Source organism: Kineococcus gypseus, from assembly GCF_050871305.1.
In the GTDB taxonomy this organism is placed as follows: domain Bacteria; phylum Actinomycetota; class Actinomycetes; order Actinomycetales; family Kineococcaceae; genus Kineococcus; species Kineococcus gypseus.
Map to the genome: position 1 here is coordinate 1 of NZ_JBJLRD010000026.1, position 56,979 is coordinate 56,979.

Below are 56,979 nucleotides of genomic sequence, written 5' to 3' on the forward strand. Positions count from 1 at the left end.
GGGGGGGGGGGGGGGGGGGGGGGGGGGGGGGGGGGGGGGGGGGGGGGGGGGGGGGGGGGGGGGGGGGGGGGGGGGGGGGGGGGGGGGGGGGGGGGGGGGGGGGGGGGGGGGGGGGGGGGGGGGGGGGGTGTGGGGGGGGGGGGGGGGGGGGGGGGGGGGGGCGCGGGCGGGGCCCGCCGCCCCCCCCCCCCCCCCCCCCCCCCCCCCGACACCGGTGGCGCGGGTCGGGCGGGCCGCCCGCGTCAGCCGCGCGGCTGCGCCGGGTTCGTCGGGTCCCCGTGCGACGGCGGGTTGACCGGCGGGGCGTTCGTGGTGGCCGGGCTCAGCGCCGGCCCGCCCGCGGCGGGGGCGTGCTCCGGCTGCGCGCCGGCGGGGTTCCCGCCGGAGGGCTCGGCCCCCGCGGCGAGCTGGTCGGCGCGCGCCCGCAGCACCGTCAGCACGGGCTCGCGCGCGCCGTGGGCCTCCTCGTAGACGATGAGGTCGCCCAGCCCGGCGGCGTCCAGGGAGCGGATGCGGTCGGTCAGGGTGGCCACCGGCAGGTGGTCGTAGTCCGGGATGGCCAGGGTCGAGCGCTCGTCGCTGCTCACGGTTCTCCGTCCGTCGGGTCCCCGGGGCGGTCCCCCGGGGACGGTGGTCGTGGTCCTCGGGCGCGTCAGGCGTGCTCGGCGGTGGGCATCTCCACGCGGCGCGGCAGGACCAGGCCGAGCAGCACCATGCCGATCGCGAGGACCAGGTGCAGCCAGTCGTCGGCGGTGTTCAGCGGCACGAAGTTCGCCCGGCTGTCCTCGGCGACGACCAGGCCGTAGATCCACAGCGCGGCGTAGGCGACGCCGCCGACGATCAGGAAGCTGCGCGCCGCCGAGGCCGCCCTGGCGGCGGCGATGCCCACCACGCCCAGGGCCAGGTGCAGCAGGTTGTGCAGGATCGAGACCATGAAGATCCCGAGCAGCATGGCGTGCGAGTCGGGGCCGGCGAAGCCGAGCGCGTCGTAGTCGGTGGTGATCCCGGGGACGAACCCGGCGACGCCGACGACGACGAACACCGCGCCGACGATCAGCGAGGCGGCCTGCACGGGCGAGCGGCGGGTGGTGGCGGTGCGGCCGGTGGTCCTGGTGGCCATGACGAGCTCCTCGAGGTGGTGCCGCCCGGGTGGGCGCACGGGGTTCGTGTGACGCGGCCGGGTGCCGCGGCGGGAGGCACGCGCTGCTGGACCTCTCCCCCCACGGTAGGCAGCGGCGGTGCGCGGGCAACTCGGGGCGCACCGGGGCGGTGCCCGCGGGCGCTGTCGGGGGCCGCTGCGAGGATCGCCGCGTGAGCACCCCGCCGCGCACCACCGACCCCGTCGCGCTGACGCGCGCGCTGACCCGCGCCGTGGCGGCGCTGGGCGCCGACGACCCGGAGGGCTTCGAGGCGGCGTCGGTCGCCCTGGCGGCGATGGACGCCGGTCAGGTGCGCACCGTGCTGGGCCGGGTGCTGCGCGGGGCGCTGGAGGAGCTACACCCCGACGGCCTGGACGCCGACGACCTGCGCGCGGTGGTGCAGCGCTGCACCCGCTCGGCGCCGGCGTGGTTCCCGGCGCTGGACCCGCAGCTGCTCGTCGTGGCGCTGGTCGGTGCGCTGGGCGAGCACCCCGAGGAGGGCGAGGCGCCGCGCGCGCCGCACGAGGCGGTGCTGCGCCACGGCCTGCTGCTGGCGGCGGACGTGGTGCCGCGCACGGGCCGGCCGCTGCGCGCCCACCTCGACGCCGCCCTGGCGGAGGTGCGGCGCGCGGAGACGGTGGAGATGCCCTGACGGGTGCCCTGACGGGCGCCGACGGGCGCCGGCGGGCGCCACCCCGCCGGGCGGTCAGCTCGCCGGTACCCCCGCGACCAGGTCCACCTCGACGAGGGCGCCCACGGCCAGGCCGGTGACGCCCACGGTGGTGCGCGCCGGCAGCGGGCCCGTGAACCAGCGCTCGTAGGCGGCGTTGAACCCCTCGAACCCGTCGAAGTCCGTCAGGTACACGCGCACGTGCAGGGCGTCGTCCCAGGTGAGGCCGAAGCGGTCCAGCACCGCGGCGAGGTTGCGGCGCACCTGCTCCGCCTGCTCCAGCAGACCCCCCGGCACGAGCTCACCGGTGGCCGGGTCGGTGGGCATCTGGCCGGTGACGAAGACCAGGTCGCCGAAGCGGGTGGCGTGCGCGAAGGGACCCACCCGCGGCGGCACCCCGTCCTGCGGGCCGAACACGAACGTCTCCTTGCGGCTCACGGCAGCGATCCTGCCCCACCGGGCGGCGCCGCGTCCCGCCGCTCGACGAGCAGGCGCAGCCCGCCGCGCGGGCGCAGCGAGACCAGCGCCTCCACCCGCGGGCGCGGGCCGGGCACGGGCCGCACCGACCGGTCGCGCAGCAGCGCCGCGAGCACGAGCACCTCCTCCACCAGCGCCAGGTCGCGCCCGATGCACTGGCGCGGGCCGGCGCCGAAGGGCACGTAGGCGTCGCGGCGCCCGGCGTCCAGGAAGCGCTCGGGGCGGAACTGCTCGGGGCTGGGCCACACCGCGGGGTGGCGGTGCAGCGCCCAGGTGCTGACGATGACGAGCGTGCCGGCGGGCACGGGCACGCCGGCCAGCACGTCGTCCTCCAGCGCCCGGCGGGTGACCACCCACGCCGGCGGGTACAGCCGCAGCGACTCGTCGACCACGGCGCGCGCGTAGCGCAGCCGCGGCACGTCCTCCCAGCGCGGCTCGCGCGCGCCGCCCGGCGGGCCGAGGACGTCGGCGAGCTCCGCCTGCAGGCGCCGCTGCGCCGACGGCTCGCGCGCCAGCAGGTCCAGCGTCCACGTCAACGAGGAGGCGACGGTCTCGTGGCCGGCGACGACGAAGGTGACGAGCTCGTCGCGCACCTCCTGCGCGCCCATGCCGGCGTTGAGCATCAGCCCGACGACGTCGCTCGCCCCGGCCTCCACGCCGCGCGCGCGGCGCTCGGCGAGGACCTGGGCGCACACCGCGTCGATCTCGGCGACGCGCGCGGCCAGCGCGCGCCGCGAGCGGGTGGGCCACGAGGCGGGCACCGGCGAGGAGGCCCGGCCCACGACCAGCTCCAGCGCCTCGCCCACCGCGTCGACGAGGCGCTGGGCCACCCCGGACAGGTCCGCGGCGGCCAGGGTGCGCCCGACGACCTCCAGGGAGGCGCGCGAGACGGCGTCCACGACGTCCAGGGGCCGCCCGGGCGCCAGGGCGTCGACCTCCGCGCGCAGCGCGCGGGCCGCGGCCGCGGCGTGCGCGGCGACGGCGTCCAGGGAGCCGTGGTGGAACGCCGGCTGCACCACGCGCCGGTGCGCGCGCCAGGTCGCGCCGTCGCCGGCCAGCAGGCCGGGGCCGGTGACGGAGGCCAGCGCCGCGTACTGCACGGTCGCCTTGCCGTAGCCGCGGGCGTTGTCCACCAGGACGCGGCGCACGCCGGCGGGGTCGTTGAGCACCAGCACGGGCGTGCGCGGCAGGGGCACGGCGGCCACGTCGCCGTGGCGGCGCGCCAGGCCGGCGAGGAACTCGTGCGGGGCGCGGCGGATGGCCGGCACCGAGCGCACCATCTCCCACGGCAGCGGGCCGTCGGCGGCCAGCGGGGTGTAGCGGGCGTTGCGGCGCACCGGCCCGGTGGACCCCGTGGACCCGTGGGACCCGGTGCGCGCGGTGGGCCCGGTGGCGCTCAGAGGTACAGCCCGGTGCGGCCGTCCTCCACGCGCGGGGCGGCCACGGCGTGCAGGTCGCGCTCGCGCAGCAGGACGTAGCCCTTGCCGGCCAGCTCCACCTCGGCCTTGTCCTCGGGGTCGAAGAGCACGCGGTCGCCGGTCTGCACCTGCCGCACGTGCGGTCCCACCGCCATCACCGACGCCCAGGAGAGCCGGCGCCCCACGGCCGCGGTGGCCGGGATGACGATGCCCGCGGAGGACTTGCGCTCGCCGGCGTCGTCGGCCGACACGAGCACCCGGTCGTGCAGCATCCGGACGGGCAGGCGGGAGGCGTCGGCGGGCGTGCTCACCCGCGGAACGGTAGCGCCCCCGCAGCCGGGTCGGCTCGGGGGCGCTGCGCGGGGTGCTCGGGGTGCTCGGGGCGTCAGCGGCGCCGGCTGCGCACCGCCCGCACGACCAGCAGCGTCGCGACGCCGAGCACGACGACGCCCACGGCGGCCAGCCGGCCGGTGCGCGGCGAGCCGTCGGGGGCGGTGGCGAAGGCGGTGGCCCGCTGCTGCGCCGAGGCCAGGGCCCGCTTGCGGATCTCCGCGGGCTTGAGCCGGTCGGTCAGCTCGTCGATCGTCCCCGCGAGCTGCGCGCGCCGCAGCTCCACCTCGCGCTCGAGGGCGCGCGGGTCGTTCGTGGTGATCTCGGCCTTGCCGTCGCTGGCCGTCACGGCCACCTCCTGCCCGTCGCACGGGTCGTCTCAGCCGGGGGCGTGCCGCCCGGCGCCGGTCCTGCGCCGGACCCCGCGGGGCCCGGCCGTCCGCCGAACCGTACCGGAGCACCCGCACCGCGGCCCCGGCGGCGCGCACGGCCGTTACGGTGCACCCGTGAGCGCCCGACCCGCCCCCGGTGACCCCGCCCCCGACTTCACGCTGCCCGCCCACGACGGCGGCACCGTCACGCTCTCGCAGCTGCGCGGGCAGAGCGTCGTCGTGTACTTCTACCCGGCCGCGATGACGCCCGGCTGCACCACGCAGGCGTGCGACTTCCGCGACTCGCTCGCCTCGCTGACCGCGGCCGGCTACCGCGTGCTGGGCGTCTCGCCCGACCCGGTGGACAAGCTCGCGGCCTTCGCCGAGCGCGACGCGCTGACCTTCCCGCTGCTGTCCGACCCCGAGCACCGGGTGCTGGAGGCGTACGGCGCGTGGGGCGAGAAGACCAGCTACGGGCGCACGTCGGTGGGCGTGATCCGCTCCACCGTCGTCGTCGGTCCCGACGGGACGGTGGTCCTGGCCCAGCACGGCGTGCGCGCCGCCGGCCACGTCGCCCGCCTGCGCCGCGACCTCGGCCTCGACGCCGCCTGACCCGCTCGCGCCCGCTCGCGCCCGCACAAGACCCGCGTCCCCGCCGCGCACCCCCGCGCCGCCCGGGGCTGGGTTACCCTCGGTCGTCGCGAGCGGGAGTGGTGTAACTGGCAGCCACGCAGGATTTAGGTTCCTGTGCCTCCGGGCGTGCGGGTTCGAGTCCCGTCTCCCGCACGGCGCCCCGGCGCGTCCCCGCGCGCCCGCAGGGGGCGCGCTCAGGCCGCCCCGCGCCGCTGCCCGCGCAGCAGCCGGCCGGTGTACCGGGCGATCTCGCGCGGTCCCGAGCGCGGGGCGGCGGCGTCCACGGCGGCGTTGTAGTTCGTGTTCGTGTTGACGTCGTAGGTCACGACGCGCCCCTCGGCGGTGGTGATGAACTCCACCCCGGCGACCTCGATCCCGTTGCGGCGCAGGAACTGCGCGTACCTCTCCAGGACCGGGTGGTCGAAGCCCTCGCGCAGCGAGAAGATCGTCTCCCCCGGCTCCTGCGCCACGGTGGCGCCCGGCGGCAGCACCGGGCGGCCGGTGACCGGGTCGATCGCGCACGCGTCGGCCGGGCACAGCTGGAAGCCGCCGCGGGCGGTGTCGGCGCGCAGCGCGTAGAGGAACTCCCCGCCGACGAACTCGGCGCGCGTGACGCTGTCGTCGGCGGAGGCGACGAACTCCTGCAGCAGCCACACGCCGTCGAACGGCTCCTCCAGCTCCCCGGAGGAGCGCGCGTCGGCGAACTCCTCGTAGCCGGAGAACCTCGCCACCCCCAGGCCCTTGCCGCCCTGGGAGTGCTTGGTGACGAACGGCCCGCCGACCCGCTCGGCGAAGCGGCGCGCCGCCGCGTCCAGGCCGGGGCCGACGACGGCGACGGTGCGCGGCACGTCCACGCCGGCCGCGGCCAGGGCCGTCAGCTGCGCCACCTTGCTCAGCTCCAGCTCCAGCACCGGGCGGCCGTTGACGGTGCGCGCACCGGCCGCCTCCAGCCAGGACAGCACCGCGCGCGCGTGCGCCGGGGAGGCGTCGTGGCCGCGGGTGTGCGCGGAGGCGGACATCCGCGACCACCACACGCCCGGCGCGGGCTCGGCGGCGAGGTCCAGCTCACCGCCGGTCAGCACGTGCTCGACCATCGGCACGCCCTCGGCGGCGAACGCCTCGACGAACGGGGGCATCCACTCGGGGTTCTCGTGCAGGACGTGGACGGCGGGGACGGCGGGGACGGCGCTCTCGCTCACGGGAGCGATCCTCCCCCCGCCCCCGGGCACCGGCGAACCCGCCCCGCGCCCGGGGGGCCACCTGGTGCACTGGTCCCGTGCACCCCCACCCGCACGGCGGCCGCGACGCGCCGCCCGCCGTCGTGGCGCCGCGCGCGCGCCGCGCCCTGACCGCGCTCGTCCTGGCCGTCCTGCTCGCCGCCGGCGCGGGCGTGGCCGCCACCTGGCCGCAGCGGGTGCCCTCGGCGGACACCGCGTACACCGGCGCCGAGACCGTGCGCGGGCGGGTGAGCGCCACCACCGCCCGCACCTGCGCGGGCGGGCTGGCCGAGGACCGGCTGCCCGACGGCACCGTGCCGCAGGAGGTGGAGTGCCCCGAGGCCGCCGTCGCGCTCGACGGCGGCGGCACGGCCGTGGTCACCGTGCCGCCGGCCGTCTTCCACGGCGGCCTGGGCGCCGGGGACCGCGTCGTGCTCAGCCGCTACCCCGGCGAGGCGGGTGCGGCGCCGACGTACGTGTGGGAGGACGTGGACCGGCGCGCCGCCCTGGCCGTGGCGGTGGCGGTGTTCGTGCTGCTGACCGTCGCGGTGGGCGGGCGGCGCGGCCTGGCCGCGCTGGCCGGCCTGGCGCTGGGCGGGGCGGCGATCGCGTTCCACGTGCTGCCGGCGCTGCTGGCCCAGGAGGACCCCGTCGCCGTGGGGCTCAGCTCCGCCACGGTCGTGATGGGCGTCGTCCTCTACCTGACCCACGGGGTCTCGGTGCGCACCACGGTGGCGTTCCTGGGCACCGTGGCGGGGCTGGTGCTCACGGCCGGGGCCGCGGTGCTGGCCGTGGACGCCGCGGGCCTGCAGGGCCTGGGCGACGAGGAGTCGTACACGGTCACGCTCCTGACCGGCGCGCTGGACCTGCGCGGGGTGGTCCTCGCCGGCACCCTCGTGGCGGCGCTGGGCCTGCTCAACGACGTGACCATCACCCAGGCCGCGGCCGTGTGGGAGCTGCGCGGCGCCGACCCGGCGGCGGGCTCGCGCGCGCTGTTCGCGGCGGGCATGCGCGTCGGGCGCGACCACCTGGCCTCGACGGTCTACACGGTCGCGTTCGCCTACGCCGGGGCGGCGCTGCCCGCGCTGCTGCTGGTGCGCCTGTACTCCCAGCCCCTGGGGCAGTGGGTGACCTCCTCGGCGATCGCGGAGGAGGTCGTGCGGACCGCGGTGGGCGGGGCCGCGCTGGCGGTGACCGTGCCGGTGACGACGGCGCTGGCCGCCGCGCTCGTCAGCCGCGCGGTGCCCGCGGGCGCAGCGCCCGGGCCGCCCGGCCCGACCCGGTGGGCGGGCCGGGCCGGGTGAACCGGCCCAGCACCGCGCACACCGCGAGCGCGAGGAGCACCAGCAGCACGATGGTGGCGCCCGGCGGCGTGCCCACGGCCGCCGAGCCCAGGACGCCGCTGACGCTGGCGACGGCACCCAGGGCGCCGGCGATCCGGCACAGGGCCGCGAAGCTGCGGCTGACGTGCTGGGCGGCGACCACGGGCAGCACCATGAGGGCGCTGAAGAGCAGCAGGCCGACCGTGCGCATCGAGAGCACGACGGTCACCGCGGTCAGCACCGCCAGCGCGGTGCTCAGGGTCCGGGTCGGCAGGCCCGAGGCGCGCGAGTGCTCCTCGTCGAGGGAGAAGGCGAAGAACCACGGCCGCCACAGGGCCATCGCCACCAGCAGGACCACGGCCAGCACCGCGAACACCCGCACGTCGGTGGGGCTGGTGGTGGTGAGGGCGCCGAACAGGTAGCCCTCGAGGTCGGTGGTGCTCCCCGCCGGCGCCAGCGACATCAGCAGCACCCCCACGGCGATGCCGCCGTAGAAGACGACGGCCAGGGCCGCGTCGCCGCCGGTGCGCCCGCCCCGCCGCAGGAACTCGATGAGCAGCGCGGCGCCGACGGCGGTGGCCAGCGCCGTCCACACCGGCGCGGTGCCGGTGAGCACGCCGGCCGCGACCCCCGCCAGGGCCACGTGGCCCAGCCCGTCGCCGATGAGGGACAGGCCGCGCTGGACGACGAAGACGCCGACCAGCGGTGCCGCGAGACCGACGACGAGCGCGGCGAAGAGCGCGCGGCGCATGAAGTCGTACTCCAGGACGGCGAGCAGGTCGCTCACGCGGCACCCCCGGCACGAGGCGTCAGCACGGGTTCCGCACCCGGCGCCGCGGGGACGAGGACGGAGGAGCGCGCGGGCACCAGGCCGGTGCGGGTCAGGGTCACCGAGCGGGTCAGCGCCCCGGCGAGGGCGTCGAGCTCGTGGGTGACCACCAGGACACCGGCGCCGTCGCGGACCGCGCGGCGCAGGGCGTCGACCACCAGGCGCTGGCTGGTCGCGTCGACCCCGGCCGTGGGTTCGTCGAGCAGCAGCAGCCGGGCGCCCGACGCCAGGGCCCGCGCCAGCAGGGCGCGGCGCTGCTGACCCCCGGACAGCAGGCCGAAGGGCGTGCCGGCCAGCTCGGCGAGACCGGTGTCGCGCAGGGCGCCGGCGACGGCCTCGCGGTCGCGCCGGCGCTGCTCCGGGCGCCAGCGCGCCAGCGGCCCGCGCCGCACGAGCCGCCCGGTGGAGACCACCTCGCGCACGGTGGCGGGCACGCCGGCGGCGCCGGTGTGGCGCTGCGGGACGTAGCCGACGGGCCGGGCGGACACCCGCAGCTCGCCCTCGACGACGTCGGCCAGGCCCAGCGCGGCGCGCAGCAGGGTGGTCTTGCCCGTGCCGTTGACACCGAGCAGGGCCACGCACTCGCCGGCGGCGACGTCGAGGTCGACGGCCGGGGTCACCGGGGTCCCGCGGTGGCCGGCGCGGCACCGGCGCAGCCGCAACAGGTTCTGGTCCGTGGGTCGAGGCACGGCGGCAGACTAGTGGTAACGATTCTCAGTGTGTGTAAGGTGGCGAACCGTTCTCATCAAACGGGGCTGCGCCCCCCTCGACCGGGAGATCCGATGCCCCTCCTCGCCCCGCACCCGCGACGCTCGACCGCCCTGACCGCCCTGACCGCCACGCTGTCCGCCGCGTGCCTGGCCGCCGTGACCGCCTGCTCCAGCGGCGACGGGTCCGCCACCCCGGCCGCCGCGCAGAGCCCGAGCGGGTCGGTGTCGCGGACACCTGCGCCGGCCACCGAGGCCGCCGCCAGCCAGCCGCGCCTGGCCGTGACGTACGACGGCGGCGTGCAGATCCTCGACGCGAACTCCCTGGAACTCCTGGCAGACCTGCCCTTCGAGGGTTTCGCGCGCGTGAACCCCGCCGGCGACGGCCGCCGAGTGTTCGTCACGGCCACCGGCGGCTGGCACGTCGTCGACGCCGGCGCCTGGGAGGAACCCCACGGCGACCACGGGCACTACTACACGACCGAGCCCAGCGACACCGGCATCGTCTTCGAGGCCGAGGAGGCGGGTCACGTCGTCAACCACGCCGGCCGCACCGTGCTCTTCGACGACGGCACCGGGGAGATCGTCTCCTTCGACAGCGACGAGGTGGCCGACCCCGACCGCGAGGTGCGCGAGATGTCCACGCCGTCGGCGCACCACGGCGTCGCCGTGGAGCTCTCCGACGGTTCCACGATCGTCACCGAGGGCACCGAGGAGTCCCGCGACGGCATCCGCCTGCTCGACGCCTCCGGCACGGAGGTGGCCGCCTCCACCGACTGCCCGAACGTGCACGGCGAGACCGTCGCGGCCGACGAGGTCGTCGTGGTCGGCTGCACCGACGGCGTGCTCGTGGTCGAGGACGGGCGGATCACCAAGATCGACAGCCCCGACGAGTACGGCCGCATCGGCAACCAGTGGGGCCTGGACGACTCCCCGATCGTCGTCGGCGACTACCGCGCCGAGCAGGACACCCCCACCGACGCGGTGGGCAGGATCTCGCTGATCGACACCGCCACGAACCAGTTGCGCCTCGTCCAGCTGCCCGCGTCCTACTGGTACCGCTCCCTCGGGCGCGGCGAGGACGGCGAGGCCGTCGTGCTGGGCACCGACGGCGCCCTGCACGTCGTCGACACCGCCGGCGCCGCGGTGACGCGCTCGGTGCCGGTCATCGCCCCGTGGCAGGTCCAGGAGGACTGGCAGGCCCCGCAGCCGCAGGTCTTCACCACGGAGGGCACGGCGTACGTCACCGAACCGGCCACGAACTCCGTGCACGCCGTGGACATCGCCACCGGCGAGGTCTGGCGCAGCGCCGCGCTGAGCGTGACGCCCAACGAGCTCACGGGCGTCACCGGCGCGGCGGACGAGCACGGGCACGAGGGCGAGCGCGAGGGCGAGCACGAGGGCGAGCACGAGGGCAAGCACGAGGAGACGCGGAGCTGATGCGCTCCCCCTCCCGCCCGCTCGCGGCCGCCGCGGTGCTCGCGCTCGCGGCCTGCGGCAGCACCGGCACGAGCACTGGCACGTCCGGCGGTGAGGAGGGCGACGACGGGCTGCGGGTGACCGTCTCGTCGTACCCGCTGCAGTACGTCGCCGAACGGGTCACCGCCGGGCGGGCCGAGGTGGACAACCTCGTCCCGCCCGGCGGTGACAGCCACGACGTGGAGCTGACCCCGCAGCAGGTCGGCGCGCTCGGCGAGGCGGACCTGGTCGTGCACGTACCCGGGCTCCAGCCCGCGGTCGACGAGGCCCTGGGCGTCCAGCCGCCGGTTTCCCTGGTGGACGCGGCGCCCCTAGCCGACCTCGAGGGCGACCCGCACTTCTGGCTGGACCCCACGCGCATGGCCGAGCTCGCCACCCGGGTGGCCGACGCCGCCTCCGAGCTCGACCCCGACCGCGCCGGCGAGTACGCCGCCGAGGCCGAGGAGCTCGGCCGCGAACTGGCCGAGCTCGACCGCGAGTACGCCACGGCCCTGGCACCCTGCGCCGGCGCGACGCTCGTCACCGCGCACGAGGCGTTCGGGTACCTGGCCGAGCGCTACCACCTGCAGCAGCTGGGCATCAGCGGCATCGACCCGCACGTGGAACCCTCGCCCGCACGGCTGCGGCAGGTCGTGGACACCGTCCGCGGGCGCGACGTGCGCACGGTGTTCTTCGAGGCGACCACCAGCCCGGCCGTCGCCGAGACCCTCGCGCAGGACCTGGGGGTGCGCACGTCCGTGCTGCACCCCGTCGAGCGCGTCGCCGAGGACCAGGACTACCCCGGCCTCATGCGCGAGAACCTCACCGCGCTCACCGAGGGCCTGAACTGCCGCGCCTGACCCGCCGGGCCTGAACCGGCAGGCCCACGCGCCGGCTCCGGCGCGCGGGCCCGGCGACGCCGTCGCTCAGGCGGGCAGGCTCGTGAAGACGACCGGCGTGGTCGTCGGCTGCACCGAGCCGCCCGCCGGTTCCAGCGAGATGCCGAAACCGGTGGCGCCGTCCAGCGCCGGCAGCACCGCCACCGCACGCCCGTCGCCGCCGGGCGCCGGCAGCAACCCCGCGGAGCTGACCGCCTCGCCCTGCACCAGCCACAACTGCCAGGCGCTGCCCTCCCCCGGCGCGGGCAACCCGGCGGTCACCACGGCCGCGCGGTCCCCGGCGCGCACCAGCGTGGCCGTGCCGCCGGAGGACGCCTGCACCGTGGCGGTGCTCGCCGAACCCGACGCGAGCAGCCCCGCGACCTGCTGCAGGGTCCCCTCGGCCGCGCGACCGGCGGCGGCCACCTCGCGGGCGCGCTCGGCGTCGCCGCGCGCGTCCAGCGCCACCCCGGTGCCGGCGGCCGCGACGGCGATGCCGGCCGCGGCCACCAGCGCGCTCCAGCGCGAGGGCCCGCGGCGCGCGCGGCGCCGCTCGGCCAGGTCCACCACCGGCGCGGCGCCCCCGGCGACGGGCTCGCCCTCCGGCCGTCCACCCGCGGGGGGTTGCTGCCCAGGGGGTTCCTGCGCGGGAGGTTCCTGGGGCGTGGCCGCGATCGCGGCGAGGACCTGCGCGCGCAGGTGTCCCGGCGGCGGCACGGCCGAGCCGGCCCCCAGGCGCGCGGCGGTCTCGCGCAGCGCGTCGGCCTCGCGGCGCTCGCCCCGCTCGCGGCGCAGCCGCTCCTCGTAGGCGGCGCGCTCGTCGTCGTCGAGGGCGTCCAGCGCCCAGGCGCCGGACAGCTCCGTGTCGTCGCCGGCCGCGGGCCGGTGCGGCTCGCGCTCGTGCGGCTCGCGCTCGTCCCCCCCGCTCACGACCGCACCCCCATCGCGTCGCGCAGCTTCAGCAGCGCGTCGCGCAGCCGCGTCTTGACCGTCCCCAGGGGCAGGCCCAGGTCCTCGGCGATCTCGCGGTGCGTGCGCCCGCCGTAGTACGCCAGGTCGACCGCCTGCCGCTGCACCGGGCTCAGGACGTCGAGGGCGCGCTGCACCTCCTCGTGCTCGAGCAGCACCTCGACCTCCTCGCTGACGCTGTCGTAGGGGGACTCCTCGCGGACGCCGTAGCGCTCGTCGCGCTCGGAACCCGCCTGGCTGGAACGCACGCGGTCCACCGCGCGCCGGTGGGCCATCGTGACGACCCACCCCCGGGCGCTGCCGCGCTCCGGGTCGAAGCGGGCGGCGGTGCGCCACGCCTCCAGGAACACCTCCTGCACGACCTCCTCGGACTGCGCGCGGTCGCGCAGCACCCGCAGGACGGTGCCGTGCACCGCCGCGGCCGTCGCGTCGTAGAACGCGGCGAACGCGGCCTGGTCGCCGCGGGCCGCGGCGGCGAGCGCGGTGTCCGCGTCGCCCCGCTCCGCGGCGCCGGCGGCGCGGGGACGGGAGGTGGTCATCACCACCACTGTCGCACCTCCCCTCCCCGCGCACCGAACCGGTGCCTCGACCACCGCCGCTGCCGCCCGCTGCCGGGTCAGGCGGGCGGCATCAGGACGGAGTCGACCAGGTAGACCGTCGCGTTGGCGGTCTGCACGCCCCCGCACACGACACCGGTCCCGCCGTTGACGGTGAGCATCTCCGGGGTGCCCGCCACGGTGAGGTCCGCGCCCTGCAGGGTGGTGTGGGTGCCCACGACCTCCTGCGGGCTCAGCCGGCCCTGCACCACGTGGTAGGTCAGGATCGACTGCAGCGCCGCGCTGTCGGTCTTCAGCGACTCCACCGCCTCGGCCGGCACCTTCGCGAAGGCGTCGTCGACGGGCGCGAAGACGGTGTACTCGCCGCCGTTGAGGTCGTCGACGAGGTTCACGTCCGGGTTCAGGCCCCCGGAGACGGCGGCGGTCAGGGTCTTCAACAGCGGGTTGTTCGAGGCGGCGGTGGCCACCGGGTCCTGCGCCATGCCGGAGACCGACGCGGGCCCGGAGGCGTTGGCGGCGGCGTAGTCGGCGCAGCCCGGGCCGGCCGGCATGCTCATCATCGCGGCGCTGCCGGAGTTCGCGGCCTCGGGGGCGGCGGGGCTAGAGGAGGGGCTGGAGGAGGAGCTGCTCGACGGGCTCGACATCGACCCGGCGTCGGCGGTGGAGGTGGTGTCCTCCCCGCCGCAGGCGGCCAGGCCCAGGGTGGTGGTGGCGAGCAGGGCCAGCAGGGTTCCGGTGCGCTTCACGGTGCGTCCTTCCTCAGGTGTTCCGGCCGGTGTGCCCGGCCGGTCGTTCACCCGGGGTTCGGAACCCCGGGCTCCGCGGATTGGCCCGTCGCGACGTTCACCCGTCCGGCGCAAGGGGTTCTGCGGCGGGTTCTCGCCGGGCCGGGTTCGGCGTGGTCGGGAGGCCGGGGCCGGGGAGTCCTCCGCCGGGCTCTCCGCCCGCGCGTCACCCGCCGTCGAGCTCCTCGCCGGGCGTCGGCGCGGGCTCCGGACGCCCGGCTGCGGACCCCCCGTCCCCGGCCGCGCGCAGCTCACCACCCACCAGGCCGGGGAAACCGTGCGAGCGGTCGGCGGAGCGAAGTCCCGCAAGGTGGCGTCCGGTGAGGTGGGAGGCCGGCGGGGTGGTGGGGTTCCCGGGCATCCGGAGCCCGCCCCGTGCTGGGAGGCGCGGCGCGCGGTCGGCAGCGGGCGGAGCGCCCGGGAACCCCACCGCCCCGCCGGCCGGGCGAGGACCCGGCCACGCGAGGACTGGACCCACGGGCTGGAACCCCGCGGAACTACTCGACCGTGACGGTGACCGAGTGGAACCCGCTGGAACCGTTCGGGATCGGCGCCACGACGTCGCCGGTCTGCGGGGTGCCGGTGCCGTCGGTGGCGCGGACCTCCAGCACGTGCCCGCCCGGTTCGGCGTCCCAGTCGAACACCCACTGGCACCAGGTGTCCGCCGAGGCCGACGGCAGCAGGCGGGCGGGTTCCCACTCGCCGCGGTCCACGCGCACCTCGACGGTGCGCACGCCGCGGGTCTGCGCCCAGGCGACGCCGGCGACGGGCACGCGGCCGGCGCGCACGCGGCCGAAGGGCCCGGGCACGTCGATGCGCGAGGCGGTCTTGATCGGCGCCTCCTCGGCCCAGCCGCGCTGGGTCCAGTAGGCGCTGCGCTCGGCGAAGCGGGTGACCTCGATGTCGGTGACCCACTTGCAGGCGGAGACGAACCCGTACAGGCCGGGGATCACCATGCGCACGGGGAACCCGTGCTCGCGCGGCAGGGGTTCGCCGTCCATGCCGACGACGAGCATGGCGTCGCGCCCGTCGGTGGCCTCGGCCAGCGGGGCGGAGAGGGTGAACCCGTCGGTGCTGGTGGCGAAGAGCATGTCGGCGCCGGCGCGCACCCCGGCGCGCCCGAGCAGGTCGGCCAGCGGGTACCCCAGCCAGCGGGCGTTGCCGACGTAGTCGCCGCCGACCTCGTTGCTCACGCAGGTCAGGGTGATCCACCGCTCGCGCAGCGGCAGGGCGAGCAGGTCGGCGTAGGTGAGGGTGATCTCCTGCTCGACCATGCCGTGCAGCCGCAGGCTCCAGTCCTCGGCGCGCACGTCGGGCACCACCAGGGCGGTGTCGATGCGGTAGAAGTCGCGCGTGCCGGTGGCGTAGGGCGTCAGGCCCGCGCCCGCGAGGGCGGCGGGGTCGGTGCCCGCGGGCAGCGGCGGCGCCGGGTCGGCCGGTGCGGGCAGCGTGACGCGGGCGCGGGACTCCTCGGCGCTGCGGGCGCCGGTCAGCGCGCGCCCGGCGCCGCCGGTGGCCAGGCCGGCGGCGGCCACGCCGCCGAGCAGCACGGCGCGCCGGCGCGGGCCCTCGCCGCGGCTCGGGGCGCGCAGGCGGCGGGTGAGCACGGTCAGCGCGTACGCGCCGGCGGCCGCGCCCAGGGCGGAGGGCAGCGGCCACAGGGCGCTGGCGTCCGGGCGGGTGGCGGCGGCCAGCGCCCCGACGACGCCCAGGACGGCGACCAGGCCCACGCCGGCGGCCAGGCGCCGGCGGGCCAGCACGCCGGCGGCGGCGGCGAGCAGGAGGACGAGGGCGGCGATGGTGCCCAGCAGCACGGCCTTGTCGGCGGTGCCGAAGGTGCGGATCGCGAAGTCCTTCACGGGCGCGGGCACGAGGTCGACGACCGCGTCGCCCACGACGACGACCGGCGCGGCCGCGGGTGAGAGCCCGCCCACGGGCAGTCCGGCCACGAGCTGGCCGACGCCCACGGTCAGGCCGGCGGCGAGGACACCGGACAGCGCGGCGAGCGCGGCCGCGCGGGACCTGCGTCCCGCGCTCCCCTCCTGCGCCGTGACGGTCGCTGCGCTGCCCGGTGTCCTCACACGGGGTCTTCGGAGCCGTCGGCGCCGCGGATGGGTCGCCCGTCCAGGACGGCCGCCAGGAGGGGGGCGAGGGCGCCGAAGGCGCGGCCGCGGTGGCTGATCGCGTTCTTCTCCTCGGCGCCGTGCTCGGCGAGGGTGCGCGTGGAGCCCTCGGGCACGAAGACCGGGTCGTAGCCGAAGCCGCCGGCGCCGGCGGGCGCGGTGCTCAGGCGCCCGCGCAGCTCCCCGCGCACCACGTGCTCCTCGCCGCCGGGCGCGGCCAGCGCGGCCGCGCACACGAACGAGGCGCCGCGGTGCCGCTCGGGCACGTCGACGACCTGCGCCAGCAGCAGGCGCAGGTTGGCGGCGTCGTCGCCGTGCCGGCCGGCCCACAGGGCGGAGAAGACGCCCGGGGAGCCGCCCAGGACGTCCACGGCGATGCCGGAGTCGTCGGCGACGGCCACCACGCCGGTGGCGGCGGCCACGGCGCGCGCCTTGAGCAGGGCGTTCTCCTCGAACGTCACGCCGGTCTCGGCGACCTCGGGCACGTCGGCGAAGTCGCCCACGCCGAGGACCTGCACGTCCGGCAGCAGGGGCGCGAGCACCGCGCGCAGCTCGCCGACCTTGTGGGCGTTGCGGGTGGCCAGCACCACGCGGCGCGGGCCCGGGGCGGGGCCGCTCACGCGCCCGCCCCGGGCAGCGGCGCGGCCAGCGCCTCGGCCTGCAGCGCGCTCAGGCGCGCGCAGCCGCCCAGCGCCAGGTCCAGCAGCGCGTCCAGCTCGGAGCGGTCGAAGGGCACCCCCTCGGCGGTGCCCTGCACCTCCACGAAGCGCCCGTCGCCGGTGACGACGACGTTCATGTCGGTCTCGGCCTTCACGTCCTCCACGTACGGCAGGTCCAGGACGGGGCGGCCGCCGACGACGCCGACGCTGACGGCGCTGACCGAACCGGTCAGCGGCTGCTTGCTCTGGCGGACCAGCCCGTGCGCCTTGCCCCAGGAGACCGCGTCGGCCAGTGCCACGTACGCGCCGGTGATCGCGGCGGTGCGGGTGCCGCCGTCGGCCTGCAGCACGTCGCAGTCGAGGACGACAGTGTTCTCCCCCAGCGCCCTCGTGTCCACCACGGCGCGCAGGCTGCGCCCGACGAGGCGGGAGATCTCGTGGGTGCGCCCGCCGATCTTCCCCTTGACGGACTCGCGGTCGCCGCGGGTGTTCGTCGCGCGCGGCAGCATCGCGTACTCGGCGGTCACCCAGCCCTGCCCGGAGCCCTTGCGCCAGCGCGGCACGCCCTCGGTGAAGGACGCCGCGCACAGCACGCGGGTGCGGCCGAACTCCACGAGGACGCTGCCCTCGGCGTGGTCCAGCCAGCCGCGCGTGATCCGCACGTCGCGCAGCTCGTCGGGGGCGCGGCCGTCGGCGCGGGGGGCGGGGGCGGTGGGGTCGCTGCTCACCGGGCCACCTTCTCACCGGCGCCGCGCAGGGCCCCGCGCAGCGCCCCCAGGTGCAGCGGGCCGGTCTCCTCCACGGAGACCACCTGCGGGCCGAGGAAGCGCTGCGCCAGCACCCGGAACGGGGTGGGGTCGCCCGTGGCGGTGAAGCGGTGCCGGGGCGCGGGGCGGTCGTCGGGGCGCAGCAGGTCGCGCACGGACAGCTCCCGGTAGACGTCCAGGGCGGTCTCCTCGGCGCTGGAGACCAGCGTCACCCCGTCGCCGACGACGGTGCGCAGCACGCCGGCGAGCATCGGGTAGTGGGTGCAGCCGAGCACGAGGGTGTCGACGTCCGCGGCCACCACCGGCTCGAGGTACTCGCGGGCCGCGTCGAGCAGCTCCGGGCCGCTGGTGACGCCGCGCTCGACGAACTCCACGAACCGCGGGCACGCCGCGCTGGTCAGCTGCACGTCCAGGGCCGCCGCGAAGGCGTCGTCGTAGGCGCGCGAGGAGATGGTGGCGCGGGTGCCGATGACGCCGACGCGGCCATTGCGGGTGGCGCGCACCGCCCGGCGCATCGCGGGCAGGATCACCTCCACCACGGGCACGTCGTAGCGCTCGCGCGCGTCGCGCAGCATGGCCGCGGAGGCGGAGTTGCAGGCGATGACGAGCATCTTCACGCCCGAGTCGACGAGGTCGTCGAGCACGTCGAGGGCGTAGCGGCGCACCTCGGCGATGGGCTTGGGGCCGTAGGGGCTGTGGGCGGTGTCGCCGATGTAGTGGATGGCCTCGTGGGGCAGCTGGTCCAGCACGGCGCGGGCGACGGTCAGCCCGCCCACCCCCGAGTCGAAGATGCCGATGGGGTCGTCCCGGTCCAGGCTCGCGCTCACCGCAGCAGGTTACGCGGCGCCGCCCGCCGCGCCCCGGAACTAGGCCGGGCGGCTCAGCCCAGGGAGCGCACGAGCGTCTCCTGCAGGTGCGTGGTGAAGTCGTACACCGCCCACGCGTAGCGCTGCGGGTCCTCCTCCTCCAGCGGGCCGGGCTCCTCGTCATCGCGCACGCCCAGGCGGGTGCCCAGGGCCAGGCGCACGTCGTTGAGGGTGCCCAGCCAGGTGCGCGCGCCCTCGGCGTCGAGCTGCACGCGCCCGCCCTGGCCCTCCACCGGCTCCAGCGAGGCCAGCACCGCGCGCGCCGCGGCGGCCTTGCGCTCGCGCAGGCCGCGCTCGGTGAAGCGGCGGAACTCCGCCGCGGCGGCGGGGTCGTCGGGGTAGGCGTCGGGCAGCAGCCGGCGCAGCACCTCGTCCTCGGGCGGGGCGGTGGGCCCGGCCGCGCCCTCGCCCAGGGCCCCGAACCCCGGCAGGTCGCCCAGGCCCAGCTCGGCGGCCAGCGGGTCGGCCGGCTCCTCGGGCACGTCGAGCAGCTCGAGCACCTCGCGGGTCACCGAGGCGAGCACGTCGGCCTCGACCGGCTGCAGGGTCAGCGAGAACAGGCCGTGGCGGTTGCGGCGGAACGTGGCCATCGCGGGTCGTCGGATCCTCAGGGCGCTCAGTCGTCCTTCTGCAGGGTGGCCCACAGCCCGTAGCCGTGCATGGCCTCCACGTCGTGCTCCATCTGCTCGCGGCTGCCGCTGCTGACCGCGGCGCGGCCCTTGGTGTGCACGTCGAGCATGAGCGCCTGCGCCTTCTCCTCGGAGTAGCCGAAGTGGGTGCGGAAGACGTAGGAGACGTAGGACATGAGGTTGACCGGGTCGTTCCACACGAGCGTCACCCACGGGGTGTCCGGGACGGCGGCGAGGTCCGCCTCCGGGCGGTCGAGCTCCACGGGAGCGGTGAGGACGGTCGCGGGCACGGCCCCCAGTCTAGGAGCCCGTGGCGCAGCGCCCCACCCGCCGCCGCCCCACCGGGCCCGCCGCCCCACCGGGCCCGCCGCACCACCGGGCCCGGCCCGCACCGCGCGCTGCCGCGCCCGGGCGCGCGGTGCGCGCTAGGTTCGCCCGCGTGAGCGTGAGCACGGCGACCACCGGCCCGGCGACGGCGCTGCTGACCGACCACTACGAGCTGACGATGCTGCAGGCCGCGCTGGCCGACGGCACCGCCGAGCGCCGCTGCGTCTTCGAGGTCTTCGGGCGCCGGCTGCCCGAGGGTCGCCGCTACGGCGTGGTCGCCGGGGTGCCGCGCGTGCTGGACGCGGTGCGCGACTTCCGCTTCGGGCCCGCGCAGCTGCGGCGGCTGCGCGGGGTGCTGGACGAGCCGACGCTGGACTGGCTGGCCGCCTACCGCTTCGGCGGCTCGATCGAGGGCTACGCCGAGGGCGAGCTGTGGTTCCCCGGCTCGCCGATGCTCACGGTGACGGGCACCTTCGCCGAGGCCGTCGTGCTCGAGACGGTGGTGCTCTCCATCCTCAACCACGACTGCGCGGTCGCCGCGGCCGCGGCGCGCATGAGCACCGCCGCGCGCGAGCGCCCGCTCATCGAGATGGGCTCGCGGCGCACCCACGAGGAGGCGGCGGTGGCCGCCGCGCGCGCGGCGTACCTGTGCGGGTTCACCGCCACCTCCAACCTCGCCGCCGGCGAGCGGCACGGCATCCCCACCACGGGCACCAGCGCGCACGCCTTCACGCTGCTGCACGACTCCGAGGAGGAGGCGTTCCGCGCGCAGGTCGCCGCGCTGGGCAAGGGCACCACCCTGCTGGTGGACACCTACGACATCACCCGCGGCATCGAGACGGCCGTGCAGGTCGCCGGCCCGGACCTGGGCGCGGTGCGCATCGACTCCGGCGACCTGGCCGTCCTGGCGGTGCAGGCGCGCGAGCAGCTGGACTCCCTGGGCGCCACGGGCACCCGCATCGTCGTCTCCGGGGACCTCGACGAGTTCGCGCTGGCCGCGCTGGCCGCCGCGCCCGTGGACGGCTACGGCGTGGGCACCTCGCTGGTCACCGGCTCCGGCGCCCCGACCGCCGGGCTGGTCTACAAGCTCGTGGAGGTCGAGGGCCGCCCGGTCGCCAAGCGCTCCACCTCCAAGGTCACCCAGGGCGGGCGCAAGGTCGCGGTGCGCCGGCACCGGCCCACCGGCACCGCCACCGACGAGGTCCTCGGCGTCGGGCACACCCCGCCGCGCGAGCCCAACGACCGCCCGCTGCAGGTGCCGTTCGTCGTCGACGGCGAGCGCGCGGCGGACCTGCCGACGCTGGAGGAGTCGCGCGAGCACCTGCGCCGGGCGCTGGTGACCCTGCCGTGGGACGGCCTGGCGCTGTCCAAGGGCGACCCGGCGATCCCCACCACCGTGCTGCCACCACCGGCGCCGGGGACCGAGGAGGTGCGGTGACGCGCGCGCTGGTCGTCGTGGACGTGCAGAACGACTTCTGCCCCGGCGGGGCGCTAGGCGTGGCCGGCGGCGACGAGGTCGCCGCGGCCACCAGCCAGCTGCTGGCCCGCGGCGGCATCGAGTTCGACCACGTCGTGGCCACGCAGGACTTCCACGTCGACCCCGGTGCGCACTTCTCCGACACCCCGGACTTCGTGGACTCCTGGCCGCCGCACTGCCGCGCGGGCAGCTGGGGCGCGCTGCTGCACGACGCGCTGGACACCCGGCGGGTGGAGGCGGTCTTCCGCAAGGGCCAGCACTCCGCGGCCTACTCCGGCTTCGAGGGCACCACCTCGCGCGTGACGGAGGAGGGCGGCGAGCTGGTCACGGGCCTGGCCGACTGGCTGCGCGAGCGCGGCGTGGACGAGGTGCACGTGGTGGGCATCGCCACCGACCACTGCGTGCGCGCCACCGCCCTGGACGCCGCGCGCGAGGGCTTCCGCACGACCGTGCTGCTGGGCCTGACGGCGGGGATCTCCGCGGACACGGTCGGGGCGGCGCTGGAGCAGATGCGCGCGGCGGGCATCGCCCTGGTCGGCGAGCCCGTCGTCGGCGGCTGAAGCCCGCGCCCCCCACCCCCGCGCGGAACACCCCTGCCGCCTCGCGGGTTGCCGCTCCTCGGCGGCACCCACCACGACGGACGGAGCACGACGTGCTGATCGGGATCATCGGAGCGGGCAACATCGGCGGGAACCTCACCCGGGCGTTCCGCCGGCTGGGCCACGAGGTGCGGGTGGCCAACTCCCGCGGGCCCGAGACCCTCGCCGACCTCGCCGCCGAGACCGGCGCCAGCGCGGTGGTCGCGGCCGAGGCCGCCCGCGGGGCGGACCTCGTCGTGGTCACCGTGCCGCAGAAGAGCGTGCCCGGCCTGGCCGGGGCGCTGGACGCGGCCGCCGACGGCACCGTCGTGGTCGACACCGGCAACTACTACCCGCAGCTGCGCGACGGGCGCATCGAGGAGATCGAGGCCGGCACGCCCGAGACCGCGTGGGTCGCCGCCCACCTGGACCCCGCCGGCCGGCTGCGCTGGGTGAAGGCCTTCAACGGCATCGCCGCCGACCACCTGCTCACCGCCGCCCGCCCGGCCGGCGACGCGCAGCGGCGGGGCCTGCCGCTGGCCGGCGACGACGCCGGCGCCAAGGCCGTGGTGGCCGAGCTGCTCCTGGCGATGGGCTTCGACCCGGTGGACGCCGGCACGCTGGCGGAGTCGTGGCGCCAGCAGCCCGGCACCCCCGTGTACGGCCTGGAGGCCGACGCCGAGGGCGTCGCCCGCGCGCTGGGCGAGGCGACGCCGGAGCGCCCGGCGGACTTCCGCGCCTGAGGCGACCCGGCCGGCCGCCGCGACGACGAGGGCCCCGCGCCCGCTCCGTCCGGAGCGGGTGCGGGGCCCCGGCCGCGCAGCGGGCGCCTCAGCGCCGGCGCACCACCACGGTGCCGCCGAGCTTGTCGTGCAGGGCCTGCTTGCGCCGGTCCCACGTGGGCCACAGGTAGTCCAGCAGCGTGTAGAAGGGCACCAGCTGGCCGACGACGTCGCTGGTCAGCCACCGCAGCAGCGCCTGCCCCCACGTGGGGTTGCCCGGGCGCTCCCAGTGCCGCACCCGCAGCCCGCACAGCGCCTTGCCGGGGGTGGCGCCGTAGAAGCGCAGCGCCAGGACGGTGTAGGCGGCGCTGACGGCCAGCACCACGAAGGTGAAGCCGGAGGAGGCGGCGGCGAAGCCCGGGTCGTCGAGCAGGCGCAGGGAGGCCGTGGGGTCGCCGGCCGTGGCGGCGGGCAGGGAGTCCTGCACCTCGCGCAGCATGCGCTGCACCAGCGACCAGCCGGCGACGGTGGCGACCGCGGAGACCAGGAGCAGGTCCACCAGGCGGGCCAGCAGGCGCGCGCCCAGCCCGCCCAGCGGCTGCCCGTCCGGCGTGGCCAGGGCGCGCGCGGTCGGCCGGCCGTACGAGGGGTCGCCGTAGGGGCCGTACCCGCCGCCGCGCTGCGGGTCCTGCTGCCAGCCGCGCTGCGGGTCGTCCTGCCAGCCCCGCTGCGCGCCGTGCGGGTCGTGGCGGGCGGGCGCGTCCTCGCGCAGGTCCACCGCGGGCGGGGCGGCGGGGTGGGTGTGCTCGGTCCAGCGCTGCCCGTCCCACCAGCGCAGCTGCGCGCGGTGCGAGGGGTCGGGGTACCAGCCGGCGGGCGTGCTCACGCGCGACGCACCCCCGCGGCCGGGTGCACCGGCTCCCCGGCGCGTCCCGCGCCACCGACGCCGCCCACGAACGTCACGCTCGACCTCCTGCACCCGGGACGTTCCCGGCTCCCACGGGCGCAACGGGCGGCCGCCGCGGACGGTTCCACGGGGCACCGGCCCGCGACGCCGATCGGCGGCGCCGGGGCCCGGCTCAGCTGAAGCGGCGCACGATCTCGGAGTTGCGGTCGGCCAGCAGCCGGCGCAGCGTGCGCCGCACGAAGAGGGCGTCGGCCACCCGGCCCAGCGGGCCGGCCGGGCTGCGCCAGGCCATGCGGTCCGTCATGATCGTCATCTGCGGGCCCTCGGCCTCGAAGGAGTGCTCGTGCCGGAACTCGGCGAACAGGCCCTCCTCCATGCGGTCCACGAAGCGGCGCGGGCGCTCCAGCTCGACGATGCCCGAGGTGTGCGTGACCGGCACCAGCCGGAACAGGCGCACCCGCCAGCGCACCCGCTCGCCCAGCTGGATGCGGCCGCTGGTGCGCCCGGCCCCCTCGACGGCGCGCACCCGGAACCTGCGGCCCGCGACGCGCTCGACGTCGAGGTCCAGGGACACGTCGAACACCTCGTCGACGGTTCCCCGGACCATGGTCCGCTGGACGATCTCGGGCACCGTCCGAACCTACCCGAGCACCCGGCGCCCCGACGCGGGGGCGGGACCCGCCGGCCGGCGGGTCAGACCATCGCCAGCAGGTGGTCGCGCCGGCGGCGCAGCACGTCCACCCCCGCCGAGGCCGACGGCGGCCCGGGCACCGCGGCGCGGACCTTCGCGTAGACGGTGGCGTGGGGCAGCTGCCGGCCGGCGGCGACGCGGCCGACGAGCCCGTGGATCTCCTTGCGCAGCAGCGCGGCCGTGTGCCACACCGCCTCCTCGTCCTCCGGGGCGGGGGCCGGGGCCTGCTCCGCGGCGGGCTCCTCGGCGGCGCGCGGGCTGGCGGTGCGCCGGCGGATCTCCGCGTCGCGCTGGGCCAGCAGCGCGGCGGTCTGCTCCGGGGAGAGCAGCCCGGGCAAGCCGAGGAAGTCCTCGTCCTCGGCGGTGACCCCCACCGCCGCGCCCTCGGTGCCCAGCAGGGCCCGCCCGCCGTGCAGGACGTGGGCGAACTCCGCCTGCGCCTCCAGCGCCTCGTACTCCGCCGGGCCGCCGGCCTCGCGCTCGGGCACCGGCAGCAGGTCCAGCCCGCCCTCGTCGACCTGCTCGGAGGTCGCGCTCGGCGGCGGGGGGATCACGTGGTCGCGGTCGGACTCCATCTCGGCGGCCAGCGCCAGCAGCGGGCGCACCGCCGGCAGGAACACCGTGGCCGACTCCCCCCGCGCGCGGGCGCGCACCACGCGCCCGACGGCCTGCGCGAAGAACAGCGGGGTGCGGTAGGACGTCATCCACGCCAGGCACGCCGCGCGCGGGACGTCCACGCCCTCGGAGACCATCCGCACGCACACCGCGAAGCGCTGGTCGCCCGCGGCGAAGTCGGCGATCCTCTGCGACGCCTTCGGGTCGTCGGAGAGGATGAGCACCGGCTTCTCCCCGGTCACGCGCTGCACGATCCTCGCGTAGGCGCGCGCGTCGTCCTGGTCGCTGGCCAGCACCAGCCCACCGGCGTCGTGCATGCCGTGCTCGCGCAGGTGGTCCAGGCGCTCGTCCATGGCGGCGATGACGTGCGGCACCCAGTCCCCGCGCGGGTCCAGCGCGGTGCGCCAGGCCAGCGCCTCCACCGACTTCGTGGTGGGCTCGCTCAGGGAGGCCGCCACGACCTCCCCGGCGGAGTTCCGCCAGCGCGAGGTGCCGGTGTAGGCGGCGAAGACGACCGGGCGCACCACGCCGTCGGCCAGGGCCTGCCGGTAGCCGTAGGTGTAGTCCGCCACGCTGCGCAGGCCGCCCTCGGACTCGGCGGAGTCGTCCTCGACGTAGCGCACGAAGGGGATGCGCTCGTCGGCGCGGGTGCGGAAGGGCGTGCCCGTCAGCGACAGGCGCCGGCGCGCGTCGGCGAACGCCTCCTGGACCGCCTCGCCCCAGCTGAGGCCGTCGCCGGCGTGGTGGATCTCGTCGAGCACCACCAGGGAGCGCTTGGCGGTGGCGCGGGCGCGGTGCAGCATCGGGTGCCCGGCCACCTGCGCGTAGGTCGTCACGTAGCCGCGCACGTCCGGGCGCACCGGGCCGACCGCGTTGGACATCGTCGGGTCCAGCTCGATGCCGGCGCGGTGGGCGGCCTCGGCCCACTGGGTGCGCAGGTGGTCGGTGGGGGCCACCACGACCACGCGGTCGACCTTGCGGGCCTGCAGCAGCCGGCGCGCCAGCTCCAGGGCGAACGTCGTCTTGCCCGCCCCGGGGGTGGCGGTGACCAGGAAGTCCTCCGGGTCGTCGCGCTCGGGGTCGAAGTAGCGCTCGACGGCCTCGCGCTGCCACGCCCGCAGCGCCCTGCCCGGTGCGGCGGGGGTCGCGGCGGGGGTCGCGGCGGGGGTCGCGGCGGGGGTCGCGGCGGCGCCCGCCGCCGCACCGGCGGGGGCGGTGGCGAACAGGTCCGGTGCGGGGTTCTGGGCTGTCGTGCTCACGGTCCCCCCACCGTAGACGAGCCCGGCGCGGGCGCCGGGGACGCGGCCCCGGCGCGTGGCGGGCGGGTGCGCGCACCGGCCAGCGCGGCCGCCAGCGCCACCAGCGCCAGCCCGGCGTACATCCCGCCGAACAGGTCCTGGTCGCGCCCGGCGCCGGCGTGCAGGGCGGCGAAGACCCCGCCGGCCACGGCGATGCCCAGCACGCAGCCGAGGTTGTCCGACAGCTGCAGCGCCGACGAGGCGGCCCCCCGGTCGGCCGGCGCGGCCAGGCGCAGCGTCAGCACGCTGGTGGTGGCGATGCCCAGGCCCATGCCGGAGCCGGCGAGCAGCCACGCCGCCAGCACCCACCAGCCGGAGGCGCCGCCGAGCGTGAGGGCCGCCAGCACCGCGCAGGCGGCCGCCAGGGCCGCGCCGCCGCCGGTGAGCAGCAGCGCGCGCGGCAGCCGGTCCAGCGCACGCGCCTGCGAGGTGGTGCCGGTGAACCAGCCCAGGGTGCCGCCGGTGAGCACCAGCCCGGCCTGGGAGGGGCTGAAGCCGCGCTCGGAGACGAGCATGAGCGGCACGAACGTCTCGGTGCCGAAGAACGCGGCGGTGAACAGCCCGCGCACCACGACGACGCTGGGCAGCCCGCGCGCCAGGCGCAGCGCCCCGCGCGGCAGCAGCCCCGGCAGGGCCGCGGCCACGGCCACCGCGCCGCCGGCGGTCAGCAGCACCGCCGGCGCCCCGCCGCCGCCCAGGGACTCCGCGCCCACCTGCAGCGCCCCGGCACCGCCGGCGACGACGAGCCCGCGCACCGCCCGCCCGCGCGCGCCCCCGGTGGCGCCGCCACCCGCGCCACCCGCGCCACCGGCGGCGGTCGCTGCGACGCGCGGCAGGATCACCGCGGCCACGAGCACCGCCAGCGGCACCACCCCGCCGAACACCGGGCGCCAGCCGGCCTCCTGCGCCACCCACCCGGCCAGCGCCGGGCCGGCGACGCCGGGCAGCACCCAGCACGCGGACATCCACCCGAACACCCGCGGGCGCACCTCGTCGGGGTAGGCCGAGCCGACGACGACGTAGATGGAGACCACGAGCAGCCCGCCGCCCAGGCCGGCCAGGACGCGGCCGGCCAGCAGGGCGGGGAAGGTCGGGGCGGCCGCGCACACCGCCTGCCCGACGACGAACAGCGCCGCGCCGGCGGCCATCGGCGCGCGCGGGCCGCGCGCGTCGGCCCAGCCGCCGGCCAGCACGGTGCCCAGCAGGCCGGCGGTCAGGAAGGACGAGAAGGCCAGGCCGTAGGAGCGCACCGCGCCGAGGTCGGCGGCGGCCACCGGCATGGCGGTCGCCACGGCGATCGACTCGAACGCCACCAGGCAGACGAAGGCGAGGACGGGCAGGGTGGTGGCGCGGTGGGCGCGCGAGAGCGGCCCCGCCGGAGCGGTCCCCGCGCCGTGGGCGGGGCCGGGCATCAGCGGTCCGCGTCGTCCCCGCCGCCGCCGGACAGGCTCTGGTAGATCTCCTTGCAGGTCGGGCAGACCGGGAAGCGCTTCGGGTCGCGGCCGGGCACCCACACCTTGCCGCACAGCGCGATCACGGGGTCGCCCGAGAGGGCGGACTCCACGATCTTCTCCTTCTTCACGTAGTGCGCGAAGCGCTCGTGGTCACCGGGCTGGATGCGCTCCTCGGCCTGCTCCTCGCGCTCGATCACGGCCGTGCGCGAGGGCGTCGTCGACGGCGCGTCCTGGCGGGCCGGGCTGAACGGGTCGTCGGTCGGCGAGCTCATGCGGCGATGGTACGTGCCGCGCACGGGCCCCGGCTCAGTTCATCGACGCGTCGGCGGGGAAGCTGGCCACCAGCGCCAGGTCGCCGCCCTGGCGGCGCAGCACGTCCGCCCACAGCCGCTCGGGGGTGTCGCTGAAGGCGTCGCGCGCCTCGGCGGGCAGCACGAACCAGGCGTCCTCGGCGATCTCGCCCTCGAGCTGGCCGGCGCCCCAGCCGGCGTACCCGGCGAAGATGCGCAGCCCGGCCAGCTCCTCCACCACCGCCTCCGGCGGGGTGTCCAGGTCCACCAGCCCCACCGAGCCCAGCCCCACGGAGCCGAAGACGCGCCGCACCCCGGCCGGGTCGGGGCGGTCGCCGGGCACGGCCACCAGGCCCAGGGCGGAGTCCAGCGCCACCGGCCCGCCCTGGAAGAGCTTGCCGGGCGCGGTGGCGAAGGCCTGCCAGCCCGGCAGGACGGCGTCCACGTCGACCTCCATCGGCCGGTTGACCACCACCCCCAAGGCCCCGTCCTCGTCGTGGTTGAGCACCAGCACGACGGCCCGGTGGAAGTTCGGGTCGGTCAGCGAGGGCGTCGCCAGCAGCAGGCGCCCCGTCAGCGCGGCGGGCGCGGGGTCGCCGTTCACGACCGCCGACCCGTTCGGTTCCTGTGGCCCACGCCCCCATCATGGCGCCTCGCGCGCGAGGCGGCCGGGCGGGCGCCCCGACGGGTGCGCCGGGCGCTCAGTCGCGGGCGGTGCGCTTGTCGCGGTACATGCGCGCGTCCGCGCGCGCGAGCACCTCGGCGGCCGGGTCGCCCGGCTCGTCCACCACCAGGCCCAGGCTGCAGCGCACCGAGACGGCGCCCCGGCCGGGCACGTCCACGGCCACGCCGCTCACGGCGCGCCGGAAGCGCTCCTCCAGCGCGGTCGGGTCGGTCTCGGCCGGCCCCTCCAGCAGCACGACGAACTCGTCGCCGCCGTAGCGGGCCACGGTGTCCTCCTCGCGCGCCGCCGCGCTCAGCCGCTGCGCCACCGCCACGAGCACCGCGTCGCCCACGAGGTGCCCGTGCAGGTCGTTGACCGCCTTGAGGTCGTCGACGTCGCAGAAGGCCACCGCCGGCGCGACGCCGGTGCGCCGGGCGCGCGAGCGCGCCTGCGACCAGCGGTCCTCGAACAGCGAGCGGTTGGGCAGGCCCGTGAGGCGGTCGTGCGTGGCCCGGTGCGCCAGGTCGCGCAGCCGCTCCACGTGCTGGGAGACGTCCCAGCACGCCAGCGCCAGCGCCGCCTCGCCCTCCAGGAGCACCGGCGAGGCCACCACCTCCACGGTCACCGCGGTGGCCGCGGGGCGCACGAAGCGCCACTCCGCCAGCGGCACGCCCTCGCCCGGCTCGGCGCGCTGCGCCGCCGCCAGGCCCTCGCGCAGGTTGGCGCGGTCGTCGGGGTGGACGAGGTCCTCCAGCGCGCCGCCCACCGGGTCGGCCTGCGCGGAGCCGGCCGCCAGCAGCCGCCGAGCGGAGGCGTTGACCCAGCGCACCGTGCCGTCGACGACCAGGAGGATGGCGATGGGCGAGTCCTCCACCAGCCGTCGGTAGTCCTCGTGCTGCACAGCGCCCTCCCCCGATCGGCGACCGTGCGGCCGCCCGGACGCAGACCGTACGGGGCGGGCCGGACGCGCTCCCAGCCGGAACGGGTGAAGTCCCCGGCACGGCGGAACGGGGAGCACGCAGCGTGCGAGAGGGGACACGTGTTCGCCCGGACACGTGTCCGGGCGAACACGTGAGTGCGTCGGGACGGTGGGTGACGTGCGCGGGTGCGCGCCGCGGCACCGGCCGCCTCGGGGCACGCGCCGAGGCGCGCCCGGGCACGACGAAGGGCCGCTCCCCTGACGGGGAGCGGCCCTTCGCGGTGTGGAGATGGCGGGAATCGAACCCGCGTCCGCCAGCGTGGTACCAGGGCTTCTCCGGGTGCATCCTGTCCAGCGGTCTGCTCGGCCCCGATGCTCACACAGGCGTGTCACCGCCGGGCCCAGCCGCGCTGCGTGTCCCCTCCACCTACGCGACCTCGGTGGAGGGTGAGCCCCCTAGCTGATGCCAGGACCCGGGGCGGGAGCACACCCGGGCTGACAGAGTCGCACTCGCTCAGGCGGCGAGGGCGAACTCGGTGCGCTTGGAATCGGCACCTATTGGTTTGCACGGAGCGTTGACGAGATGACCGTGCATCCTCGACCCGCTTCCCCTGGCTCGACGACCGACGTCGAAACCTGTCATCCCCGTGTTCAGTTGTGGTGCTGCCGGCCCCGTCGTGGCGACCGGTGACCAGCATACGTCCCAACGCCGCCGCCGGCGCGCCCATTCCCCCGCCGGGGTGGGCGCCGCCGGGGCGGGGGGGCGCCTCACTCGCGGTTGCGCCGCAGGGACATGGCGCGCTCCGCCTCGCGGCGGTCCTGGCGCTCGCGCAGCGCGTGGCGCTTGTCGTAGTTCTTCTTGCCCCGCGCCAGGGCGATCTCGACCTTCACGCGCCCGTCGGAGAAGTACAGCGACAGCGGCACGATCGTCAGGCCGGACTCGCGCAGCTTGCCGGCCCACTTGTCGATCTCCGCGCGGTGCAGCAGCAGCTTGCGCCGGCGCCGCGGGGAGTGGTTGGTCCAGGTGCCCTGGACGTACTCGGGGATGTGGACGTGCTCGAGCCACAACTCGCCCCGGTCGATCTGGGCGAAGCCGTCCACGAGGGAGGCGCGGCCCATGCGCAGGGCCTTGACCTCGGTGCCCATCAGCGACAGGCCCGCCTCGTAGGTGTCCTCGATGTGGTAGTCGTGGCGCGCCTTGCGGTTGCTGGCGATCACCTTGCGCCCGGTCTCGCGCGGCACGTCGGCCCTCCCCCGTGTGGTCTGGACCGTCCAGTCTAGGTGCGCGCGGCGCCGGCGCGCGCGGGCGTTCTCGCACGGCGGAGCGCCGGGGCGCCGCCGCGGGGCGGGCGCGGCGCCGGTGGCCGGCTCAGACCTTCAGCCAGCGCCGCAGGCTCACCAGCGAGGCGAAGACGGCGAAGACGACGCCCACGCCCAGCATGAGCGGGGCCGTGGGCCACAGCACGTCGCCGGTCTCGACCAGGCGGGTGGTGAAGTCCGGGCGGTCGCCCAGGCGGCCCACGCCGTACTCCACCAGCGCGTAGAGCACCCCGGAGGCCAGCACCGCCCCCACCAGGCTGGCGATGACGCCCTCGAGGACGAACGGCAGCTGGATCAGGGCCCGTGAGGCGCCCACCAGGCGCATGATGCTCACCTCGCGGCGCCGGCTGAACGCCGTCAGGCGGATGGTGGTGGACACCAGCAGCACCGAGCACAGCAGCATCAGCGCCGCCAGGCCGATGGCCACGCGGGTCGCGCCGTCCATCGCCGCGAACAGCGGCCCGAGCACCGCCCGGTCGTCGGGCACCTGCTCCACGCCCGGCGCGCCGACGAACTGCTCACGGATCTCGGCGTAGCGGGAGGGGTCGACCAGCCGCACCCGGAAGGACTCCGGCAGCTGCTCGGCGGTGACGTTCTCGGTGATCGCGGGGTCGTCGTACTGCTCGAGGAAGTTCTCGTACGCGTCCTGCTGGGACTCGTAGAAGACCTCGTCCACCAGCGGGGAGGCCTCCAGCTGCGCGCGCACCGCGTCGCGCTGCTCGGTGGTGATCCCCCCCGCCGGGCACGCCTCCTGCGGGCTGTCCCGCCCGCACAGGAAGATCGACACCTGCACGCGGTCGTACCAGTCGCCCTTGAGGATGGAGACCTGCTGCTGCACGAGCAGGCCCAGGCCGAAGAAGAACAGCGAGACCATGGTGACCAGGACCACGGCGACGGTCATGGTGAGGTTGCGCCGCAGCCCGGCGCCCATCTCCCGCAGGACGAAGCCGGCGCGCATCAGCGGGCCGACCCGTACACGCCGCGGTCCTCGTCGCGCACCAGGCGCCCGTCGCGCAGCTCGACGACGCGCTTGCGCATCTGGTCGACGATGTCGTCGTCGTGCGTGGCCATGACGATGGTGGTCCCCGTGCGGTTGATGCGGTCCAGCAGCTTCATGAGGCCGACGCTGGTCTCCGGGTCGAGGTTGCCGGTGGGCTCGTCGGCCAGCAGGATCGCCGGCCGGTTGACGAAGGCGCGCGCGATCGCCACGCGCTGCTGCTCGCCGCCGGACAGCTCGTGCGGGCGGCGGCGCTCCTTGCCGGCCAGGCCCACCAGCGCCAGCGTCTCGGGCACCGCCTGGGCGATGACGTGGCGCGGCTTGCCCAGCACCTGCAGCGCGAAGGCGACGTTCTCGAAGACGCTCTTGTCGGCCAGCAGCCGGAAGTCCTGGAAGACCACGCCGATCTGGCGGCGCAGCGCCGGCACCTTCCAGCTGCGCAGCCGCCCCAGGTCGCGCCCGGCCACCTGCACGGTGCCCGAGGAGGCCCTCTCCTCCTTCAGCACCAGCCGCAGGAAGGTGGACTTGCCCGACCCGGAGGGCCCGACGAGGAAGACGAAGTCGCCCCTGTCGACCTGCAGGGTCACCTCGGCCAGCGCGGGGCGGTGCCCCTCGCCGTAGACCTTGCTGACGTGCTCGAAGGTGATCACTCGTGGGACGGCCAGTCTCGGGGACGGGGTGCGGGCGACGTGCTCTGGCCGCCGACCACTGTACGTGCGCGACCTGCGGGCGGGCGCCGCCCCCCGCCCGCGCCGGTCAGCTCGCGCCCGCGCCGGCGCGCTCGCCCTGGCGGCGCCAGCGGATGCCCGACTCCAGGAAGGCGTCGATGTCGCCGTCGAAGACGGCCTCGGCGTTGCCGACCTCGTAGTTGGTGCGCAGGTCCTTGACCATGCGGTAGGGCTGCAGCACGTACGAGCGCATCTGGTTGCCCCACGAGCCGGAGTCGTCGCCCTTGAGGGCGTCCAGCTCCGCCTGGCGGTCCTGGCGGGCCTTCTCCAGCAGCTTGGCCTGCAGCACGCGCATGGCCGCGGCCTTGTTCTGCAGCTGCGACTTCTCGTTCTGGCAGGTCACGACGATACCGGTGGGGATGTGCGTCAGGCGCACCGCGGAGTCGGTGGTGTTCACCGACTGACCGCCCGGGCCCGAGGAGCGGTAGACGTCCACGCGCACGTCGTTCTCGGGGATCTCGATGTGGTCGGTCTCGGCCACCACGGGCAGCACCTCCACGCCCGCGAAGGACGTCTGGCGCCGGCCCTGGTTGTCGAACGGGGAGATGCGCACCAGGCGGTGGGTGCCCTGCTCGACGCTGAGGGTGCCGTAGGCGTAGGGGGCGGCGACCTTGAAGGTGGCGGACTTGATGCCCGCCTCCTCCGCGTAGGAGGTGTCGTAGACCTCCGTCTTGTAGCCGCGGCGCTCGGCCCAGCGCAGGTACATGCGCATGAGCATCTCGGCGAAGTCGGCCGCGTCGACGCCGCCCGCCTCGGAGCGGATGGTCACCAGCGCCTCGCGCCCGTCGTACTCCCCGCTGAGCAGGGTGCGCACCTCGAGCTCGTCGAGCTGCTTCTTGATCGCGACCAGCTCGCGCGCGGCCTCCTCCAGGGAGTCGGCGTCGTCCTCGGACTCGGCCAGCTCCAGCAGGACCTCGAGGTCGTCGATGCGCGAGCCCATCCGCTCGACGCGGTCCAGCTCGGCCTGCAGCGCGGACAGCCGGCTGGTGACGGCCTGGGCGTTGTCCGGGTCGTCCCACAGGTCGGGGGCGGCGGCCTGCTCGTTCAGCCGCGCCAGCTCCGAGCGCAGCGCGTCGAGGTCCGACACCTCCCGGATCGAGGCGTACGTCTGGCGCAGGGCGGAGATCTCGGCGGGGAAGTCGGTGGCTGCCACGGCGCACGAGCTTACGCGCGCGGCGACCCCTCGCCGACGCGCGCGCCGCGCTCAGCCGAAGGCGGACGCCGGCAGGTCCCGCTCGTCCTCGGCGATCGCGCGCACCACGCGCTCGGCGACCACCGCGGGGTCCAGCCCCTCGGGCAGCCGCGGAGCGGTGCCGGCCACCGGGCGGGTGGCCAGGCCGGTCCCGGTGTGCGGCGGGCGCACGTCCAGCACCCGCACCCCCGAGCGGCGCAGCTCCTTGCCGGCGGCGGCCGCGAAGGCGCTCAGCGCCGCCTTGGCCGCGGAGTAGGCGGCCATCCCGGCCACCGGCTGCTCGGCGACGACGGCGCTGACCACGGCGGCGAACGCCCCCGGGCGCTGCGCGGCGGCCCCGCGCAGGTGCGGCACCGCCGCGCGCAGCAGGCGCACCGGGCCGATCGCGTCGGCCAGGAACAGCTCGTCGAGCAGGTCGTCGTCGGCCTCCTCCAGCGGGCCGAAGGCCACCACCCCGGCGGCGTGCACCAGGCCGTCGAGCCCGCCGAGGTGCTCCACCGCGCCGGCCACGAGCGCGCCCGGCGCGTCGGGCAGGCGCAGGTCGGCCGTCACCGGGTGCCCGGGCACGCCCGCCAGGTGCGCGGGGTCGCGGCCGCTGACGACGAGGCGGGCGCCGGCGGCGGCCAGCCGCTCGGCGATCGGGCGGCCCAGGCCGCCGCCGGCACCGGTGATCAGGACGCGCGCGCCGTCGAGGTCGGTCACGGCGCAGACGCTCGCACGGCGCCGCGGTCCGCGCACCCGGGACGGGCACCCGGGACGGGCACCCGGGACGGGCGGCCCGCACGAGCCGGCGGGGCGGGCCGGCTCGGGCGGCGCTTCAGCGGAAGCGGCGGCCCTGGTCGCGGCGGATCGCGCGCACCGCCAGCGCGCCCAGCAGCACCGTCCAGCCCGCCAGCACCGGCAGCGCCGTGCCGGGCACCGCGGTGCCGGTGGCCGCGCCCACCACCAGGTCGCGGCCGGCGCGCGTGGGCGTCCACGTGGAGATCGACGCCAGCCAGTCCGGCATCCCCTCCGGCGGCAGGAACAGCCCGCCGGCGAAGGCCAGCGGCAGCAGCAGCACCTGCGCCAGCGCCAGCGCCGCCTTGGCCGGCACCGAGTACCCCACCGCCAGGCCCAGCGCCAGCAGCGGCAGGCCCGCCACGAGCAGCCCGCCCAGGGCCGCGGCCGCGCGCGCCGCGGTGGTGGTGGCGTCGGTGACCAGCGCGGCCAGCACCACCAGCGGCACCAGCCCCACCACGGTGAAGAACGCGCCCACGAGCACGCGCGCGGCGAAGCGCGGCCCGGCACCGACGGGCAGGGTGCGCAGGTGCGTGTCCCACGGCAGGGCGCGGTCCTCGGCGGTGCCGGCGCCGTGCGTGAACAGCGACACGCTCATCGCGGAGAACACCGCCAGCTGCGCGACGGCCGCGGTGGCGCCGGCCGGCCCCAGCGCCCCGGCCTGCGGCACGACGAAGACGACCAGGATCAGGGCGGGGAAGACCGCGGTGCTGACGACCACCACGGGCACCCGCAGCGTCTCGGTGACCTGGTAGCGCGCGTGCAGCCACGTCAGGCGCAGCGCCCCGGCGGGGCGGCGCACCTGCCCAGGGGTGTCGGCGGAGGTGTCGGCGCGGGCGCTCACGCGGCCGCCCCCGCGCCGCGCCCGCCGGTCAGCGCCAGGAAGGCCTCCTCCAGCGAGGCGGTGGCCACCTCCAGGCCCTCGAAGGGGACGCCGGCACCGACGAGGTCGCGCACGAAGGCGTCGGCGTCGGGCACCAGCAGCTCCCAGCGCCCCTCCTCGGCCCCGCCGGCCGGCACCTGCGCGCCCGCGGTCAGCGCGGCGGGCACCGCCCCGGCCGGGGCCCTGAAGCGCACCCGGCGCAGCGCCGTGCGCCCGCGCACCTCGGCCACGGTGCCCTCGGCCAGCACCCGGCCGCGGTCGACGACGACGACCCGCTGCGCCAGCGCCTCGACCTCCTCCAGGTAGTGGCTGGTCAGCAGCAGCGTGCCGCCCTCGGCGACGAAGGCACGCACCGCCGCCCACAGCGCGTGCCGGGCCGGCACGTCCAGGCCGGTGGTCGGCTCGTCCAGCAGCACCACGTCGGGGCGGCCGACGAAGGCCAGCGCCACGGCCACGCGGCGCTGCTGCCCGCCGGACAGGCCCCCGCACTGGCGCCCGCGCAGGTCGGTGAGCTCGAAGCGCTCCAGCAGCTGCGCGCGCGGCAGCGGGTCGCGGTGGTGCCCGGCGACGAAGTCGACGACCTCCCCCACCTTCAGCGTCTGCGGCAGGCCCGTGGCCTGCGGCGTCACGCCCAGGCGGGTGCGCACGGCCGGCTCGCGCGGGTCGCCGCCGGCCAGGCGCACCGTGCCGCTGGTGGGCCGGCGCAGCCCCGCCACCAGCGAGAGCAGCGTGGACTTGCCCGCCCCGTTGGGCCCGAGCACCCCCACCGCCTCGCCGGGGCGCACGGCGAGGCTGACGTCGTCGAGGGCGAGGACGTCGCCGAAGGTGCGGCTGACGCGGTCGACGTCGACGACGGGGGGATCGGTCACGGCGGCGGCCTCCGGGGCTGGCTCGGGCGCCGGGCGGCGCGGGGACCACTGTGCCCACGCGCGAGCGCGCGGCGCGAGGCTCAGGCCGGGCCGGGCGCGCCGTCGAGGCGCGCGAGCGCCCGGCTGGTCGCCCGCAGCGCCACCCCGCGCGCGAACGGCTCGGGCACCAGCGCGGCGAACGGCGGCACCACCGTCGCCGTGAGCTCCACCACCGCCGTGCGCCCGTCCGGGCTGCCGGTGCCGGCGCCCAGCCGCACCCCCGGCAGGTCCTCCCCCGCCGCGGCGGCGACCAGGTGCGCCTGGGCGGCGGCGCGCACCGAGGCGTCCGACAGCGGCACCGCCGCGTCGCGCACCCCGCCCCCGGCGGCGTAGTAGGCGCCCTCGTCGAGGGCGTCGGCGGCGTCGGCGGCCGCGGCGTCGGCCAGCGCGTGCAGGCGCACCCGCTGCAGGTGCACCGCCGAGGCGGAGACGACCAGCAGCACCAGCACCAGGGCCACGAGCGCGAAGCCCAGCGAGAGCAGCGCGATGCGGCCCTCGTCCTCGCCCCCCAGCGCCGGTGCGCTCGACGCCCGCCCGGTGGGCGGCGCGCTCACGAGGGCGCGAACCGGTCGGCGACGGCCACCCGGCGCACCTGCACCGGCACCACCGCGGGCAGCGCGCCGCGCACGGAGCCCGGCACCAGCGGCAGCGGCACCTCCACCCGCACGGTGGCCGCCACGCGCGCCTGCGGGGTGCGGCACGGGCGCGCGGCACACTCCAGCACCAGCGAGCCCGGCACCGGCTCGAACCCCTGGTCGGCCAGCGCCAGCGCCGTCGCCGCCTCGGCGCGCGCGGCGGCCCGCGCGTCGCCGCTCGTGGTGGCCAGCACGCGCGAGGCCTCCCGGGCGCCGGCCTCGGCGGCGAAGGTGGCCGCCTGCACCCGGCCCAGCGCGAGCACCAGGTACGCCAGCGGCACGAGGAGCAGCACGCCCACGGCCAGGAACTCCACCGCGGCGCTGCCGGTGTCGCCGCCCGCGGGCCGGGCGCGGCGCCGCGCGCGGGTGCTCACGCGGCGCCCTCCACGGCGGCGTGCCCGCGCACCTCGAGCACCCGCGCCGGGCCGAGCAGGCCCAGCAGCGGCAGCGGCGCGCGCACGCGCACCTCCACCACCGGCGCGCCCGCCGCGGCGAGCACCGAGGCGCTCACGTCGGCGGCGTAGCGCGGCGAGAGCGAGTCGCTCAGCAGCTCGCGGGCGCGCTGGGCGCCCAGCTCCGGGGAGCTGCCCGCCAGCGCCCCGAGGCGGGCACCGGCACCGGCGCAGTCGACCGCGGTGGCCCGCACGTGCTGCACCACGGCCAGCTGCAGCACCGCCGCGAACAGCAGCGCCAGCACGCCGGCGGTGGCGGCGAACTCCGCGACGGCCGAGCCCTCGTCGCGCGTCCTCACCGGTTCACAGCCGCCCGACGACGGCGTCCATCGAATGCGTGAACACCTGCTGCAGGCGCGGGCCGGCCACCGCCCACAGGCCCACGACGAGACCGGCGGTCATGAGGGTGACCAGCACCCAGCCGGGCACGTCGCCGCGGTCGCCGCGGTCGCCGTGCCCGTCGCGGGCGGGCAGGGCGCGCAGGGCGCGGCGCAGCAGGCGCGAGGCCGCGGGCGCGGCGCGGCGGCGGGGGTTCTCGGACACGGTTCTCCTCGGGGTCTCAGGACAGGACGGACGGGACGAGACGGACGGGACGAGACGGACGGGGCGGACGACCGAGACGGCGGTGCCGGGTCGCAGCGGGCGCGAGGACGGGGGCGGTCACGGCCCCAGGCGCAGCTGCGCCAGGCCGGGGAAGACCGCGAAGACGACCGTCACCGGCAGCACGCCGAAGACGACGGGCACGAGCATGCGCACCTCGCGCCGCCCGCCCTCCTCCAGCAGCCGGCGCCGCTCGGCCTCGCGCGCGTCGGCGGCCTGCGCGCGCAGCACCGCCGCCAGGGGGCTGCCGGTCTCCACCGCCACGGCGAGGGCGTCGGTGGCGCGGCTGAGGGCGGGCACCCCCAGCCGGTCGGCGGTGGCCGTCAGCGCGTCGAGCAGCGGGGTGCCGGTACCGGCGTCGGCCAGGGCCCGGCGCAGCTCGCCGGCCAGCACCCCGCCGCCGGAGGCGACGCGCTGCACGGCGGCGGCCACGCCCTCGCCGGCGCCCACGGACAGCGCCAGCAGCTCCACGACGGCGGGCACCTCGGCGGCCAGCTCCTCGCGGCGCCGGCCCACCGAGCGCGCCAGCGCGGCGTCGCGCAGCAGCGCCCCGCCCAGCGCGCCGGTGAGCACGAGGGCGAACGCGCCGGGCGCGGAGGGCGAACCGCGCAGCAGCGCCGCGGTGCCCACCCCCGCCCCGGCGCCGGCGCCGGCCAGCGCCCACACCACCTGCGCGGCGCGGTGCTGGGCCACCTCGCGGGCGGGGTCGAGCACGTCCAGGCGGGCGCGCACCGCGGCGGTGGAGCCCAGCAGCGACCCGCAGGCGGACGCCGCCGCGGCCAGCGCGCGCCGGGCGGCGCCGCGCCAGCCGTGGCGCACGGGCAGCGACAGGTACGGCGCCACGCGCGACTCCAGCGAGGGGGTGCGCCGCACCGGCGCGCCCAGCAGCACCAGCACCCACCCGGCGCCGCCGAGCAGGCCCAGCAGGGCGCCGCCGGCCGCCGGGCTCACCGCGGCACCCGCCGCGCCTCGGGCAGCCGGCCCAGGCGCACCATGACCCGGTAGGACACCGCGGTGGCCACCGCTCCCCCGGCCAGCACGGCAGCACCGGTGCCGGTGTCGTAGGCGTCCAGGGCGCCGGGGCGGGTGGCCAGCAGCACCAGCACCAGCCACGGGGAGGCCGCCGCCAGCCGGGCGGCGGAGACCGTCCAGCTCTGCCGGGCCAGCAGCTCGCCGCGGGCGCGCTGGTCCTCGCGCAGGTACCCCGACAGGGTGCGCAGCGTGCCGCCCAGGTCGCTGCCGCCGACCTGGCGCGTCATGCGCAGCACGGCGGCCAGGCGGTCGAAGACCGGGTCGGCCAACTCGTCCTGCAGGTGGGCCAGCTCCACCTCGAACGCGCCGCTGGTGCGGTAGCCGGTGGCGAAGGCGGCGAACGCCGGGCGCAGGCGCGCCGGCCCGCGCACGGCCAGGGCGCACACCGCGTCCGGCAGCGCCGCCCCGGCGCGCACCGCGGAGGTCAGCGCGTCCACCGCGTCGGGCCACTCCTGCGCGCGCTCCGCGCGCCGGCGCCGGGCCCGCGAGCACACCAGCGCCGCGGGCGCCAGCGCCCCCGCGGCGGCGGCCGGCACGGCCGTGACCAGGGCCCCGGTCAGCGCGGGCGCCAGCAGCAGGCCCAGCGCCCCGGCGGCCGCGCACACCGGCACGAACACCGCCACGGGCACCGAGGACAACCCCGCCGCGTCCAGCGCGCGGCGCACCCGGCGGCGCGGCACCCGCGCCGGGCGCGGGGCGCGCTCCCAGCACGCCCACCAGGCGCAGAACAGGCCCGCCCCCAGCAGCGCACCGGCCGCGACGCCACCGGCACCACCCGCGCCGGGCACCTCAGGAACCCCCCAGCAGCGCGGCCACGTCGAAACCCGCGCGCGTGAAGCGCTCGCGGTCACCGGGCCAGCCCTGCGCGCGCAGCAGCGGCGCGTCCGCGCCGGCACCGCGCCGGAACAGCGGGGCGGTCTCCACCACGCCGCCCTCGACGCGGCCGGTCACCGCCAGCACCTCCTCCACGCGCCGGCGCCCACCGGCACCGAGGGCGGCGTGCACGACGAGGTCCACCGACGCCGCCACGGCCGGCACCACGAAGGCGCTGGTGACGTTCTGCCCGGCCAGCAGGGGCAGCGTGCACATCTTCGCCACGGCGGCGGCCGCGGAGTTCGCGTGGATCGTCGCGGCCCCGGGCAGTCCGGAGTTCAGCGCGATCAGCAGGTCCAGGCTCTCCTCCTGGCGCACCTCGCCGACGACGAGGCGGTCCGGGCGCATCCGCAGCGCCTCCTTCACCAGCCGGCGCAGCGGCACCTCCCCGCGCCCCTCGAGGTTCGGCTGGCGGCACTGCATGGCCACGACGTCGCGCGCGGCGACGTGCAGCTCGAAGACCTCCTCGCAGGTGACGACGCGCTGCTGCGGCGGCACCTCGGCCAGCAGGCAGTTCAGCAGCGTCGTCTTGCCCGCCTGCGTCGCACCGCTGACGAGCACGTTCAGGCCCGAGGCGACCGCGGCGGACAGGAACCGCGCCGCCCGCTCCGACAGCGAGCCCAGCGCCACCAGGTCCTCCAGGCGCCTGGCGCGCGCGACGAAGCGGCGCACGTTCACCGCCCAGTGCCGGCGGGTGATGTCGGGGATCACCACGTGCAGGCGCGAGCCGTCCGGCAGGGAGGCGTCCACGAACGGGCTGGACAGGTCCACCCGCCGCCCGGTGCTGGCCAGCATGCGCTCGACCAGGTCGGCGACGGCGTCCTCCTCCAGGATCGTCGTGGTCAGCTCCGCGACGCCGCCGCGGGCGACGAACACCTTGCCGGGCTCGTTGATCCAGATCTCCTCGACGTCGGGGTCGTCGAAGTAGCGCTGCAGCGGGCCGTAGCCGGAGACCGCGGCGACCACCTCGCGCGCGGCCGCCTCGCGGTCGGCCAGGAACGGCAGGGACCCGTCCAGCGAGCGCAGGTCGTACCCGGTGACGGCGTCGTCGACGAGGGCGCGCAGCTGCTCGGGGGTGGCGCGGAAACCCCCGGCCGTGATGCGCCGGCGCAGCTCGGCGCGCACCTCGTCCTCGACCAGCCGCACCGCGTCCACGCGCACCTCCCCGCCCCGCCCGGGGACCCCCGGGGAACCGCGGAACCCCTCCGCGCCGGGTCACCGTAGGGGTGCGCGCACCGCGTGCGTTCGGGTGATGTGGACAAACCCCCGGCCCCGCGGCGGGCACGCCGCGGCCCGCGGCACGGCCCGCGGGCTCACCCCTCCGGCTCGCTCGGCAGGACCAGGCGCAGGCCCAGCGGCGGGCCCCACGTGCGCACGCCCCACTCGCGCGGGTAGCCCAGGGAGACCTCGTGGTGCGGCACGCCGTCGTGCTCGGTGGTGCGCGGCACGTGCAGGTGCCCGTAGACGACGGCGGCGGCGCGGTAGCGCACCGGCCAGTCGGCGCTGCCCGTGGTGCCGCACCACAGGGCGAACTCCGGGTGGCGCAGCACCGCGGTGGGTTCGCGCACCAGCGGCCAGTGGTTGACCAGCACCGTGGGCAGCGCCGGGTCCAGCGCGTCCAGGCGCGCGCGGGTGCTCTCCAGCCGCGCCGCGCACCAGTCCTCGCGGGTGGCGTACGGGTGCGGGTGCAGCACCCCCTCGTCGGTGCACACCACCCGCGCGCGCCGGGCCACCGCCAGCGCCTCCTCCTTGGTGGCGGTGCCGGCGGGGCGGAAGGTGTAGTCGTACAGCAGGAACAGCGGCGCGACCACGACGGGGCCGTGCGGGCCCGGCCACAGCGGGTAGGGGTCCTCCGGGGTGAGGACCCCCACCGCGCGCAGCTCCTCGACGAGGTGCTCGTAGCGCTCGCGCCCGCGCAGCCGCAGCGGGTCGGCGCTGAGCGTCCACAGGTCGTGGTTGCCCGGCACCCACACCACCTGCGCGAAGCGCTCGCGCAGCAGCGCCATCGTCGCCACCACGTCCGTGCTCAGCTCGCCCACGTCGCCGGCCACGACCAGCCAGTCCTCCACGGCGCCGGGGCGCAGGCCGTCCACGACGGCGCGGTTCTCCGCGTAGCGCACGTGCAGGTCGCTGATGGCGAGCAGGCTCACGCCGCGGACTCTGCCAGGCCGCGGCGCGGGCGCGTCAGCGCGGGGGACGCTCGCCGGCGCCGCGGACCGGCCGGTCGCCGTCCCGGCCGCCGCCCCAGCCGTGCCCGTCGCCGTGCCCGCCGCCGTGGCCGCCGCCGTGGCCGTGGGCGCGCGCGCGGCGCGGCTCGTCGCTGCGCGGGCCGAGCCGGTCCACCGGCCCGTGCACGCGGCGCGAGCCGCGCTCGGAGGCGAAGGACGCCTCGTAGCCGACGGTCGCGTCCGGGTCGGTGCGCGGGTCGGTGGCCAGGCCCTTGTCGCCGCCGCTGCGGATGAACCAGTAGTCCGCCTGCACGCGCTCGGGGGTCACGTCGAGCACCACGAAGCCGTGGCCGACGCCCTCGAGGTAGCGCACCCAGGGGTTGGCGCCCTGGAAGGCGGTGGTGGCCGCCTGCGCGGCCTGCGCGGAACCCAGCACCTCCTTGAAGCCGTCGCTGGTGACGGAGGGGCAGACGAACTCCACGCCCACCGACCCCTCGCCGGCGGAGTAGGCGGCGGGGTCCGCCGGCAGGTCGTTGGCCCACGAGGAGTGGATGTCGCCGGTCAGGACCACCGGGTCGGCGACGCGCGAGCCGGCCATCGCGGCCAGCACGGCGCGCTGGTCGGCCTGGTAGCCGTCCCACTGGTCGGTGTTGAACACCTGCCCGGGCACCGTGGCCGCGCCCGGCAGCGCCAGGACGCGGGTGAAGACGGTCTGGTTGCCCACCAGGTGCCACGCGGTGCGGCCCTCGCGGATGCCGTCGGTCAGCCAGGTCAGCTGCTCGGGCTCGGGCAGGTGGCGCTCGGGGTCGCTCAGCGCCGGGTTGAGCGCGCGGGTGCCCGGCTGGGTGCCGGGGACGGTCGCGGGCACCTGCCGGCTGCGGTTCTGCCGCGTCTCGACCACCGACAGCTCGGCGAGGTCGCCGAAGGTGAAGCGGCGGAAGAACTGCCGGCCGCGGTGCGGCTGCGGCTGGTACGTGCCGGGTTCGCGGATCGGCATCCACTCCAGGTACGCCTGGAACGCGCGCTCGCGCCGGGCCAGGAAGTCGCCCTCGGCGCGGGTGCCCTCGGGCTCGCCCTCACCGGTGTACGAGGTGTTCGGGTCGTCCTGGGTCTCGTGGTTCTCCGCACCGGTGGCGTACGCGTCGTTGGTGATCTCGTGGTCGTCGAAGATGACGATCCACGGGTGGGCGCGGTGCGCGGCCTGCGTGTCGGGGTCGGCCTTGTACAGCGCGTGGCGCACGCGGTAGTCCGCCAGCGAGACGACCTCGGTGCCGGGGCGGTGGTCGCGGGTGCCGATGAGGTCCTCGGGCCCGTAGCGGTCGCCGGAACCGGCCACGCCCTCCTCGGCGGGGTCGTTGCCGTACTCGTAGATGTAGTCGCCCAGGTGCAGCACGAAGTCGAGGTCGTCGCGGGCGGCCAGGCCGCGGTAGGCGGTGAAGTAGCCGCCGGTGTAGTTGCTGCACGAGACGAACGCCAGGCGCAGCGCGTGCACCGTGCCCGGCTCGTCCGGGGCGGTGCGGGTGGCGCCCACCGGCGAGGTGGTCCCGCGGGTGCGGAAGCGATACCAGTAGCGCGTGTAGGGCTCCAGGCCGTCCACGACGACCTTGACGGTGTGGTCGCGCTCGGGACCCGTGGTGGTGGTGCCGCGGCGCAGCACCCGGGCGAACCCCTCGTCGGCGGCGACCTCCCACTGCACCGCCACGGCGGGACCGGCACCGCTGCCGGGCACCGCCTCGGGGGTGGGGGTCACGCGCGTCCACAGCAGCACCTCGGTGGCCGTCGGGTCGCCGCTGGCGACGCCGAAGGCGAACACGCCGGAGCGCGCGGTGCGCTCCACGGCCGCGCGCGCGGCCTGCGGGGTCAGGAGGGGGACGGCGAGGGCGGCGGTGGCCCCGCCGCGGACGAGCGTCCGGCGGGACAGCGGCATCGGCTCGGGCACGTGCGGACACTGCCCGGGCGGGGCGACGCGGTGGCGACCGGCGCGTGAACGCGCGGCGGCGGCGGGGAGGCGCGCTCGCCCGGCGCGCGCCGGGGCTGTGGACGACGCGCGCGCCGGCTCCGCGCCTGTGGAGGAGCGCCGGCGGCGCACCGGCGGCGGGCACCCTGCAGAGGTGCGCGTGCGCCTGACCGTCGTCGGCGCCGGCGCCCCGGCGGGCACCGACGTCCTCGTCGAGGCGCCGGCGGGCACCGCGCTGTCCGCCGTGCGCGAGCGGCTGGAGGCGCTGACCGGCCCGTGGCCGGGCCCGCCGCGCTGCGCCGGCCGGGACGTCTCCGACGTCGCGCTGGGCGCCGAGCCGCTGCTGCAGGGCGCGCTCGTCGACGTCTCGGCGCCCCCGGGCGCCGGCGCGCCCGCCGGTCCTCCCCCGCCGGCGGGCGCGCCCGTGGTCGTCGTCGCGGTGGACGCCGGCCCGGACGCCGGGCGGCGCCTCGAGCTGGCGCCGGGCCGGCACGTCGTGGGGCGCGCGGGCGGGCCGGCTGCGCCCACCGGTCCCGGCTCGCCCGGCGGGTGCGCGGTGCCCCTGGACGACCCCGGCGTCTCGCGCACCCACGCCGTGCTGGAGGTGGGCGCCGACGGCTCGGTGCGGGTGCACGACGCCGGCTCCCTCAACGGCACGGCGCTGCTGCTGCCGGGCGCGCGCCGCGACGCGGGCGGGCAGCCGCTCCCGGGGCCGGGCGGGCGGCTGCTGGTGGGCTCCAGCGTCCTGCAGGTGTCCCCGCCGGCGCCCGGCCCGGCCGACGTGCGCCCGGACGGGTGCGGGCACCTGCTGCTCAACCGCGCCCCGCGCCTGCCGCCGGAGGAGCCCGCGGCGCAGGTGCTGCGCTGGCCGGCGCCGCCGGCCGCCGCGGAGGTGCCCGGCGCGCCGTGGCTGGCCCTGCTCGTGCCGCTGGCGGTGGCCGCGGTGCTCGCGCTGGTGTGGTCGCCGCTGTCGCTGCTGCTGGGGCTGGCCTCGCCGGTGCTGGTGGGCGGGCAGTGGTGGGCGCAGCGCCGTCGCGCCCGGGAGCGGGCCGCGCAGGACGCGGCCGGGTGCGAGCGGGCCCGTGAGCGGGTGCGGGCCGCGCACGCCGCGGCCCTGGCCGCCGAGCACACCCGCCGCCACGCGGCCGCCCCCGGCCCCGCGCAGGTCCTGGCCCAGGCCACCGCGCGCGGCCAGCGCCTCTTCGAGCGCGACCGCGACGCCGCCGACGCCCTCGTGCTGCGCGCCGGGCTGGGGCGGGTGCGCGCCGGGTCCAGCGCCGTGCGCGAGGACGACCCGCACGGCACGGGCACCGCGACCGGGACCGGCACCGCGACCGGCACCGCACCGGGCGCCGCACCGGGCGCCGCGCCCGGCGCGGACCTGGAGGACGTGCCGGTGCCGGTGGACCTGCGCACCGGGCCGCTGGGCATCGCCGGCCCGCCCGAGCTGGTGCGCGGGGTGGCCCGCCAGCTGCTGGGCCAGGTGGCCGCCTGGCACGGCCCCGGGGAGGTCGGCCTGCTCGTCGCGGGCGAGCGCGGGCCGTGGCGGTGGCTGGACCTGCTGCCGCACGCCGGCGCGGGGACCGCCGCGGCCTCCGGGACCCCGCGGGCTGCCGCGCCCGGGGGTGCGCAGGCGGTGCTGCCCGCCCTGGCGGCGGAGGTCGCGCGGCGGGCGCGGGCGCGCGCGGCGGCCGGCTCGCGCGCCGGGGCTCCCCGGCGCGAGCGCGCGCTGGTGCTGCTGGTGGACGGGGCGGCGGACCTGCGCGCGGACGCCGACCTCGCGGCGGTCCTGCGCGACGGCACCGCCGAGGGGGTGCACGTGCTGTGCCTGGAGAGCGAGCGCACCCGCCTGCCCGCGGAGTGCTCGGCGGTGCTCGACCTGGCCGCCGACGCCTCCGGCGAGGCGGTGCTGCGCACGCCCGCCGGGGAGCGGCTCCTGGTCGCCGACGCCGTGGCGGCGCCGTGGGCCGCGGAGCTGGCGCGGGCGCTGGCGCCGCTGCGCGACGCGGCGCCGGGCCCGGCCGGTGCCGCGCTGCCGGAGCGGGTGCCGCTGCTGCCGCTGCTCGGGCTGGGCGCCGGCGTGCCGGAGCCGGCGCTGCTGGCGCGCCGCTGGGACGAGCGCGCGCCCGGTGCGGTGGCGGTGCTGGGGGCCGGGGCCGCCGGGCCGTGCCGGCTGGACCTGGTCGCCGACGGCCCGCACGCGCTCGTCGCCGGCACCACCGGCTCGGGCAAGTCCGTGCTGCTGCGGGCGCTGGTGGTGAGCCTGGCGCTGCAGGCGCCGCCGGACGCGCTGCGGTTCGTGCTCGTCGACTACAAGGGCGGGGCGGCCTTCGCCGGGTGCACCGGGCTGCCGCACGTGGCCGGGCTGGTCACCGACCTCGACGAGCACCTGGCCCGGCGGGTGCTGCGCAGCCTGCGCGCGGAGGTGCGCCGCCGGGAGTCGGTGCTGCGCGCGGCCGGGGCGGCGGACCTGGCCGAGCTGGACCCGTCCTCGCCGGCGGCGGCGTCGGTGCCGCGGCTGGTGGTGGTCGTCGACGAGTTCCGGGTGCTGGCGCAGGAGCTGCCGGCCTTCGTCGACGGGCTGGTGCGCCTGGCGGCGGTGGGCCGCTCCCTGGGCGTGCACCTCGTGCTCGCCACGCAGCGCCCCGCCGGGGTGGTCAGCCCGGAGATCCGGGCGAACACCAACGCACGCGTCGCGCTGCGGGTGCAGGACCGCGCCGACGCCGAGGACGTCGTCGGCGACCCCTCCCCCGCGGCGATCAGCGACACCACCCCGGGCCGGGCCGTGCTGCGGCGCGGCTCGCGCGGGCTGGAGACCTTCCAGAGCGCCGTGCTGGAGGTGCCCGCCGACGGCGACGCCGACGCGGTGCGGGTGCTGGCCCTGCACGCGGCGGGTGGCGTGCCGGACGACGCGGCGGAGGGCGCGGGCACCGGGCTCGCCGGGCGCGACGCGCTGCCCGGCGTGGTCTCGGCGGTGCGCGCGGCCGCGCGCCTGCGCGGGCGGGCGCTGCCGCCGGCGCCGTGGCTGGCTCCCCTGCCCGAGCGGGTCGCGCCGGTCGACGTGCCGCTCCCCGCGCCGGGCGGGGAGGGCGCGGGCGACGGCGCGGGCGACGGCGCAGCGGGTGGTCGCCCCGGTGGGCACGCGGGTGCTGGCGCGGCGCTGGTGTGGGGCCTGCTGGACCTGCCCGACGAGCAGCGCCGGGCGGCGGCGGTGTGGGACCTCGACGCGGGCGGGCACCTGCTCGTCGTGGGCACCGTGCGCAGCGGGCGCAGCACGCTGCTGCGCGCGCTGGCCGAGGGCGCCGGCGGGGCCGGGGCGGAGGTCAGCGTGCTCGACGGCGGTGGCGCGCTGAGCGCCCTGGCGGACCTGCCGCACGTGGGAGCGGTGGTCGGGCGCGCCGAGCCCTGGCGGGCGGGCCGGCTGCTGGAGCGGCTGGACGAGGAGGTGCAGCGGCGCCGCGAGCTGTTCGCCCGGCTGGGCGTGCCGGACCTGCGGGCGGCGCGCCGCGTCCCGGGCGCCGGGCCCCTGCCGCACCTGGTGCTGCTCGCCGACGGCTGGGACGGCTGGGCGGCGGAGCTGTCGGCCGTACACCTCGGCGCCCCGGTGGACCTCTTCCACCGGCTGCTGCGCGAGGGCAGCGCGGCCGGGGTGCGCGTGGCGCTGACCGGCGACCGCGCCCTGCTGACGTCCGGTGCCGCGGCGGCCACGGCCGAGGTGGTGCTGCTGCGCCTGGCCGACCGGGCCGACGCGGCGCTGGCGGGCGTGCCGGCCGGCGAGGTGCCGGTGCACCAGCCGCCCGGGCGCGGGCTGCTGGTGCGCGACCGCGTCGCCGCCGAGGTGCAGGTGCTCGCCCCCGTCCCGGCGGCGTCGCCGCTGGCGCCGCTGCCGCCGCCGGCGGCGGCGCAGCGGGCCGGGGTGCGGGCGCGGGTGCGCGTGGCCGCCCTGCCGGCGCGCGTGGCGGTGGCGCAGCTGCCGCCGCCGGACGGCACGCGCGTGCCCCTGGGCACCGGTGGTGACGAGGCGTCCCCCGTGGCGGTCGACCTGGCCGGCGGGGTGCTCGTGTGCGGCCCGGCGGGCAGCGGGCGCACCACGGCGCTGCGCGCCCTGGCCGCCGGCCTGGCCCGCTGCCCGCAGCCGCCGCCGGTGGTGCTCCTGCTCGCCGGCGCCGGCCCGGCCGCCGCACCGGGTGCCCCCGGTTCCCCCGGTGCACCGGGGGAACCGGGGGAACCGGGGGAACCGCTCGTGCTGGCGGCCGCCGACGCCGGCACCCCGGCCGCCCTGGAGCGCCTGCTGGCGGTGCCCGGCTCGGTGCTGCTGGTCGACGACGCCGGGCGGGCGCTGCCGGCACCGGTGGAGGACCTGCTGGTGCAGGTGCTGCGGGACGGCGCGCGCGAGCACCCCGTGGTGGCCGCCGCCGACGGGGCGGAGGTCGCCGGGGCCTTCCGGGGGCTGCCGCTGGCGCTGCGCGCGGCGCGCACCACCGTGCTGCTGGGGCGCGGGGGCCACGTGCCGGCCGACGTGCTGGGCCGGCGCGCGCTGCTGGCGCCGGGACCGGGCCCGGGGGCGGGCTTCGTCGTCAGCGGCGGCACGTGGACGGCGCTGCGGGTGGCCGAGCCGGTCGCGCCGGCGGCGACGCCTACGGTGGTGCCGTGAGCACCGCCGTGGACCCGACGCGCACCCCGCCCCCGCCCGCTGCCCGCCTGCGTGAGGCCACCGGCGCGGACGGTGAGGTCGTCGCGCAGCTGGTGCGCGAGCTGGCCGAGTACGAGCGCGAGCCGCAGGCGGCCACCGCCACGGGCGCCGACTTCGCCCGCGCGCTCGAACCGGGCAGCGGCATCGGCTGCCTGCTCGCCGAGGTCGACGGCCCCGGCGGGCCCGAGGTCGTCGGGATGGCGCTGTGGTACACGACCTTCTCCACCTGGCAGGGCCGGCGCGGCATGTGGCTGGAGGACCTCTACGTGCGCCCCGAGCACCGCCGCCGCGGCATCGCGCGCTCCTTCTTCGCCCGGCTCGGCGCGCTGTGCGCCGAGCGCGGGTACGGCAGGCTGGAGTGGTGGGTGCTGGACTGGAACACTCCCGCGCAGGGCTTCTATCGCACCCTGGGCGCACGGCCCGAGGACGAGTGGACCGTCTGGCGGCTGGACGGCGAGCGCCTGGCCCGCCTCGCCTCGCAAGGACCGGCCATCCCGTGACGCAACGTCACGGTTCGTGTGCTCCCGGTGTGGGAGGCTGCACCCCGGACCACCCCCGCCCCACGGGCACCGCACCACCCGCGCGACGCCCGCCGCACCACCCGCCACGCCGGCCCGGCCCGGCCGGCCCCTGAGAGGACGCCCACGTGTCGACCACCACGGCCAGCGAGCAGACCGGCGACCTCGTCGAGCTCCGCGTCCCCGCCGACCCCGCCTACCTGACGGTGGTGCGCACGGCGAGCGCCGGGCTGGCCGCGCGCCTGGACCTGACCCTCGACGAGATCGAGGACCTGCGCATCGCGGTGGACGAGGCGTGCACGCTGCTGCTCGACCCCGCCGCCGGTGCGCAGCAGCTGGTGGCCACCTTCCGCCTGGGCGACGGCAGCCTGGAGGTGGAGGTGCGCGGGCCGGCGCGCGAGCTGCCGGAGCGCTCCAGCTTCGCGTGGGCGGTGCTGGAGGCGCTGGTCGGCGAGGTCTTCACCGGCACCTCCTCCTCGGGGGCCTGGATCGTGCTGCGCCACAGCAAGGACGCCGGTGGTGCCGGGGTCCTGTCGGGGTCGTCGTGAGCGGCGAGCGCACCGCGGGTGCCGCCGCGGACGCGGCGGCCGTGCCCGCCGCCCGCGCGGACGCCTCGGGCGCCGACGTCCCCGCCGCGCACCCCACCGACGGTGGCGCACCCGCCGGAGAACCGCCCGACGAGGACGTCCTCGACGACGGCGACGAGGACCTGCCCGACGGGGACCTGCCCGACGAGGACCTGCCCGACGAGGAGCTGGCGGACGGGGACCTGCCGGACGCGGACCTGCCCGAGGAGCACCGGCGCGCCCCGCGCCCGGAGGAGCTCTCACTGCACGAGCTGCTCGCCCGGCTGCCGCCGGAGGACCCCGAGCGGGCCCGGGCGCGCGAGGAGCTGACGCGCCGGCACCTGCCGCTGGCCGAGCACCTGGCGGCGCGCTTCCACGGCCGCGGCGAGCCGCACGACGACCTGGTGCAGGTGGCCACGATCGGCCTGCTGAAGGCGCTGGACCGCTTCGACCCCTCCCGGGGGGTGCCCTTCGGCGCCTACGCGGTGCCCACGATGCTCGGGGAGATCAAGCGCCACTTCCGCGACCGGGGCTGGGCCATGCGCGTGCCGCGGCGGGTGCAGGAGGCCGGGCGCGCGCTGGCCGACGCCCGCGAGGCGCTGACCCACGAGCTGGGGCGCGCGCCGACGGTCGCGGAGCTGGCCGCGCGCACCGGTCACGACGCCGACGAGGTGGTGGAGGTGCTGGAGTCCGCCAACGCCTACGCCACCCTGCCGCTGGACACCGGCTCGCCCACCTCGCCGGTGGCTTCGCTGGGCAGCGTGGACGACCGGCTGGAGAACGTGGAGAACCGCGAGGCGCTGCGCCCGCTGCTGGCCGGCCTGGCACCGCGCGAGCGGCGCATCCTGGCGCTGCGCTTCGTGCGCGGGATGTCCCAGGCGCAGATCGCCGCCGAGGTGGGCATCTCGCAGATGCACGTCTCGCGCCTGCTCAGCCGGACCCTGACGCAGCTGCGCGAGGGCCTCGAGCCCGGCGGGGAGTGAGGACCGCGGGCAGCGCCCCGCCCGCCCCGCTCAGCGCGAGAGCTGCGCGGAGACCGGGGGCAGGAAGAGCCCCACGAGCACCAGCACCGCCGGCACCACCAGCAGCGCCCCCACCCACGGCTGCCCGCCGCTGAAGGCTGGCCAGCCGGCGGCCAGCTGCAGCACCTGCCACACCAGCACCGGCGAGCGCGCCCAGGCGGCCCGCCGCCACAGCCCGTGGGCGCAGAAGCCCACGCCGGCGGCGAAGGCGAGGGTGGTGACGACGAGGACCGCGGCACCGACGGTGGTGGCGGCGTCCTCGACGAGCAGACCGTGCACGAGGTAGGCGGCGCCGGCCAGCAGCAGCAGCGCCTCGAGCGCGACGACCGCGGCGACGACACCCAGCAGTGGCGAGCGGGCGGGAATGCCCCCACGCTGGGACGAGGGACGGGGCTCGGGACGGTCGGGCACGGGAGCACCGTACGGCCGCGGGCCGCGGTGGCGGGCTGGTCGACCTCCGCATCGCAGCGGCCGCGTCCCCCGGACACGGGTCCGGACGCAGGACAACGCTTTACTACGTCGCTGGGATTGCCGGGAGGGGTCACGCGTGTTAAGTGCATGTGACGAACCCGACACGGGTTCTCCGCGTCCTGTCGGTGCCCCCCTCTTGTGGGACGCGCCGCGGGGTGTGAACCTAGACGCCGACGCGATCCCCGCCGCGCGAACCCCCCTGAAGCCCCTCGGGCAGGGGTGCGCGCGTCCTGGCACCGCCGGCGCTGCCGGTGCTCAGGGATCCCGCACGACACCCGCCCGCAGCGGGCCGCCGTGCGCACTGAGACCGCAACGCGATGAAGGAGTGGACCCCCCATGGACTGGCGCCACCGTGCCGCCTGCCTCGACGAAGACCCCGAGCTGTTCTTCCCCATCGGCAACACCGGACCGGCCATCCTCCAGATCGAGGAGGCCAAGGCCGTCTGCCGCCGCTGCGAGGTCGTGGACAGCTGCCTGAAGTGGGCGCTGGAGACCGGTCAGGACTCCGGCGTCTGGGGCGGGATGAGCGAGGACGAGCGCCGCGCCCTCAAGCGCCGCGCCGCCCGCGCCCGCCGCGCCGGCTGACCGGCCGACCAGGCGCACCGGCCCGCACACCGGGCCCGGACCAGCAGGCCCCCACCGCCACGCGGTGGGGGCCTGCTCGCGTCACGGGGCCCCTGGCCGGTGGGTGCGCGGCCCGCGTCAGTGGGTGCGCACGCTGCCCAGCGGCGTGGTGCCCCGGCGCACCCGCAGGTCCAGGCGCACCTGCGTGCCGCCGGACTCGCTGGCGCCGAAGTCCATGCGCCCGCGCAGCTCCCCCGCGACCAGCGAGCGCACGATCTGGGTGCCCAGCCCCGAGCTGCCGACCTGGAAGTCGTCGGGCAGGCCCACCCCGTCGTCGCTGACGACCACCTCCAGGCGGTCCTCGCCGTGGTGCTCGACCTTGACCACGACGGTGCCGGCGCGCCCGGAGCCGAAGCCGTGCTCGACGGCGTTGGTGACCAGCTCGGTCAGCACCAGCGCCAGCGCGGTGGCGTCCTCCTGGCGCAGCTCCCCGAAGCGGCCCTCGCGCACGGTGCGCACCCGCTCGGCGTTCGACATCGCCACCTCGGCGGCCATCATCAGGCACCGGTCGAGCACCTGGTCGAAGTCGACGTTCTCGTCGATGCCCTGCGAGAGCGTCTCGTGGACGGTGGCGATGGTCTCCACGCGGCGCATCGCCTCCTGCAGCGCCGAGCGGCCCTCCTCGGAGCCGATGCGCCGCGACTGCAGCCGCAGCAGCGCCGCCACCGTCTGCAGGTTGTTCTTCACGCGGTGGTGGACCTCGCGGATCGTGGCGTCCTTGGTCATCAGCTCGCGCTCGCGCCGGCGCAGCTCGGAGACGTCGCGCACCAGCAGCAGCGCGGCCACCCGCGCCGGAGCGCCACCGCCCTCGCGGCGGGTCAGCGGGATCGCGCGCATCGCCAGCGTGGCCGCCTCGGTCTCCAGGTCGGTGCGCCACGGCGCGCGGCCGGTGACCACCAGCGGCAGCGACTCGTCCACCGGCAGGTGGCTGGCCGCCAGCCCCGAGGCCACCTCCGCCAGGTTCGCCCCCACCAGTTCCCCGATGAGCCCGGCGCGGTGGAAGGCCGACAGGGCGTTGGGGCTGGCGTAGGTGACCACGCCCTCGGCGTCCAGGCGCAGCATGCCGTCGCCCACGCGCGGGGCGCCGCGCCGCGGGCCGGTCGGCGCGGACAGCTGCGGGAAGTCCCCCACCGCGATCATGCGGGTCAGGTCGTCCGCGCAGCGCACGTAGTTCAGCTCCAGGCGGCTGGGCGTGCGGGAGGTCGCCAGGTTGGTGTGCCGGGCCAGCACGCCCAGCACGACGCCGTCGCGCACCACCGGGATCGTCTCCTCGCGCACCGGCACGTCGTCGTCCCACTCCGGGTCGCGCCCGCGCAGGCTGCGCGCCTCGTCGAAGGTGGTGTCCACCTGCGGGCGCCGGCCGCGCTCGAGCACGGCGCCGACGACGTCGTCGTAGTGCACGGTGGGCCCCGTGGTGGGCCGGCAGTGCGCCACCGCCACGAAGTGCTGCCGGTCGGCCGAGGGCACCCACAGCACCAGGTCGGCGAACGACAGGTCCGAGATCAGCTGCCAGTCGCCGACGAGCAGCCGCAGCCACTCGGCCTCGGCGGGGCCCAGGCCGGTCTCGGACTGCAGCAGGTCAGCCATGGTGGGCACCCCCGAAGCCTACGGCGCGGCGTCGCGCCCCGATCACCCCGCTCGACCACCCGCTCGGCCACCTCCTCGGCCACCTCCTCGGCCACCTCCCGGGCGGGCGCTCACCCCGGCCGCAGCACCGAGCGCATCACGCGCAGCGCCACCGACAGCGCCGCGATGTCCGCCCGGTCCGCGGCGGCGACCTCCTCCAGGGTCGCCCGCGCGCGCCGCACCGCCGGCCCGTGGGCCTCCTCCCAGGCCCGCGCGGCACCCTCGGCGCCGTCCTCGCCCAGCGCACCGCCGGCGTGCTGCAGCACCGAGGCGGTCAGGTCGCGCAGCACCCCGTACAGGTCGTCGCGCAGCGCCGCGCGCGCCAGCGCCTGCCAGCGGTCCTCGCGGCCCAGGGCCGAGATGCTGCTCAGCAGCGACTCCACCTCGTAGCGGCCGGAGAGCTCGAACCACACGTCGGCGACCTCGGCCGGCTCGCGCCCGGTGGCCGCGGAGACCTCGACGACGTCGAGCAGCGCGAACGCCGACAGCAGCGACGCCACCCGCAGGGCCTCGTCGGCGGGCACCCCGGCACCGGCCAGGGCGGCGGCCTCCTCGCGCACCACCTGCGCGTCCGGCCCGCGCAGCAGCTCGGGCACCAGCGGCACCAGCCGCGCCACGGGCGCGCTGAAGCGCTCCACCTCGGCGGCCACGTCCAGCCCCTCCGGGTGCGAGCGCAGCAGCCAGCGCACGGCGCGGTCCAGCAGCCGCTGCACCTGCTGGCGCAGCCGCGACTGCAGGGCCGCCTCCACGCGCCCGTCCAGCGCCTCCACGGCCGCGGCGCGCTCGGCCAGCCCGAACACGCGCACCGCCACGGCGTAGGCGCGCACCACCTCCGCCGGCTCGCAGCCGGTCTCCTCCGCGGCCCGGAAGGCGAACGTCAGCCCGCCGGTGGCCACCACGGAGTTCACCAGCACCGTCGTGGCGATCTCGCGGCGCAGCGGGTGCTCGGTCAGGTGCTCGCCGAAGCGCTCGACGAGCTCGGCGGGGAAGTAGCCGCGCAGCGTGCCGGCCACCCACGGCTCGTCGGGCAGCGGCGAGGCCAGCACCGAGGCCCCCAGGGAGATCTTGGCGTGGGCGATGAGCACCGACAGCTCCGGCGTCGTCAGGCCCCGGCCCTCGCGGGCGCGCCGCTCCAGCTCCGCGGTCGAGGGCAGGCCCTCCAGCCGGCGGTCCAGCGAGCCGGAGCGCTGCAGCGCCTCGAGCATGCGCCGGTGCGCCGGCAGCAGCCCGGCCGCGGCGGCGCCCTCCACGCTCAGCGCGACGTTCTGCTCGTAGTTGTCACGCAGCACCAGCCGGCCGACCTCGTCGGTCATGCGCAGCAGCGTCGCGTCGCGCTCGGCCGCGTCCAGGCTGCCGCGCGCGACGAGCTGGTCCAGCAGGATCTTGATGTTGACCTCGTGGTCGCTGCAGTCCACGCCGGCGGAGTTGTCGATGGCGTCGGTGTTCAGCTTCACGCCGGCCCCGCCGCGCCCGGCCAGGGCCGCCTCCACGCGCCCGCGCTGGGTCAGCCCGAGGTTGCCGCCCTCGCCGACCACCCGCACGCGCAGCTGGGCGCCGTCCACGCGCACCGCGTCGTTGGCCTTGTCGCCCACGTCGGCGTGCGACTCGGTGGAGGCCTTCACGTACGTGCCGATGCCGCCGTTCCAGAACAGGTCCACCGGCGCGGTCAGCACCGCGCGCACCAGCTCGATCGGCGACAGGGCGCCCACCCCCTCCGCCAGGCCCAGCGCGCGGGCGGCCTGCGCGCTGACGGGCACCGACTTCGCGCTGCGGCTGAACACCCCGCCGCCGGGGCTGATCAGCGCGGGGTCGTAGTCCGCCCACGACGAGCGCGGCAGGCGGAAGAGCCGCTCGCGCTCGGCGAAGGAGACCTCCGGGTCGGGGTCGGGGTCGAGGAAGACGTGCCGGTGGTCGAAGGCGGCCACCAGCCGCAGCTGCCGGCTCAGCAGCACCCCGTTGCCGAAGACGTCGCCGCTCATGTCGCCCACGCCCACGGCGGTGGTCGGCTCCGCCTGCACGTCGTGGCCCAGCTCGCGGAAGTGCCGGCGCACGCTCTCCCACGCCCCGCGGGCGGTGATGCCCATGGCCTTGTGGTCGTAGCCGACCGAGCCGCCCGAGGCGAAGGCGTCGCCGAGCCAGAACCCGCGCGCCAGGGCGATCTCGTTGGCGGTGTCGGAGAACGTCGCGGTGCCCTTGTCAGCGGCGACCACCAGGTACGGGTCGTCGCCGTCGTAGCGCACCACGTCCGCCGGCGGCACCACCCGGCGCACCCCGCCCTCGGTGCGCAGGTCGTCGGTGACGTCGAGCAGGCCGGAGATGAACGTGCGGTAGCACGCCACGCCCTCGGCCCACCACGCCTCGCGGTCCACCGCCGGGTCGGGCAGGCGCCGGGGCACGAAGCCGCCCTTGGCGCCGGTGGGCACGATGACCGCGTTCTTGACGACCTGCGCCTTCACCAGGCCCAGCACCTCGGTGCGGAAGTCCTCGCGCCGGTCCGACCAGCGCAGGCCCCCGCGGGCGACCTCCCCGAAGCGCAGGTGCACCCCCTCCACGCGCGGGGAGTACACCCACACCTCCCGGTGCGGCACCGGCGCCGGCACCCCGTCCACCTGGGAGGGGTCCAGCTTGAACGACAGGTGCGGGTGCGGCTCGCCGTCCGCCCCGCGCTGGTAGGCGTTGGTGCGCAGCACCGCGCGCACCACGGAGAACAGCGCGCGCAGGATGCGGTCGGCGTCCAGGCCCTCCACGGCGTCCAGCGCGGCGCGCGCCTCCTCCACCAGGGCGTCGACGACCTCCGCGCGGTGCTCCTCGCGGCCGCTGCGCACCGGCGCGAAGCGGGCCTCGAACAGGCGCACCAGCGCCCGGGTCAGCCCCGCGTCGGCCAGCAGGCAGCCGGCGACGTACTCCACCGAGTACGCCAGCCCCACCTGGCGCAGGTAGCGCGTCAGGGCCCGCACCACGGCCACCTGCCGCCACGGCAGCTGCGCGGCCAGCACCAGGCGCGCCAGCGCGTCGCTGTCGGCGCGCCCGCTCCACGCGGCCGCGAACGCCTCGCAGAAGCGCGCCCGCGCCGCGGCCGGGTCGGCGTCCAGGTGCTGCACGTCCACCGGCAGGCGCAGGCCCACGTCGTCGACCCACACCCGCTTCCCGTCCTCGCGGCGCAGCACGTGGGGGCGCTCGTCGAGGACCTCCACGCCCAGGTCCGCCAGGTACGGCAGCACGGCGCTGAGCGTGACCGGCGCCCCGCGGTAGGACGTCAGCCGCCACGTGCGCGGCTCGCCGGGGTCCTCGCGCAGGTCCAGCACCGGCTCGGGCGCGCCGTCGCGCCCCTCCGGGCGCTCCAGCAGCTCCTCGGCGCGCTGCAGGTCGCGCACCGCCCGCTCGGCGGCGACCGCCGCGCGGTAGCTGCCCGGCACCCCGGCGGCCCACCGGCGCACCAGCGCAGCGCCCTCGGCGCCCAGCTGCCCGCGCGCGGCGTCGAGCAGGTCGTCGTCCCAGCTGCGCGCCGCGCGCGCCACCCGCGCCTCCAGCGCCGCGACGTCCACGTCCGGCAGCTCCTCGCCGGGGCGCGCGCGCACCACCACGTGCAGGCGCGCCAGCACCGACTCCGAGACCTGCAGGGTGTGCTCGACGGAGCCGCCGTCGAAGGCCTCGCGCAGCAGCTCCTCCACGCGCGCGCCCACGCGCGTGGTGTAGCGGTCGCGCGGCATGAACACCAGGCACGACATGAACCGCCGGTAGGAGTCGCGGCGCACGAACAGGCGCGTGCGCCGGCGCTCCTGCAGCCGCAGCACCGCCAGGGAGGTGGCCAGCACGTGCTCGACGTCCGCCTGCAGCAGCTCGTCGCGCGGGAACGTCTCCAGGATGCTCAGCAGGTCCTTCGCGGAGTGCCCGCTGGAGCCGAAGCCCGCGCGCGCGAGCACCTCGGCGACCTTCTCCGCCACCACGGGCACCTGCCGCACCGGGTCGGTGTAGGCGCTGGAGGTGAACAGCCCCAGGAAGCGGCGCTCACCGGTGACGCGCCCGGAGGCGTCGAAGCGCTTGACGCCCACGTAGTCCAGGAACCCCGGCCGGTGCACGGTCGCGCGGGCGTTGGCCTTGGTGACCACCAGCACCTGCGGCTCGGCGGCCTTCTCGCGCACCGGCCCCGACAGCCGGCGCACCCGCCCGCCGACGCGCCCGGGCCGCTCG

General features: G+C 77.8%; 57 protein-coding genes, 1 tRNA gene and 1 other RNA gene (1 of these 59 only partly in view). 14 read left to right on the forward strand and 45 right to left on the reverse strand.

The genetic code is table 11. The features are described from left to right. Positions 1-242 precede the first annotated feature (242 nt). Together ACRYMN_RS11495 and ACRYMN_RS11500 are read right to left on the reverse strand one after the other, a co-directional pair. A complete protein-coding gene (locus ACRYMN_RS11495; RefSeq protein ID WP_432495108.1) occupies positions 243-587 on the reverse strand; it encodes a DUF8129 domain-containing protein in 345 nt (114 codons plus the stop codon). A 65-nt stretch (positions 588-652) separates the two neighbouring features. Beyond that, positions 653-1,120: a DUF4383 domain-containing protein gene (locus ACRYMN_RS11500; RefSeq protein WP_432495110.1), complete on the reverse strand. Its 468-nt coding sequence runs from the start codon at positions 1,118-1,120 to the stop codon at positions 653-655. Positions 1,121-1,311: 191 nt separating this feature from the next. Here ACRYMN_RS11500 and ACRYMN_RS11505 point away from each other — a divergent pair, with 191 nt between their 5' ends. Continuing rightward, positions 1,312-1,791, forward strand: coding sequence for a hypothetical protein (locus ACRYMN_RS11505; RefSeq protein ID WP_432495112.1), 480 nt, complete (start codon positions 1,312-1,314; stop codon positions 1,789-1,791). A gap of 54 nt (positions 1,792-1,845) precedes the next feature. Here ACRYMN_RS11505 and ACRYMN_RS11510 read toward each other — a convergent pair whose 3' ends face one another. From ACRYMN_RS11510 to ACRYMN_RS11525, 4 genes are all read right to left on the reverse strand, one after another. After that, positions 1,846-2,247 (reverse strand): RidA family protein, encoded by a 402-nt coding sequence (locus tag ACRYMN_RS11510; protein WP_432495114.1) that lies wholly within the window; start codon positions 2,245-2,247, stop codon positions 1,846-1,848. Further along, positions 2,244-3,623, reverse strand: a complete 1,380-nt coding sequence (locus tag ACRYMN_RS11515) for a cytochrome P450 (protein WP_432495116.1) — start codon at positions 3,621-3,623, stop codon at positions 2,244-2,246. The genes ACRYMN_RS11510 and ACRYMN_RS11515 overlap by 4 nt, the downstream gene beginning before the upstream one ends. A 59-nt stretch (positions 3,624-3,682) precedes the next feature. After that, positions 3,683-3,976: a GroES family chaperonin gene (locus tag ACRYMN_RS11520; RefSeq protein ID WP_432495215.1), complete on the reverse strand. Its 294-nt coding sequence runs from the start codon at positions 3,974-3,976 to the stop codon at positions 3,683-3,685. Positions 3,977-4,089: 113 nt separating this feature from the next. Then, entirely contained in the window at positions 4,090-4,383 is a 294-nt protein-coding gene (locus ACRYMN_RS11525; protein WP_432495118.1) for a DUF3618 domain-containing protein, read from the reverse strand. A gap of 157 nt (positions 4,384-4,540) precedes the next feature. On the opposite strand from ACRYMN_RS11525, the gene bcp reads away from it, so the two are divergent. Further along, positions 4,541-5,017 (forward strand): thioredoxin-dependent thiol peroxidase, encoded by a 477-nt coding sequence (gene bcp, locus ACRYMN_RS11530; RefSeq protein ID WP_432495120.1) that lies wholly within the window; start codon positions 4,541-4,543, stop codon positions 5,015-5,017. Positions 5,018-5,109: 92 nt separating this feature from the next. Further along, positions 5,110-5,191, forward strand: a tRNA-Leu gene (locus ACRYMN_RS11535). Positions 5,192-5,232: 41 nt separating this feature from the next. On the opposite strand, the gene ACRYMN_RS11540 is transcribed toward ACRYMN_RS11535, so the two are convergent. Continuing rightward, positions 5,233-6,174: an ATP-grasp domain-containing protein gene (locus ACRYMN_RS11540; RefSeq protein WP_432495217.1), complete on the reverse strand. Its 942-nt coding sequence runs from the start codon at positions 6,172-6,174 to the stop codon at positions 5,233-5,235. A 140-nt stretch (positions 6,175-6,314) separates the two neighbouring features. On the opposite strand from ACRYMN_RS11540, the gene ACRYMN_RS11545 reads away from it, so the two are divergent. After that, a complete protein-coding gene (locus ACRYMN_RS11545; protein ID WP_432495122.1) occupies positions 6,315-7,559 on the forward strand; it encodes a YibE/F family protein in 1,245 nt (414 codons plus the stop codon). Here ACRYMN_RS11545 and ACRYMN_RS11550 read toward each other — a convergent pair. Beyond that, positions 7,486-8,364, reverse strand: a complete 879-nt coding sequence (locus ACRYMN_RS11550; protein WP_432495124.1) for a metal ABC transporter permease — start codon at positions 8,362-8,364, stop codon at positions 7,486-7,488. The genes ACRYMN_RS11545 and ACRYMN_RS11550 overlap by 74 nt on opposite strands. Further along, positions 8,361-9,095, reverse strand: a complete 735-nt coding sequence (locus tag ACRYMN_RS11555) for a metal ABC transporter ATP-binding protein (RefSeq protein ID WP_432495126.1) — start codon at positions 9,093-9,095, stop codon at positions 8,361-8,363. Before ACRYMN_RS11555 ends, ACRYMN_RS11550 begins: the two co-directional genes overlap by 4 nt. Positions 9,096-9,188: 93 nt before the next feature. Between ACRYMN_RS11555 and aztD the strand changes: the two genes are divergently transcribed. Then, positions 9,189-10,553: a zinc metallochaperone AztD gene (gene aztD, locus ACRYMN_RS11560; protein ID WP_432495128.1), complete on the forward strand. Its 1,365-nt coding sequence runs from the start codon at positions 9,189-9,191 to the stop codon at positions 10,551-10,553. Beyond that, a complete protein-coding gene (locus tag ACRYMN_RS11565) occupies positions 10,553-11,431 on the forward strand; it encodes a metal ABC transporter substrate-binding protein (RefSeq protein WP_432495130.1) in 879 nt (292 codons plus the stop codon). Before aztD ends, ACRYMN_RS11565 begins: the two co-directional genes overlap by 1 nt. 66 nt (positions 11,432-11,497) lie before the next feature. On the opposite strand, the gene ACRYMN_RS11570 is transcribed toward ACRYMN_RS11565, so the two are convergent. The 9 genes from ACRYMN_RS11570 to clpS form a co-directional block, all read right to left on the reverse strand. Beyond that, positions 11,498-12,379, reverse strand: coding sequence for an anti-sigma factor (locus tag ACRYMN_RS11570; RefSeq protein WP_432495132.1), 882 nt, complete (start codon positions 12,377-12,379; stop codon positions 11,498-11,500). Beyond that, positions 12,376-12,957, reverse strand: a complete 582-nt coding sequence (gene sigK / locus ACRYMN_RS11575) for an ECF RNA polymerase sigma factor SigK (RefSeq protein ID WP_432495134.1) — start codon at positions 12,955-12,957, stop codon at positions 12,376-12,378. Before sigK ends, ACRYMN_RS11570 begins: the two co-directional genes overlap by 4 nt. A 77-nt stretch (positions 12,958-13,034) precedes the next feature. After that, a complete protein-coding gene (locus ACRYMN_RS11580; protein WP_432495136.1) occupies positions 13,035-13,721 on the reverse strand; it encodes a fasciclin domain-containing protein in 687 nt (228 codons plus the stop codon). Positions 13,722-14,257: 536 nt separating this feature from the next. Continuing rightward, positions 14,258-15,841, reverse strand: a complete 1,584-nt coding sequence (locus tag ACRYMN_RS11585) for a molybdopterin-dependent oxidoreductase (RefSeq protein ID WP_432495138.1) — start codon at positions 15,839-15,841, stop codon at positions 14,258-14,260. Then, complete coding sequence (gene rdgB, locus ACRYMN_RS11590; protein ID WP_432495140.1) at positions 15,838-16,503, reverse strand: RdgB/HAM1 family non-canonical purine NTP pyrophosphatase; 666 nt, start codon at positions 16,501-16,503, stop codon at positions 15,838-15,840. The genes ACRYMN_RS11585 and rdgB overlap by 4 nt, the downstream gene beginning before the upstream one ends. Next, the gene (rph, locus tag ACRYMN_RS11595; RefSeq protein ID WP_432495142.1) at positions 16,500-17,270 is read right to left on the reverse strand and encodes a ribonuclease PH; all 771 of its coding nucleotides are present in this window, start codon (positions 17,268-17,270) and stop codon (positions 16,500-16,502) included. The genes rdgB and rph overlap by 4 nt, the downstream gene beginning before the upstream one ends. Continuing rightward, the gene (gene murI, locus ACRYMN_RS11600) at positions 17,267-18,136 is read right to left on the reverse strand and encodes a glutamate racemase (protein WP_432495144.1); all 870 of its coding nucleotides are present in this window, start codon (positions 18,134-18,136) and stop codon (positions 17,267-17,269) included. The genes rph and murI overlap by 4 nt, the downstream gene beginning before the upstream one ends. Before the next feature lie 53 nt (positions 18,137-18,189). Continuing rightward, a complete protein-coding gene (locus ACRYMN_RS11605) occupies positions 18,190-18,765 on the reverse strand; it encodes a DUF2017 domain-containing protein (RefSeq protein WP_432495146.1) in 576 nt (191 codons plus the stop codon). 26 nt (positions 18,766-18,791) lie between these two features. After that, positions 18,792-19,094 carry an ATP-dependent Clp protease adapter ClpS gene (gene clpS, locus ACRYMN_RS11610; RefSeq protein WP_432495148.1) on the reverse strand — a complete coding sequence of 101 codons (303 nt, stop codon included), beginning with the start codon at positions 19,092-19,094 and terminating at the stop codon, positions 18,792-18,794. A gap of 215 nt (positions 19,095-19,309) precedes the next feature. On the opposite strand from clpS, the gene ACRYMN_RS11615 reads away from it, so the two are divergent. The 3 genes from ACRYMN_RS11615 (at position 19,310) to ACRYMN_RS11625 (ending at position 21,929) form a co-directional block, all read left to right on the forward strand. After that, on the forward strand, positions 19,310-20,569 hold the full coding sequence (locus ACRYMN_RS11615; RefSeq protein WP_432495219.1) for a nicotinate phosphoribosyltransferase: 1,260 nt from the start codon (positions 19,310-19,312) through the stop codon (positions 20,567-20,569). Further along, positions 20,566-21,168, forward strand: coding sequence for a nicotinamidase (locus ACRYMN_RS11620; protein ID WP_432495150.1), 603 nt, complete (start codon positions 20,566-20,568; stop codon positions 21,166-21,168). Before ACRYMN_RS11615 ends, ACRYMN_RS11620 begins: the two co-directional genes overlap by 4 nt. Positions 21,169-21,260: 92 nt before the next feature. Then, positions 21,261-21,929 (forward strand): NADPH-dependent F420 reductase, encoded by a 669-nt coding sequence (locus ACRYMN_RS11625; protein WP_432495152.1) that lies wholly within the window; start codon positions 21,261-21,263, stop codon positions 21,927-21,929. Positions 21,930-22,017: 88 nt separating this feature from the next. Here the strand turns inward: ACRYMN_RS11625 and ACRYMN_RS11630 are convergent, their stop codons facing one another. The 24 genes from ACRYMN_RS11630 to ACRYMN_RS11745 all read right to left on the reverse strand — a co-directional run bounded on the left by ACRYMN_RS11630 (position 22,018) and on the right by ACRYMN_RS11745 (position 43,250). After that, on the reverse strand, positions 22,018-22,794 hold the full coding sequence (locus tag ACRYMN_RS11630) for an RDD family protein (RefSeq protein WP_432495154.1): 777 nt from the start codon (positions 22,792-22,794) through the stop codon (positions 22,018-22,020). 193 nt (positions 22,795-22,987) lie between these two features. Then, entirely contained in the window at positions 22,988-23,446 is a 459-nt protein-coding gene (locus tag ACRYMN_RS11635) for an SRPBCC family protein (protein WP_432495156.1), read from the reverse strand. Positions 23,447-23,508: 62 nt separating this feature from the next. Further along, complete coding sequence (locus ACRYMN_RS11640) at positions 23,509-25,380, reverse strand: DEAD/DEAH box helicase (protein ID WP_432495158.1); 1,872 nt, start codon at positions 25,378-25,380, stop codon at positions 23,509-23,511. After that, positions 25,377-26,831, reverse strand: a complete 1,455-nt coding sequence (locus ACRYMN_RS11645; RefSeq protein WP_432495160.1) for an MFS transporter — start codon at positions 26,829-26,831, stop codon at positions 25,377-25,379. The genes ACRYMN_RS11640 and ACRYMN_RS11645 overlap by 4 nt, the downstream gene beginning before the upstream one ends. Beyond that, a complete protein-coding gene (locus ACRYMN_RS11650) occupies positions 26,831-27,145 on the reverse strand; it encodes a DUF3039 domain-containing protein (RefSeq protein ID WP_432495162.1) in 315 nt (104 codons plus the stop codon). Before ACRYMN_RS11650 ends, ACRYMN_RS11645 begins: the two co-directional genes overlap by 1 nt. A gap of 34 nt (positions 27,146-27,179) precedes the next feature. Further along, positions 27,180-27,767 carry a YqgE/AlgH family protein gene (locus ACRYMN_RS11655; protein WP_432495164.1) on the reverse strand — a complete coding sequence of 196 codons (588 nt, stop codon included), beginning with the start codon at positions 27,765-27,767 and terminating at the stop codon, positions 27,180-27,182. 97 nt (positions 27,768-27,864) lie between these two features. Beyond that, positions 27,865-28,728: a GGDEF domain-containing protein gene (locus tag ACRYMN_RS11660; protein ID WP_432495166.1), complete on the reverse strand. Its 864-nt coding sequence runs from the start codon at positions 28,726-28,728 to the stop codon at positions 27,865-27,867. A 299-nt stretch (positions 28,729-29,027) separates the two neighbouring features. Further along, positions 29,028-29,393: a transfer-messenger RNA gene (ssrA, locus tag ACRYMN_RS11665) on the reverse strand. A gap of 121 nt (positions 29,394-29,514) precedes the next feature. Next, the gene (gene smpB, locus ACRYMN_RS11670; RefSeq protein WP_432495167.1) at positions 29,515-29,988 is read right to left on the reverse strand and encodes an SsrA-binding protein SmpB; all 474 of its coding nucleotides are present in this window, start codon (positions 29,986-29,988) and stop codon (positions 29,515-29,517) included. A 127-nt stretch (positions 29,989-30,115) separates the two neighbouring features. Further along, entirely contained in the window at positions 30,116-31,024 is a 909-nt protein-coding gene (ftsX, locus tag ACRYMN_RS11675; protein ID WP_432495169.1) for a permease-like cell division protein FtsX, read from the reverse strand. Continuing rightward, complete coding sequence (ftsE, locus tag ACRYMN_RS11680; RefSeq protein WP_432495171.1) at positions 31,024-31,713, reverse strand: cell division ATP-binding protein FtsE; 690 nt, start codon at positions 31,711-31,713, stop codon at positions 31,024-31,026. The genes ftsX and ftsE overlap by 1 nt, the downstream gene beginning before the upstream one ends. A 106-nt stretch (positions 31,714-31,819) precedes the next feature. After that, a complete protein-coding gene (gene prfB / locus ACRYMN_RS11685) occupies positions 31,820-32,944 on the reverse strand; it encodes a peptide chain release factor 2 (RefSeq protein WP_432495173.1) in 1,125 nt (374 codons plus the stop codon). Between the two features lie 51 nt (positions 32,945-32,995). Beyond that, positions 32,996-33,685, reverse strand: coding sequence for an SDR family NAD(P)-dependent oxidoreductase (locus tag ACRYMN_RS11690; RefSeq protein ID WP_432495175.1), 690 nt, complete (start codon positions 33,683-33,685; stop codon positions 32,996-32,998). 115 nt (positions 33,686-33,800) lie between these two features. After that, on the reverse strand, positions 33,801-34,604 hold the full coding sequence (locus tag ACRYMN_RS11695) for an ABC transporter permease (protein ID WP_432495177.1): 804 nt from the start codon (positions 34,602-34,604) through the stop codon (positions 33,801-33,803). Continuing rightward, positions 34,601-35,512 carry an ABC transporter ATP-binding protein gene (locus tag ACRYMN_RS11700; RefSeq protein WP_432495179.1) on the reverse strand — a complete coding sequence of 304 codons (912 nt, stop codon included), beginning with the start codon at positions 35,510-35,512 and terminating at the stop codon, positions 34,601-34,603. Before ACRYMN_RS11700 ends, ACRYMN_RS11695 begins: the two co-directional genes overlap by 4 nt. Positions 35,513-35,592: 80 nt before the next feature. Next, a complete protein-coding gene (locus tag ACRYMN_RS11705; RefSeq protein ID WP_432495181.1) occupies positions 35,593-36,105 on the reverse strand; it encodes a pilus assembly protein TadG-related protein in 513 nt (170 codons plus the stop codon). Further along, positions 36,102-36,560, reverse strand: a complete 459-nt coding sequence (locus tag ACRYMN_RS11710) for a pilus assembly protein (RefSeq protein ID WP_432495183.1) — start codon at positions 36,558-36,560, stop codon at positions 36,102-36,104. Before ACRYMN_RS11710 ends, ACRYMN_RS11705 begins: the two co-directional genes overlap by 4 nt. Then, entirely contained in the window at positions 36,557-36,937 is a 381-nt protein-coding gene (locus tag ACRYMN_RS11715) for a pilus assembly protein (RefSeq protein WP_432495185.1), read from the reverse strand. Before ACRYMN_RS11715 ends, ACRYMN_RS11710 begins: the two co-directional genes overlap by 4 nt. Positions 36,938-36,941: 4 nt before the next feature. Continuing rightward, positions 36,942-37,136, reverse strand: a complete 195-nt coding sequence (locus ACRYMN_RS11720) for a hypothetical protein (RefSeq protein WP_432495221.1) — start codon at positions 37,134-37,136, stop codon at positions 36,942-36,944. Between the two features lie 162 nt (positions 37,137-37,298). After that, entirely contained in the window at positions 37,299-38,189 is an 891-nt protein-coding gene (locus ACRYMN_RS11725; protein WP_432495187.1) for a type II secretion system F family protein, read from the reverse strand. Further along, a complete protein-coding gene (locus ACRYMN_RS11730; protein WP_432495189.1) occupies positions 38,186-39,058 on the reverse strand; it encodes a type II secretion system F family protein in 873 nt (290 codons plus the stop codon). Before ACRYMN_RS11730 ends, ACRYMN_RS11725 begins: the two co-directional genes overlap by 4 nt. A gap of 1 nt (position 39,059) precedes the next feature. Further along, positions 39,060-40,304: a TadA family conjugal transfer-associated ATPase gene (locus tag ACRYMN_RS11735; protein WP_432495191.1), complete on the reverse strand. Its 1,245-nt coding sequence runs from the start codon at positions 40,302-40,304 to the stop codon at positions 39,060-39,062. A gap of 152 nt (positions 40,305-40,456) precedes the next feature. Then, the gene (locus ACRYMN_RS11740) at positions 40,457-41,293 is read right to left on the reverse strand and encodes a metallophosphoesterase family protein (RefSeq protein WP_432495193.1); all 837 of its coding nucleotides are present in this window, start codon (positions 41,291-41,293) and stop codon (positions 40,457-40,459) included. A 34-nt stretch (positions 41,294-41,327) separates the two neighbouring features. Next, entirely contained in the window at positions 41,328-43,250 is a 1,923-nt protein-coding gene (locus tag ACRYMN_RS11745) for an alkaline phosphatase D family protein (protein WP_432495195.1), read from the reverse strand. 172 nt (positions 43,251-43,422) lie between these two features. On the opposite strand from ACRYMN_RS11745, the gene ACRYMN_RS11750 reads away from it, so the two are divergent. The 4 genes from ACRYMN_RS11750 (at position 43,423) to ACRYMN_RS11765 (ending at position 50,028) form a co-directional block, all read left to right on the forward strand. Further along, entirely contained in the window at positions 43,423-47,922 is a 4,500-nt protein-coding gene (locus tag ACRYMN_RS11750; RefSeq protein ID WP_432495197.1) for an FtsK/SpoIIIE domain-containing protein, read from the forward strand. Then, positions 47,919-48,461, forward strand: coding sequence for a GNAT family N-acetyltransferase (locus tag ACRYMN_RS11755; protein ID WP_432495199.1), 543 nt, complete (start codon positions 47,919-47,921; stop codon positions 48,459-48,461). Before ACRYMN_RS11750 ends, ACRYMN_RS11755 begins: the two co-directional genes overlap by 4 nt. Positions 48,462-48,607: 146 nt before the next feature. Next, a complete protein-coding gene (locus ACRYMN_RS11760; protein WP_432495201.1) occupies positions 48,608-49,027 on the forward strand; it encodes an ATP-binding protein in 420 nt (139 codons plus the stop codon). Then, the gene (locus ACRYMN_RS11765; RefSeq protein ID WP_432495203.1) at positions 49,024-50,028 is read left to right on the forward strand and encodes a SigB/SigF/SigG family RNA polymerase sigma factor; all 1,005 of its coding nucleotides are present in this window, start codon (positions 49,024-49,026) and stop codon (positions 50,026-50,028) included. The genes ACRYMN_RS11760 and ACRYMN_RS11765 overlap by 4 nt, the downstream gene beginning before the upstream one ends. Positions 50,029-50,058: 30 nt before the next feature. Here the strand turns inward: ACRYMN_RS11765 and ACRYMN_RS11770 are convergent, their stop codons facing one another. Beyond that, positions 50,059-50,478, reverse strand: a complete 420-nt coding sequence (locus tag ACRYMN_RS11770) for a hypothetical protein (RefSeq protein ID WP_432495205.1) — start codon at positions 50,476-50,478, stop codon at positions 50,059-50,061. A 396-nt stretch (positions 50,479-50,874) separates the two neighbouring features. Between ACRYMN_RS11770 and ACRYMN_RS11775 the strand changes: the two genes are divergently transcribed. Further along, on the forward strand, positions 50,875-51,123 hold the full coding sequence (locus ACRYMN_RS11775; RefSeq protein ID WP_166610479.1) for a WhiB family transcriptional regulator: 249 nt from the start codon (positions 50,875-50,877) through the stop codon (positions 51,121-51,123). A 117-nt stretch (positions 51,124-51,240) separates the two neighbouring features. On the opposite strand, the gene ACRYMN_RS11780 is transcribed toward ACRYMN_RS11775, so the two are convergent. Both ACRYMN_RS11780 and ACRYMN_RS11785 read right to left on the reverse strand, forming a co-directional pair. Further along, positions 51,241-52,749 carry a sensor histidine kinase gene (locus ACRYMN_RS11780; protein WP_432495223.1) on the reverse strand — a complete coding sequence of 503 codons (1,509 nt, stop codon included), beginning with the start codon at positions 52,747-52,749 and terminating at the stop codon, positions 51,241-51,243. Between the two features lie 110 nt (positions 52,750-52,859). Beyond that, positions 52,860-56,979: the 3' portion of an NAD-glutamate dehydrogenase gene (locus tag ACRYMN_RS11785; RefSeq protein WP_432495207.1), read on the reverse strand. 812 nt of this gene lie beyond the right edge of the window; the window shows 4,120 of its 4,932 coding nt (coding positions 813-4,932); its start codon lies off the right edge, out of view; it ends in the stop codon at positions 52,860-52,862.

Coding starts and splice junctions, on each gene's coding strand:
- ACRYMN_RS11650 (WP_432495162.1), bottom strand. CDS start 27,145: ATGAGCTCGCCGACCGACGACCCGTTCAGCCCGGCCCGCCAGGACGCG.
- ACRYMN_RS11565 (WP_432495130.1), top strand. CDS start 10,553: ATGCGCTCCCCCTCCCGCCCGCTCGCGGCCGCCGCGGTGCTCGCGCTC.
- ACRYMN_RS11775 (WP_166610479.1), top strand. CDS start 50,875: ATGGACTGGCGCCACCGTGCCGCCTGCCTCGACGAAGACCCCGAGCTG.
- ACRYMN_RS11540 (WP_432495217.1), bottom strand. CDS start 6,174: ATGCCCCCGTTCGTCGAGGCGTTCGCCGCCGAGGGCGTGCCGATGGTC.
- sigK (WP_432495134.1), bottom strand. CDS start 12,957: ATGACCACCTCCCGTCCCCGCGCCGCCGGCGCCGCGGAGCGGGGCGAC.
- ACRYMN_RS11615 (WP_432495219.1), top strand. CDS start 19,310: ATGCTGCAGGCCGCGCTGGCCGACGGCACCGCCGAGCGCCGCTGCGTC.
- ACRYMN_RS11645 (WP_432495160.1), bottom strand. CDS start 26,831: ATGCCCGGCCCCGCCCACGGCGCGGGGACCGCTCCGGCGGGGCCGCTC.
- ACRYMN_RS11780 (WP_432495223.1), bottom strand. CDS start 52,749: ATGGCTGACCTGCTGCAGTCCGAGACCGGCCTGGGCCCCGCCGAGGCC.
- ACRYMN_RS11605 (WP_432495146.1), bottom strand. CDS start 18,765: ATGGCCACGTTCCGCCGCAACCGCCACGGCCTGTTCTCGCTGACCCTG.
- ftsX (WP_432495169.1), bottom strand. CDS start 31,024: ATGCGCGCCGGCTTCGTCCTGCGGGAGATGGGCGCCGGGCTGCGGCGC.
- ACRYMN_RS11520 (WP_432495215.1), bottom strand. CDS start 3,976: ATGCTGCACGACCGGGTGCTCGTGTCGGCCGACGACGCCGGCGAGCGC.
- ACRYMN_RS11500 (WP_432495110.1), bottom strand. CDS start 1,120: ATGGCCACCAGGACCACCGGCCGCACCGCCACCACCCGCCGCTCGCCC.
- aztD (WP_432495128.1), top strand. CDS start 9,189: ATGCCCCTCCTCGCCCCGCACCCGCGACGCTCGACCGCCCTGACCGCC.